51 protein-coding genes, 1 pseudogene and 1 riboswitch (2 of these 53 only partly in view) are annotated in these 57671 nt (G+C 34.1%); of the genes and pseudogenes, 25 read left to right on the top strand and 27 right to left on the bottom strand.

Annotation, left to right across the window (positions count from 1 at the left end; all coding sequences use genetic code 11):
• On the bottom strand, window positions 1-531 hold the 5' portion of the coding sequence (locus tag BN863_RS08400; protein WP_038533362.1) for a YfcC family protein. The gene continues 966 nt to the left of window position 1, outside the view; the window shows 531 of its 1497 coding nt (coding positions 1-531); the start codon lies at window positions 529-531; its stop codon lies beyond the left edge, outside the window.
• Between the two features lie 75 nt (window positions 532-606).
• Here BN863_RS08400 and BN863_RS08395 point away from each other — a divergent pair, with 75 nt between their 5' ends.
• A complete protein-coding gene (locus tag BN863_RS08395) occupies window positions 607-1272 on the top strand; it encodes a uracil-DNA glycosylase (protein ID WP_038529542.1) in 666 nt (221 codons plus the stop codon).
• 315 nt (window positions 1273-1587) lie between these two features.
• On the opposite strand, the gene BN863_RS08390 is transcribed toward BN863_RS08395, so the two are convergent.
• From BN863_RS08390 to BN863_RS08375, 4 genes are read right to left on the bottom strand one after another with little or no spacing between them, the layout of a single operon-like run.
• Entirely contained in the window at window positions 1588-2460 is an 873-nt protein-coding gene (locus BN863_RS08390; protein ID WP_038529540.1) for a nucleoside phosphorylase, read from the bottom strand.
• Complete coding sequence (locus tag BN863_RS08385; protein ID WP_038529538.1) at window positions 2450-3391, bottom strand: hypothetical protein; 942 nt, start codon at window positions 3389-3391, stop codon at window positions 2450-2452. Before BN863_RS08385 ends, BN863_RS08390 begins: the two co-directional genes overlap by 11 nt.
• Window positions 3392-3395: 4 nt before the next feature.
• On the bottom strand, window positions 3396-3722 hold the full coding sequence (locus tag BN863_RS08380) for a translation initiation factor (protein ID WP_038529536.1): 327 nt from the start codon (window positions 3720-3722) through the stop codon (window positions 3396-3398).
• Window positions 3723-3734: 12 nt separating this feature from the next.
• Window positions 3735-4685, bottom strand: a complete 951-nt coding sequence (locus BN863_RS08375; RefSeq protein WP_038529534.1) for an isopenicillin N synthase family dioxygenase — start codon at window positions 4683-4685, stop codon at window positions 3735-3737.
• A gap of 382 nt (window positions 4686-5067) precedes the next feature.
• On the opposite strand from BN863_RS08375, the gene BN863_RS08370 reads away from it, so the two are divergent.
• From BN863_RS08370 to BN863_RS08360, 3 genes are all read left to right on the top strand, one after another.
• The gene (locus BN863_RS08370; protein WP_084817496.1) at window positions 5068-7215 is read left to right on the top strand and encodes a S9 family peptidase; all 2148 of its coding nucleotides are present in this window, start codon (window positions 5068-5070) and stop codon (window positions 7213-7215) included.
• A gap of 293 nt (window positions 7216-7508) precedes the next feature.
• Window positions 7509-8207, top strand: coding sequence for a hypothetical protein (locus BN863_RS08365; RefSeq protein ID WP_038529532.1), 699 nt, complete (start codon window positions 7509-7511; stop codon window positions 8205-8207).
• Between the two features lie 206 nt (window positions 8208-8413).
• Window positions 8414-8866, top strand: coding sequence for a cold-shock protein (locus BN863_RS08360; RefSeq protein ID WP_038529530.1), 453 nt, complete (start codon window positions 8414-8416; stop codon window positions 8864-8866).
• Window positions 8867-8888: 22 nt separating this feature from the next.
• On the opposite strand, the gene BN863_RS08355 is transcribed toward BN863_RS08360, so the two are convergent.
• A complete protein-coding gene (locus tag BN863_RS08355; RefSeq protein WP_038529528.1) occupies window positions 8889-10121 on the bottom strand; it encodes a hypothetical protein in 1233 nt (410 codons plus the stop codon).
• A complete protein-coding gene (locus tag BN863_RS08350) occupies window positions 10111-11415 on the bottom strand; it encodes a DUF4270 family protein (RefSeq protein ID WP_038529526.1) in 1305 nt (434 codons plus the stop codon). The genes BN863_RS08355 and BN863_RS08350 overlap by 11 nt, the downstream gene beginning before the upstream one ends.
• A gap of 275 nt (window positions 11416-11690) precedes the next feature.
• Here BN863_RS08350 and BN863_RS08345 point away from each other — a divergent pair, with 275 nt between their 5' ends.
• The 4 genes from BN863_RS08345 to BN863_RS08330 all read left to right on the top strand — a co-directional run bounded on the left by BN863_RS08345 (window position 11691) and on the right by BN863_RS08330 (window position 14928).
• Window positions 11691-12674 (top strand): Kelch repeat-containing protein, encoded by a 984-nt coding sequence (locus tag BN863_RS08345; RefSeq protein WP_038529524.1) that lies wholly within the window; start codon window positions 11691-11693, stop codon window positions 12672-12674.
• Window positions 12675-12792: 118 nt separating this feature from the next.
• Window positions 12793-13125 (top strand): DUF4907 domain-containing protein, encoded by a 333-nt coding sequence (locus tag BN863_RS08340; RefSeq protein WP_038529522.1) that lies wholly within the window; start codon window positions 12793-12795, stop codon window positions 13123-13125.
• A gap of 13 nt (window positions 13126-13138) precedes the next feature.
• Window positions 13139-14197 carry a sensor histidine kinase gene (locus BN863_RS08335; RefSeq protein ID WP_038529520.1) on the top strand — a complete coding sequence of 353 codons (1059 nt, stop codon included), beginning with the start codon at window positions 13139-13141 and terminating at the stop codon, window positions 14195-14197.
• Window positions 14194-14928, top strand: coding sequence for a LytR/AlgR family response regulator transcription factor (locus BN863_RS08330; protein WP_038529518.1), 735 nt, complete (start codon window positions 14194-14196; stop codon window positions 14926-14928). The genes BN863_RS08335 and BN863_RS08330 overlap by 4 nt, the downstream gene beginning before the upstream one ends.
• On the opposite strand, the gene BN863_RS08325 is transcribed toward BN863_RS08330, so the two are convergent.
• Complete coding sequence (locus BN863_RS08325; protein ID WP_038529516.1) at window positions 14917-15507, bottom strand: pseudouridine synthase; 591 nt, start codon at window positions 15505-15507, stop codon at window positions 14917-14919. The genes BN863_RS08330 and BN863_RS08325 overlap by 12 nt on opposite strands.
• Window positions 15508-15511: 4 nt before the next feature.
• Window positions 15512-17815 (bottom strand): type IA DNA topoisomerase, encoded by a 2304-nt coding sequence (locus tag BN863_RS08320; RefSeq protein ID WP_038529514.1) that lies wholly within the window; start codon window positions 17813-17815, stop codon window positions 15512-15514.
• 243 nt (window positions 17816-18058) lie between these two features.
• Between BN863_RS08320 and BN863_RS08315 the strand changes: the two genes are divergently transcribed.
• Window positions 18059-19867 (top strand): DUF885 domain-containing protein, encoded by a 1809-nt coding sequence (locus BN863_RS08315; protein WP_038529512.1) that lies wholly within the window; start codon window positions 18059-18061, stop codon window positions 19865-19867.
• A 96-nt stretch (window positions 19868-19963) separates the two neighbouring features.
• Here the strand turns inward: BN863_RS08315 and BN863_RS08310 are convergent, their stop codons facing one another.
• Entirely contained in the window at window positions 19964-21196 is a 1233-nt protein-coding gene (locus BN863_RS08310; RefSeq protein WP_038529510.1) for a porin family protein, read from the bottom strand.
• Window positions 21197-21345: 149 nt separating this feature from the next.
• Window positions 21346-23472, bottom strand: coding sequence for a DNA helicase RecQ (recQ, locus tag BN863_RS08305; protein WP_038529508.1), 2127 nt, complete (start codon window positions 23470-23472; stop codon window positions 21346-21348).
• A 125-nt stretch (window positions 23473-23597) separates the two neighbouring features.
• Window positions 23598-23691, top strand: a riboswitch (TPP riboswitch).
• A gap of 76 nt (window positions 23692-23767) precedes the next feature.
• On the opposite strand from recQ, the gene thiS reads away from it, so the two are divergent.
• The 8 genes from thiS to moeB all read left to right on the top strand — a co-directional run bounded on the left by thiS (window position 23768) and on the right by moeB (window position 31155).
• Window positions 23768-23971 carry a sulfur carrier protein ThiS gene (thiS, locus tag BN863_RS08300; protein WP_038529506.1) on the top strand — a complete coding sequence of 68 codons (204 nt, stop codon included), beginning with the start codon at window positions 23768-23770 and terminating at the stop codon, window positions 23969-23971.
• 90 nt (window positions 23972-24061) lie between these two features.
• Entirely contained in the window at window positions 24062-25918 is a 1857-nt protein-coding gene (gene thiC, locus BN863_RS08295) for a phosphomethylpyrimidine synthase ThiC (RefSeq protein WP_038529504.1), read from the top strand.
• Window positions 25919-25998: 80 nt separating this feature from the next.
• On the top strand, window positions 25999-26586 hold the full coding sequence (locus BN863_RS08290) for a thiamine phosphate synthase (RefSeq protein ID WP_038529502.1): 588 nt from the start codon (window positions 25999-26001) through the stop codon (window positions 26584-26586).
• A gap of 194 nt (window positions 26587-26780) precedes the next feature.
• The gene (locus BN863_RS08285) at window positions 26781-27542 is read left to right on the top strand and encodes a hydroxymethylpyrimidine/phosphomethylpyrimidine kinase (RefSeq protein ID WP_038529500.1); all 762 of its coding nucleotides are present in this window, start codon (window positions 26781-26783) and stop codon (window positions 27540-27542) included.
• Complete coding sequence (gene thiE, locus BN863_RS08280; protein WP_038529498.1) at window positions 27539-28204, top strand: thiamine phosphate synthase; 666 nt, start codon at window positions 27539-27541, stop codon at window positions 28202-28204. The genes BN863_RS08285 and thiE overlap by 4 nt, the downstream gene beginning before the upstream one ends.
• The gene (locus BN863_RS08275; protein ID WP_038529496.1) at window positions 28194-28967 is read left to right on the top strand and encodes a thiazole synthase; all 774 of its coding nucleotides are present in this window, start codon (window positions 28194-28196) and stop codon (window positions 28965-28967) included. Before thiE ends, BN863_RS08275 begins: the two co-directional genes overlap by 11 nt.
• A gap of 3 nt (window positions 28968-28970) precedes the next feature.
• Window positions 28971-30083, top strand: a complete 1113-nt coding sequence (gene thiH / locus BN863_RS08270; protein WP_038529494.1) for a 2-iminoacetate synthase ThiH — start codon at window positions 28971-28973, stop codon at window positions 30081-30083.
• Window positions 30084-30099: 16 nt separating this feature from the next.
• Window positions 30100-31155, top strand: a complete 1056-nt coding sequence (gene moeB, locus BN863_RS08265) for a HesA/MoeB/ThiF family protein (protein ID WP_038529492.1) — start codon at window positions 30100-30102, stop codon at window positions 31153-31155.
• Window positions 31156-31189: 34 nt separating this feature from the next.
• On the opposite strand, the gene BN863_RS08260 is transcribed toward moeB, so the two are convergent.
• Window positions 31190-31996 carry a DUF1853 family protein gene (locus tag BN863_RS08260; protein WP_242404087.1) on the bottom strand — a complete coding sequence of 269 codons (807 nt, stop codon included), beginning with the start codon at window positions 31994-31996 and terminating at the stop codon, window positions 31190-31192.
• Between the two features lie 252 nt (window positions 31997-32248).
• On the opposite strand from BN863_RS08260, the gene BN863_RS18260 reads away from it, so the two are divergent.
• Complete coding sequence (locus tag BN863_RS18260; protein WP_197539179.1) at window positions 32249-32608, top strand: cytochrome c biogenesis protein; 360 nt, start codon at window positions 32249-32251, stop codon at window positions 32606-32608.
• Window positions 32609-32806: 198 nt separating this feature from the next.
• A complete protein-coding gene (locus BN863_RS08255; protein ID WP_038529490.1) occupies window positions 32807-34360 on the top strand; it encodes a DEAD/DEAH box helicase in 1554 nt (517 codons plus the stop codon).
• 1326 nt (window positions 34361-35686) lie between these two features.
• On the opposite strand, the gene rlmF is transcribed toward BN863_RS08255, so the two are convergent.
• Entirely contained in the window at window positions 35687-36562 is an 876-nt protein-coding gene (gene rlmF, locus BN863_RS08250; protein WP_038529489.1) for a 23S rRNA (adenine(1618)-N(6))-methyltransferase RlmF, read from the bottom strand.
• Window positions 36563-36673: 111 nt separating this feature from the next.
• Here rlmF and BN863_RS08245 point away from each other — a divergent pair, with 111 nt between their 5' ends.
• Window positions 36674-37792: a DEAD/DEAH box helicase gene (locus BN863_RS08245; RefSeq protein WP_038529487.1), complete on the top strand. Its 1119-nt coding sequence runs from the start codon at window positions 36674-36676 to the stop codon at window positions 37790-37792.
• 1558 nt (window positions 37793-39350) lie between these two features.
• Here the strand turns inward: BN863_RS08245 and BN863_RS08240 are convergent.
• From BN863_RS08240 to BN863_RS08215, 6 genes are all read right to left on the bottom strand, one after another.
• Window positions 39351-40043 carry a type 1 glutamine amidotransferase domain-containing protein gene (locus BN863_RS08240; RefSeq protein ID WP_038529485.1) on the bottom strand — a complete coding sequence of 231 codons (693 nt, stop codon included), beginning with the start codon at window positions 40041-40043 and terminating at the stop codon, window positions 39351-39353.
• 44 nt (window positions 40044-40087) lie between these two features.
• On the bottom strand, window positions 40088-41248 hold the full coding sequence (locus tag BN863_RS08235) for an iron-containing alcohol dehydrogenase (RefSeq protein WP_038529483.1): 1161 nt from the start codon (window positions 41246-41248) through the stop codon (window positions 40088-40090).
• 82 nt (window positions 41249-41330) lie between these two features.
• On the bottom strand, window positions 41331-41981 hold the full coding sequence (locus BN863_RS08230; RefSeq protein ID WP_038529481.1) for a peroxiredoxin-like family protein: 651 nt from the start codon (window positions 41979-41981) through the stop codon (window positions 41331-41333).
• Window positions 41982-42095: 114 nt separating this feature from the next.
• Window positions 42096-43094 (bottom strand): NADP-dependent oxidoreductase, encoded by a 999-nt coding sequence (locus BN863_RS08225; protein WP_038529479.1) that lies wholly within the window; start codon window positions 43092-43094, stop codon window positions 42096-42098.
• 10 nt (window positions 43095-43104) lie between these two features.
• Window positions 43105-43737: an NAD(P)H-dependent oxidoreductase gene (locus tag BN863_RS08220; RefSeq protein ID WP_038533357.1), complete on the bottom strand. Its 633-nt coding sequence runs from the start codon at window positions 43735-43737 to the stop codon at window positions 43105-43107.
• Window positions 43738-43756: 19 nt separating this feature from the next.
• Window positions 43757-44335 (bottom strand): TetR/AcrR family transcriptional regulator, encoded by a 579-nt coding sequence (locus BN863_RS08215; RefSeq protein WP_038529477.1) that lies wholly within the window; start codon window positions 44333-44335, stop codon window positions 43757-43759.
• A 156-nt stretch (window positions 44336-44491) separates the two neighbouring features.
• On the opposite strand from BN863_RS08215, the gene BN863_RS08210 reads away from it, so the two are divergent.
• A complete protein-coding gene (locus BN863_RS08210) occupies window positions 44492-45496 on the top strand; it encodes a sugar kinase (RefSeq protein WP_038529475.1) in 1005 nt (334 codons plus the stop codon).
• Between the two features lie 417 nt (window positions 45497-45913).
• Here the strand turns inward: BN863_RS08210 and BN863_RS08205 are convergent, their stop codons facing one another.
• Together BN863_RS08205 and BN863_RS08200 are read right to left on the bottom strand one after the other, a co-directional pair.
• Entirely contained in the window at window positions 45914-47740 is a 1827-nt protein-coding gene (locus BN863_RS08205; protein ID WP_038529473.1) for an ATP-binding protein, read from the bottom strand.
• Window positions 47733-48977 (bottom strand): SIR2 family protein, encoded by a 1245-nt coding sequence (locus tag BN863_RS08200; RefSeq protein ID WP_038529471.1) that lies wholly within the window; start codon window positions 48975-48977, stop codon window positions 47733-47735. Before BN863_RS08200 ends, BN863_RS08205 begins: the two co-directional genes overlap by 8 nt.
• Window positions 48978-49345: 368 nt before the next feature.
• On the opposite strand from BN863_RS08200, the gene BN863_RS17995 reads away from it, so the two are divergent.
• Complete coding sequence (locus tag BN863_RS17995) at window positions 49346-49984, top strand: DUF6266 family protein (RefSeq protein WP_051774624.1); 639 nt, start codon at window positions 49346-49348, stop codon at window positions 49982-49984.
• Window positions 49985-50627: 643 nt separating this feature from the next.
• Here the strand turns inward: BN863_RS17995 and BN863_RS08190 are convergent.
• From BN863_RS08190 to BN863_RS18765, 3 genes and pseudogenes are all read right to left on the bottom strand, one after another.
• The gene (locus BN863_RS08190; protein ID WP_038529469.1) at window positions 50628-51755 is read right to left on the bottom strand and encodes a glycerate kinase; all 1128 of its coding nucleotides are present in this window, start codon (window positions 51753-51755) and stop codon (window positions 50628-50630) included.
• 36 nt (window positions 51756-51791) lie between these two features.
• The gene (gene lexA, locus BN863_RS18770) at window positions 51792-52241 is read right to left on the bottom strand and encodes a transcriptional repressor LexA (RefSeq protein ID WP_262486729.1); all 450 of its coding nucleotides are present in this window, start codon (window positions 52239-52241) and stop codon (window positions 51792-51794) included.
• Window positions 52215-52391 (bottom strand): annotated as a pseudogene (locus BN863_RS18765) (helix-turn-helix transcriptional regulator); the annotation flags it as partial. The gene lexA and the pseudogene BN863_RS18765, both read right to left, overlap by 27 nt.
• A gap of 160 nt (window positions 52392-52551) precedes the next feature.
• Between BN863_RS18765 and BN863_RS08175 the strand changes: the two are divergent.
• Together BN863_RS08175 and BN863_RS08170 are read left to right on the top strand one after the other, a co-directional pair.
• On the top strand, window positions 52552-53814 hold the full coding sequence (locus BN863_RS08175) for a putative DNA modification/repair radical SAM protein (RefSeq protein ID WP_038529467.1): 1263 nt from the start codon (window positions 52552-52554) through the stop codon (window positions 53812-53814).
• Window positions 53815-53823: 9 nt separating this feature from the next.
• The gene (locus BN863_RS08170) at window positions 53824-54588 is read left to right on the top strand and encodes a TIGR03915 family putative DNA repair protein (RefSeq protein ID WP_038529465.1); all 765 of its coding nucleotides are present in this window, start codon (window positions 53824-53826) and stop codon (window positions 54586-54588) included.
• A 492-nt stretch (window positions 54589-55080) separates the two neighbouring features.
• Here the strand turns inward: BN863_RS08170 and BN863_RS08165 are convergent, their stop codons facing one another.
• The 3 genes from BN863_RS08165 to BN863_RS08155 all read right to left on the bottom strand — a co-directional run bounded on the left by BN863_RS08165 (window position 55081) and on the right by BN863_RS08155 (window position 57304).
• The gene (locus BN863_RS08165) at window positions 55081-55680 is read right to left on the bottom strand and encodes a DUF6642 family protein (RefSeq protein ID WP_038529463.1); all 600 of its coding nucleotides are present in this window, start codon (window positions 55678-55680) and stop codon (window positions 55081-55083) included.
• Window positions 55681-56044: 364 nt separating this feature from the next.
• The gene (locus BN863_RS08160) at window positions 56045-56479 is read right to left on the bottom strand and encodes an Ohr family peroxiredoxin (protein ID WP_038529461.1); all 435 of its coding nucleotides are present in this window, start codon (window positions 56477-56479) and stop codon (window positions 56045-56047) included.
• Between the two features lie 165 nt (window positions 56480-56644).
• Entirely contained in the window at window positions 56645-57304 is a 660-nt protein-coding gene (locus BN863_RS08155; RefSeq protein WP_038529459.1) for an oxygen-insensitive NAD(P)H-dependent nitroreductase NfsB, read from the bottom strand.
• A gap of 211 nt (window positions 57305-57515) precedes the next feature.
• On the opposite strand from BN863_RS08155, the gene BN863_RS08150 reads away from it, so the two are divergent.
• A protein-coding gene (locus BN863_RS08150) for a winged helix-turn-helix transcriptional regulator (RefSeq protein WP_084817494.1) crosses the window boundary here: on the top strand, window positions 57516-57671 show its start. The gene runs 189 nt beyond the window's last position; only the first 156 of its 345 coding nucleotides appear in the window; its start codon is at window positions 57516-57518; its stop codon lies beyond the right edge, outside the window.

Here is a 57671-nt window from a genome sequence, read left to right as displayed (position 1 = left end):
GGCAATAGTCTCTTCAGCTAAACCAAAAGTTGTACCTCCAATTGCTATTAAAAAAGTAATAACTATAATTAAAATGTATTCCCGTCCATGTAATGTCTTGGCAAGCGAAGAAATTCCAGCTTCAAAAGCACCACTAAAATTCATAATGCCTATAAACCCACCAATAATAAGCACAAAGAGAATCACATCGATAGCTTCCATAATTCCTTTTATTGGCGATTGAATAAAAGCGGTTATGCCCTGGGGTTGAGATTTTAAAGTATGATAAGTATTTGGGATGCCTATAGGTTTCCAGATATCACCGTCCTTAAATTTTTCAATCGGAATTTTAATATTGAATTGATCTAAAGTTTCCTGAGTTGCTGCTAATACCACAGTTTTAGTTTCTTTTTCTTGAGAGAACGTATCTAATTCTTTATTATATGTTAACCTATCATATTTACCAGCAGGAATTATATAGGTTAATAAAGCAACAACTGCAGCAATTAGTAGTAAAACGGTAATCGCGCTAGGGAATTTAATGGCTTTCATAAAAGACATTTTTTTTTCAATTTATAAGTGGAAAGATAATACTATTTTTAAATTTGAGCTTTAAGAGCAAGTATTATGATAAAAAATATAAATTCGGATTGGTCCTCGTTTTTAGAATCAGAATTTAATAAACCTTACTTTAAAGGGTTATGGAATTATGTGGAATCTGAATACGAAACAAATACATGTTATCCGCCAGAACAAGACATTTTTAATGCGTTTAATACTTGTGAATTCAAAAATTTAAAAGTTGTTATTTTGGGTCAGGATCCTTATCATGGGCCAGGGCAAGCGAATGGATTGAGCTTTTCTGTAGCTGATGGTGTACCACATCCTCCATCGCTAAAAAATATATTTAAAGAAATTGAAACCGATTTAGGAATTGATTACCCGACTAGCGGAAATTTAGAACGTTGGGCAAAACAAGGTGTGTTATTGTTGAATGCTACTTTAACTGTTAGAGCTCATGAAGCAGGAAGTCATCAAAAAAAGGGTTGGGAGCAATTCACCGATAATGTAATTTCACAAATCAGTTTGAATACAAAGGGGATTGTGTTTTTATTGTGGGGTGGTTATGCTAAAAAAAAATCGAAAATAATAGATACCGATAAGCATTTTATACTTATTTCTGGGCATCCTTCACCATTAAGTGCAAATCGAGGATATTGGTTTAGTAATAAACATTTTAGTGAAACTAACTCCCTGTTGCAGCGTAATAAGACTGTTGAGATTGCTTGGTAGTTGTTTCTATTACCATTTGAATACGTTTGTTTTCATCAATTTTGTAGTCTGAAATTTTATTACAACTAAAAATCAATAGTAAAACATTAATAGCAACAAGCAATGCTATAATAATTGAAACGGTGATTAGCATAATTTAATTTGGTTAGGTCGGTGGTAATAAACTTAATAATAAGTTTTGATCTTAACAAATTATTATACTTTAATTTAACATTAATATTGTGTAATGTATAATTAACTTTAAAATAATTAAAAATTATATAATTTTCTGCCGCTATTTATATAAAAACCATAAATAGTGACAGTAATTAGGTTTTATAATTTTAAAATTTTACCTAAAGCATAGGTGATTAAATCTTCTACCAATTTACCTGGATTATTACTAAATTCTCCAGTAGCGCGGTTAGCAATTATGGCATTAAGCGATAGTGCATTATGACCTAATAATGCAGATAAACCATATATGGCTGCTGTTTCCATTTCAAAATTCACAATTTTTTTGCCTTCAAAATTAAAGGTGTGAATTTTATCGTTTAAATCTGGGTCTTGAGTTGAAAGTCGTAAAACACGTCCTTGAGGACCGTAAAATCCACTTGCTGTAGCCGTAACACCAAGTTTAGTTTGGTCTGAAGAAAACACTTTTTCTAATGTTTTATTATTGGATATTAAGACAGGTAACGCTTTATTAGCATTCCATTGGGTATGCACCACGAAAGCATCTTCAAAAGGGAAACTTCTAAAAGCTTCTATATTATAAAAGTGAAGCATTCCAGAAAAATCTAATCCATCTGTACTTATAGCAAAAGAATCTACAGGGATTTCTTTTTGAAGTGAACCGGATGTACCAATACGAATAATATTTAAAGTGGTAATATCTTTTTTAATGGTTCGCGTTTTAAAATCGATATTTACAAGAGCGTCTAATTCGTTTAAAACAATGTCTATATTATCGCAACCAATTCCTGTAGACACAACACTTATACGCTTGCCATTATAAGTTCCAGTTTCAGTTTTAAACTCTCTTTTTTGAATAGAATGTTCAACCGTATCAAAATGTTTGGTTATTTTACTTACACGGTCTTGATCTCCAACAAGTATAACTGTTGGTGCAAGATGTTCTGGTTTTAAATTTAAATGGTAAACACTTCCATCTGGATTTAAAATTAATTCGGAGTCTTTAATCGGCATAATTAGTTACGTTTATAAGCTTGTTAAGCTTAGTGTCAAAATAGAATTTATTTTTATGGATTCCGCCATAAATCATAGGGTCAGATAATCTACTTTCGAAATTTTCTTCAAAATTTAAAGCTTTTTTTCCATCCTCATTTAAAGTTAAACTGTGTTCTTCTTCTATATAAAATATAGATAATCTTTCTATTATACGTTCAAATTGCATATCGCTATATCCATAAAAACCTTGAAAGTTTAAAGCATATCCTAATAGATGATTTTTGGTATGAATACTTCTCGTGTCAATTATTTTAAGAATATTAAGTTCTAATTCATTTAATCCGTTTATAGAATTTGGGAACCGCTGAAGGTGGGCTTTTAAACAATTACTTAAATACTCGAAAGAGGAGTGTTTTACAATATATGGTTTAATAAGATTATGATCTTTACCATTATAAAGTTGCCATATGGTACGAACTAAATCTTTATCCTCGGCTGTTAAACGTACGCGAGCTTCATAATGATCGCTAAGTTGAGAGGAACTTAATTCGGTAAGACTTTTTAGTTCTTTTACACCATGAATTCTACCACTACAAACAAGAAACAAAGGTAAATCTATTTTCTTTTGAAGTAGTAAATTAATAACCCCAATAAGGTTTATATGGCAAAATAAATCATATTCAAACCATAAAATAATTTCATTATAGTGTTCAGTATTATCTAAAACACTAATGTCTTTTTTTAACTTATCTGTATCGGCTTCGATGTCGTAAAACTCTCTAAGAAATTTTAAGCGTGTATCTATAAATTCTGGTGAATTTATATGTTCTATTGTTGGGCCTTCGCAAAGCATTTCTTCCCATGTTAATATTTCGCCTTGGAATTCTAGTTCTACTAAATAGTTGGTTAATGCGCCTCCATTAGTAATGTGTAATGTTTTATTTTCCATATAATTAGCCCCCAACACGTTTTACATTAAACCCTTTTTCTTTTAAAATTGCCATGATTTTATCTCTGTAATCCCCTTGGATGATAATTTTCTCATCTTTAAAACTTCCACCAACACTAAGTTCTTTTTTTAAATCTTTAGCCAGTTGTTTAAAATCTTCGGTAGCGCCGGTATAGCCATCTAAAATAGTAATTGGTTTTCCTTTACGTTTTTCGTATTTACATAAAATAGGCTCGTCTTGAATCCATAATTTAGAATCGCCAGCTGTAGTTTCTTCTGGTGTTTCTTCATGTTCAGGGAACAGGTTTTTTAATTGATCTTTTAAATCCATAGCAAGGATATGTTATTTTTTAATTAAACCTAATTCTACTAAACGCTCATGTAAAAATTCTCCAGCTGTAATATCTTCAAATTGTTTTGGATGTTCTTCATCTATACAGTTTTCTAAAACATCTAATTTCATTTCGCTAATTGGGTGCATGAAAAACGGAATTGAATATCTAGAAGTACCCCATAATTCTTGAGGCGGATTTATTACACGATGTATGGTAGATTTCAGCTTATTATTGGTGTGTCTTGATAACATATCTCCAACATTAATCATAAGTTCGTCGGGTTGTGCAATAGCATCAATCCATTCACCTTGATTATTCTGGACTTGTAATCCGCGACCTTGAGCTCCCATTAATAATGTAATTAAATTTATATCGCCGTGAGCTGCTGCACGCACAGCTGCTTTAGGTTCAGATAAAATAGGCGGGTAGTGAATAGGTCTTAAAATTGAATTTCCATTCTTTATAAATTTGTCGAAATAAGTTTCTTCTAAATCTAAATATAAAGCCAAAGCACGAAGGACGTATTTTGCTGTTTTTTCAAGCATTTTATACGTTTCTTTTCCTGTAGTGTTAAATTTTGGTAGTTCGGAAACTTCTACATTTTTAGGGTATTCTGCTTCTAGCTTAGCATCATCTTCTACATATTGTCCAAAATGCCAAAACTCTTTTAAATCGCCTTCTTTTTTACCTTTGGCATGTTCTTTACCAAATGATGTATACCCACGTTGTCCGCCAATTCCTTCAATTTCGTATTTATCTTTTACCTCATTAGGCATTTCAAAGAAATCTTTAATTTGAGAATATAAGTCGGAAACTAATTGTTCATCTAGAAAATGTCCTTTTAAAGCAACAAATCCAATCTCTTCATAAGCTTTACCAATTTGGTCTACAAATTGTTGTTTTTTACTAACATCGTCAGATAAAAAATCTTTTAAATTTACACTAGGTATGCTATTCATTTGTCTGTTTATTTTTAAGCTAGGTATACAAATGTACAAAAAACAATCCTAGAATTTTCGATGATATTTTGTGAAATATGTGGTTTTTTATTGAAAATTTTGAATTATAATCACTTGTAGTAATTAAAATTAAAAATATCTAAAACAAAGTAAAACCATAGGCTTTATACGTCTTAAATTATATCAGGGGTTTTAATGTCTTTTTAATAGTAATGGTTTTACTCTTAAAGGTCATATTATAGGTGAAATAAGTTAGTGATTTAGACATAATTTACATCAACTTAATTATTCAAAATGGAAATGTATTGAATATAATAAGGTATTATACTCGTTTTCATAAAATTGTATAGTATATTTATAAATAACTACTAATCAATCAACTATGAAGTTATCTATTTCTTTACTATTCATGCTATTGATAATAGGATGTAAAACTGATCAAAAACGTATTGATAAAGACACATTAGAGCCACCAATAGCCAAAACTGAACCTAAAACATTATCCATTCATGGCGATACACGAATTGATGATTATTTTTGGATGCGTTTATCGGATGAGCAAAAAAATGCAGAACAACCAGATGCACAAACACAAGACGTTATAAACTATTTAAACGATGAAAATGCTTACTTAAAAGCGGTTATGCAACACACAGATTCTCTTCAAACGGTTTTATATGACGAGATTACTGGACGAATTAAAAAAAATGACGAATCAGTTCCTGTTACCAAGAATGGGTATTCCTATTATTCTAAATATAAAGCAGGCAATGATTATTTATTGTATTACCGATCGAAATTAGATAGTGAAGAGGAAGAACTTGTATTAAATGGACCAGAACTTGCAGAAGGTTTGGCTTATTTTAGTATAGGAAATCAAGAAGTAAGTAACGATAATAACATATTAGCCTACACAGTCGATACCATTTCTAGAAGACAATACACTATTTTTTTTAAAGATTTAGAAAGTGGAAATCGTTTAAGTGATGTTTTAGAAAATACTGCCGGTGATGTGGTTTGGGCAAACGACAATAAAACCGTTTTTTATTCAACTAAAGATTCAGAAACATTAAGAAGCAATAAAATCTTTAAACATGTACTAGGCACGCCACAGTCTGAAGATGTATTGGTATTTGAAGAACAAGACGATACTTATAGATGTTTTGTAATGAAGTCAAAATCTGAGGCTTATATATTTATAGGGAGCTTTCAAACCATTTCAACAGAATTTCAGTTTATTGATGCTAATAACCCCGATAGCGAATGGAAAATTATTCAATCCAGAGAAGCTAATTTAGAATACACTGTAGATCATTATGCCAATCACTTTTACATTAGAACAAATAAAGACAATGCAACAAATTTTAAACTTGTAGAAACACCAATTAATGCCACCGAAAAAGAACATTGGGTAGATGTTATACCACACCGTGAAGACGTACTTTTTGAATCGTTCGATTTATTTAAAAACTATTTAGTACTCACGGAGCGTCAAAACGGACTGAGAACAATAAGAGTTAGACAATGGAATGGGAGCGAACATTACTTAAAATTTAACGATCCCACATATTTAGTATACCCCACTTCTAATCTCGATTTCGATACCGATATTTTGAGGTATAATTATTCTTCTTTAACGACTCCTATAAGTACTTTAGAATATAATATGAAAACTAAAGATAAAGTACTCCTTAAACAAGAAGAAATTATAGACTCTAATTTTAGCCCTGAACTTTACACTTCCGAACGCTCGTTTGCAACTGCAAAAGATGGTACAAAAGTGCCTATATCTTTAGTTTATAAAAAAGGTGTTTCAAAATCTGGAGATAATCCGTTATTACTTTACGGATACGGCTCTTACGGATCTATAATAGATGCAAGTTTTAATTCGAGTATGCTTAGCCTTTTAAATCGTGGATTTATTTTTGCTATAGCTCATATTCGTGGAGGTGAAGACATGGGACGACAGTGGTATGAAGATGGAAAATTACTTAATAAGAAGAACACATTTACAGATTTTATAGACTGTGCAGAGCATTTAATAGCTGCCAAATATACTTCGCCAGAACATTTATATGCTATGGGTGGAAGTGCTGGCGGATTGCTTATGGGAGCAGTTGTTAATATGCGGCCAGAATTATGGCAGGGTGTAATTGCTGCAGTACCTTTTGTAGATATTGTATCTACTATGCTAGATGAATCTATTCCTTTAACAACATTCGAGTTTGATGAATGGGGAAACCCTAAAGAAACTATATATTACGATTATATGAAATCCTATTCTCCATACGATAATGTAGAAGCTAAAGCCTATCCAAATATGTTAATCACTACAGGATTTTGGGATAGCCAAGTGCAGTATTGGGAGCCAGCAAAGTGGATTGCAAAATTACGAGCAACTAAAACAGACGATAACTTATTAATTATGGACTGTAATATGGATGTTGGACATGGTGGCGCTTCTGGACGTTTTGAACGCTATAAAATAAAAGCCTTAGAGTATGCGTTTTTACTCGATTTAGAAAATTAATACTTTCACAAAAAAAAAGCCAGAACATGAGTTCTGGCTTTTTAATGACTAATTCAAAATTGTGTGTAATAACTGATTGTTTTTAGATTGATATAATAAAGACGAGTAAGAATTAAAAGTGTTACACTTTTCTATATTTTATTTAAAATGTAATAGAAAATGGTTAAAAATTAAAAAAAGTCTGTAAAAACGAATAATTGTTTCATAAAGCATTCGGATCTTAACAAATTTTAGGAATGATTTTTGCTCTCGTTAGAAATTTACATTTATTTTTGAGCAGTCTAATTTGTACTATGAAACACTTTTCTTTATTTATTATCTTTTTATGTATTTCAACAGCAGCTTGGTCTCAAATAGATTCTAGGCAAGGTTCTGGTTTTAGCATTCCTGCTATTGAGAGCGAGGAAGGTAAAGCTACAGAAACGAATAGTTTAAACATAGAACCACTTGAAACACCGAATTTAGAAACACCTGAAGCTAGTGATAAAATAAATGGATTAACTGTAACTAGACATCCAGATTTAAATGTGAAGGAGGAGTTTTCAATGTTCAATAAAAAGAAATACGCCAATCCAGCAGAACTTTATCAAGGGAATTTAGATCAACAATTAAAAATGCCAGATTCTGAAGCGGTTAATCCAGACGCCGTTGGGAGTTTAGTCGATCAGTATTTTGGTGATCATAAAACCACATCTGGTAGAGTCAACGTAATTTATAGAGATCATCAAGCATTCGATGGCGATCGAATTATGGTTTATGTTAATGATGATATTATTAAATCTAATGTTTTATTAACTAATGGATTTAGCGGATTTAAACTTGACTTACAGCCAGGACTTAATAAAATTGATTTCCAAGCCATAAATACAGGACGCTCAGGTCCGAATACAGCTCAGTTTCAAGTCTTAGACGAGGACGGGAACATAATTTCTGGTAACACATGGAATTTAGCTAAAGGCGTTAAGGGTACCATTATTATTGTAAAAGAGTAACCTTTATACTTCAAATAAAACGTATTTTAACTTCAATATTAGACTCGCTTAACTATTTATTAAAATAGTTTTTAGCGTAGCGTTTATCAAATCCAAATACTTACATTATATTTGTATTGAATTGTATTCAATTTACTCGAAATTTAAATCGGTAAATTCAAGCAAATCAATAAACTAAATCTTCAATTTAAAACAAGTAGTAATTTATGGCTAAGTCTCAACAGACGTACAATAAAATCGAAAAAGAAAAAGCACGACAAAAAAAGCGTGAAGAAAAGTTAAAGAAAAAAGAAGCGCGTAAAGCTGAATCTAAAGACAGTCAAGGTATTCAATTTGCCTATGTAGATCAATACGGAAACTTAACAGATACTCCACCAGATCCAGCAGATAAAATTAAAGTAGAAGCAGAAGATATTGTTATCGGAATTCCTAAGAAAGATGATAGTGATATTGAAGAAGTAGATCCAATCCGTAAAGGTAAAGTATCATTTTTTGATAGCTCTAAAGGATTTGGTTTTATTATCGATGCTGAAAATTCAGAAAAATACTTCTGTCACGTTAGTGGATTAATTGATACTATTATTGAAAACGATAAAGTTCAATTTGAATTAGAACGTGGTATGAAAGGAATGAATGCGGTTCGAGTTAAGAAAATCTAACCTTTCCCGCATTCAATATTAATTATTGTATCATTCGTTTCTGGAACCAACGTCCAGCTAAACTTATATTCAAGGTAAGCATGTGATAGTTTTCCTGAATGATACCATCGTAAATCTGGCCTTTTTTTCCATAAGAATAGGCCAAATTTAGCATGGATACAGTATTGTAACTTATAGGAATTCCTAATCCTAAACTTAACGCATAATTACTAATCTTTTTATCGTTAATCTCTAGGTTACCAGTGTCGTATGTTAAACCTGCTCTATATTGCATTCTGTTTTTATATTTCAGCTGGTTTCCGTTAGGATCAAATTCTACACTTAATCCAAAAAGATTCTGATCAACAAAAGTACCAAGTTGATCAGTTTGATTGGTGTCTGTCCAATATTTCTTTTTATAATCTAACGCTACATTTACCTGGTCTAAAAATCTGGTTTGTATACCAAAACCAACTTCTAAAGGCAATTTAAAATCATCTAAATTTTCTTCTGTTGAAATATCACTATCATATAATTGAGATACATCTCTAATTTGATCTCCGCTTAAGTTAGTTGGTAAAGTAACAACTGCTCCTAAGGTTACGGTTTCAAACGGTTTATATTGTGTTCCAAATCCAACTTGAAGTCCAGAGTAACTGTTAGATTCATATATATCTAGTACATTAGTGCCTATATAATTGGTTTCTTGCTCGATAATTTGTCCAAACAATACAGATCCCGAAACTCCTACACTTAAATTATCTAATAGAGCATAGCCGTAGTTTAATTTAAAATCGTTTAAACCTCCAGAACCTTCAATATCGCTAGTAAATGACGATGCAGCACCTTCAATATCCGATTCTAAATTTGAAATACTGTAACCTACGTTGGTATATGGTATTAATGTAATGCTTACTCCTGATTTTTTTGTTAATGGAAATGCGAGTGCAACATCAGAAAAATTTGCAATAAATTTAGATTCATTAGTTCCTCCATCTATTTGGAAACCATATTCAGATTTCATTCCCATGTCGAAAAAAAATGTATTTAAGGGAATACTCGCCATAGATGCCGGGTTCAGGTTGTTTATAGATTCTGAAGAACTGCTTGCAATTCCCGTATAGCCTAACGATGCCGTTTTTCCAGTATTGGTCGTATTAAAGGATCCCATTCCGTATAATGAATACGGAGAACTCGATAATGAATTACTTTGCGAAAAAGCAGTAGCAGACATTAATAGTGAGAGTGTTGCTAATATGTTTATTTTATTCATCATCGTATATGGCATAGGTTAATTCTAAATTTGCTTTTAAATCGGAGTGTTCTGAATCTTCACCTTCTAAGATGTAGCGATCCACAGACGAATTGTAACCTTGACTAGTAATACCAAGGAAGTAATCGTCTCCATTAGTGGAGTTTAATTTCAAGTCTAAAAAATATTTTAATGAAATGGTGTAGGTAATATAGTCCTCGTTAAATTCATTGGCTAATTGTCTTCCATAAACCACACTACCACTATAATCTACTAATTGTGTAAGCGAAACAGACTTATTATCTATAATGTAAACGTTAAGGGAATCGCGAATTGATAAGTCATCTGTATTTGTTTTTCGTTTAATAGACACATTTAAATAAGCATCCATTAAAGAACCTGTGCCATTTATGGTATTAATACTTTCTATAAATGGCACATCTATTCGTGTTGCCAATCCGCTTCCTGCCTGAATGTAACTGCTATTATCGGTAAGTGTACTAGACACTTCATCTTCTTGTTCTTCAAGGCCATTTATATATTCATTTTTAAATGTTGAAGTGATGTTATGAAAACTGCTAGCTGTATTAATGTTGAAATCAAAATAATATTCTTCAGCTTCATTTTCACCTTTAATAGTGTAATACACGCGTAATATAGAAGACGTTCCAATACCAATTATCGCTGTGTTAGAATCGTCTGGCACTATTTTAAGACCGTAGTATTTCTGATTAAAATCGTCTAAATTATTAACGATATCATTCTGAAAATCGTCAAAAAGTTGTTTCCCATAAGTATTATCTAGAGAGAATTGAATAGAATCTTCTCTTATAGGTGTCGGACTCATTTCTAAAAAGCCTATAGACGTTGTACTTGTAGAAAAATTAGAAGTGTTATAAAAGTAATCTTCTGTTGGTGTAAGCGTTTCTAGAACTTCGTAAACATTAAATTTTTGTTTCGAAATTGTATCATTATAATAGTAGTCGGTGTAATCTAATATTAAAGCTATAGAGTCGTAAACCGCATCGTCGTCTATATAATAACTGTTAGGAGTTAATTCAAAATAAGGACTTGCTTTTATTTGTCCTAACACAGGATCTACATAATTCCCCAATACATAATTACTAGTACTAGACACTGCAATCGAGTCAAATTTATAGGTAGACGTTTCAACAGTAAAGGTGTCTATATAAAATACTTTAGTACCATTATTTATCCAATCCTCGCCAGAAACATCGGTTGTATCGGTTTCACAAGACACTAAAAGTGTAAAAAAACAACACGCTCCTAAAAGCGCTCTAAGAAATATCGAATTCATATTTAATTTTTAAAATCGAACGAACTTAATGGCATATAATTAAGAAGAGAAAAGAGATATACAAACCTTCATTTTTTGTCTGCCAACCATACTTTTTAAACGATTTAAAGTGTATATCGCTTTCATCGTGTAAGTATCCGTGTTGGTATAGACTTTTAGGTAACCTATCTACTTTATTTTCTAAAGGTGTCTTTACAATGTAGTTTTGATCTTGTTATTTAAAACATACTGACAGTATTTAGTTCAGTAATAAATTATAATAAATGATAATTAATATGATTACAAATTCTACAAAAGTATTAGTGTTATGCGCTCTAGCATTAAGTCTGTTTAACTGTTCAAGCGAAGACGATACAGATAGAGGAAACTGGCAAGAACGCTCTGTATTCGATGGTGTGCCAAGAAGTAGTGTAGTTGGTTTTGTTATAGACAATTTAGGCTATATGGGAACTGGTTATGATGGTGATGATTATTTAACCGATTTTTGGGAATATAATATTGAGGGTGACTATTGGGTACAAAAAGCAGATTTTCCTGGAACAGAAAGAAGTGCTGCTTCTGGATTCACTATCGGAGGTTTAGGTTATTTAGGGCTTGGTTATGATGGTACAGATGAATTAAAAGATTTTTGGGAGTATAATCCTGGATCTAATGCATGGACACAAAAAGCAGATTTCTTAGGTGGTGTAAGACAAGCTGCTATAGGTTTTGCAGCGAATAACACCGGTTATGTTGGAACAGGTTATGACGGTGATAACGATAGAAAAGATTTTTATAAATATAACCCAACTACAGATACATGGTCTGAACTTGTAGGTTTTGGTGGAGAAAAACGCCGTTTTGCTACTACATTTAATATTGGTGATAAAGTCTATATAGGTACAGGCGTAAGCAATGGTTTGTATAAGACTGATTTTTGGGAATTTGACCCACTTTCTGAAACCTTCTCTCGTTTAAACGATTTAGATGAAGAAGACGACTATACAATTACTAGATCGAATGCTGTTGGGTTTAGCGTAGATGGATTAGGATATATTGTGTCTGGTTATAATGGCTCTGTTTTAGGAAGTACTTGGGAATATTCTCCTGGAACAGATTCTTGGGAAGAAATTACAGGTATTGAAGCATACTCTAGACAAGATGCATTAGCTTTCTCTAATGATAGTAGAGCGTTTGTATTATTAGGACGTAGTGGAAGTTTATACCTTGACGATAACTATGAGTTGTTTCCCCAAGATGATTATGATGATGAAGATTAATTATAATTCGAAATACTACTAGTTTTAAGTAATTAGTAAATCATTGTTTGTTTAATTCAGTTGTTTTTTTTTAATTCCCAAGATGTACTGAGTAGGTCTTGGGATTAAATTTTAATTTATGAAAAATATTTTAAAACTTCTATTAGGTTTGTCAGTAATAGCTGTTATTTACATAGTTTTTTCCTTGACAAAAGGAACTGATGCTGTACATTACAGCACAAATGTTTATGCTATTAACACAGGCTATGGTTATGAGGTTAAGTTGGGTGAAAAAGTTTTAATTAAACAAGATCATATTCCAGCGGTTTCAGAGCAACATACATTTTGTAATGAAGATGATGCGCAAAACATTGCAGAGTTAGTTGTACTTAAACTAAAAAACAAAGAAAACCCTAGAGTTACTAAAGCCGAATTACAAGCTAAAGCAATAACTTTAGACTGTTTAAATTAATTACAAATTTATAATGACTAAAAAAACACAACTTTTTAGAATTCTAAAACAGGAAGGCTTTATACATCTCGTAATATGGGCCATTTTTTTGTTTATGTTTTTTCTTCAGGTGTATTTTAACACAGGAAGAATACCTAAAGCTTTTCTTAATTTCTTAATTGTTGGTATTTTTAGTTTCTATATTAATTACCTGGTTTTAGTTCCGTATTTTTTACTTAAAAAAAAGAATGGATTTTACTTTGTAGCTGTTATTGGTTTAATCGTTATATGTGTTGTTCTGGTTGAGTTTGTCTTGCCTAAACCAGATATAATTCATCATTTACCACCACCACAAAACGATATGAACGCCCTTGGCGAACGTCCTAATTTTAGAGGTATTCGTATTGGGTTTCCGTTGTTTTTTAATATCATTTTAATTGTTATTGGAACCGCTATTAAAATGTACATAGAATGGGATAAAAACATACAACACCAAAAAGAAGTGGAGTCTCAAAAATCGTCTGCCGAGCTTCATTTTCTTAAAAATCAGTTGAGTCCACATTTTTTATTCAATTCCTTAAATAGTATTTATTCCTTAACCAGTAAAAAATCTAATGATGCTCCAGAAGCTGTAATCATGCTTTCCGAGCTCATGCGATATATGCTATACCAAGCAGATAATGAATTTGTAATGCTTAATGATGAATTAGATTACATTCAGAATTATTTAAAATTACAGCGTCTTAGGATTGCCAATAATCGCGATGTCACTTTACTGATTAGAGGTGGTATTTCACAACAAAAAATAAGACCTTTATTATTAATCGCATTTATTGAAAATGCATTTAAATACGGTACAGACTTTAAGGGAAATACATTGGTACGCATTGAAATTATTGTTAATGCCAACGAACTTAATTTTAAATGTGTTAATTTAATAGGTAACAGAAAACAAGATCCTGAAAATTCTGGTATTGGTTTACAAAACACCAAGGATCGTTTACAGTTATTGTACCCAAACTTGCATACGCTTAAAATAGACACAGTAGACAGTCAATATATCGTTAATTTAAACCTTAATCTTTCCGTATGAAGTGTATCATTATAGATGACGAGCCTTTAGCTATAGATGTAGTCGAATCGTACTTAAAACAAATGGGAGGGATGGATATTGTAGCGAAATGTACCAATCCGTTAGAAGCGATTACGCTCCTCAATAAACACAATGTAGATTTAGTGTTTTTAGATATAGAAATGCCTAATTTAAGTGGTATTGATTTAGTAAAATCTATAGAAAACTTACCTCAATTTATATTTACAACGGCCTATCCGCAATATGCATTAGACGGATTTAATTTAAATGCCACAGATTATTTAGTTAAACCCATCCCGTTTCACAGATTTATAAAAGCTGTAACGCGAGCAAAAGAAAAATACGAATTGGAACACTTACAACCCGCCAATGGAATGCCAACAGTATTAGGCACTATAAATAAGCCTGACAACGATTTTATATTTGTAAAATCGGAGTACGAAAACATCAAAATAAAAACGGATAGTATTACTTATGTTCAAGGCTTGAAAGATTATATTAAAATTCATGTTGAAGGCACCAATAAAGCCATAATTACTTTAATGAGTTTTAAAGATATTATGGAAAAGCTACCCAATAATAATCAGTTTATGCGTGTTCATAAATCGTTTATTGTAAATGTAAACTCCATTAAAGCCTTACAAAAGACTAAAATTGTATTACAAAACGATATGCGTATTCCAATTGGAGAAACGTTTAAAAAGGATGTTTTAGAACGTTTAGGCGTCTAAATTAAGTTCTTTTTTAATATCTAATAATTGCATGGAATCTCCCGGTTGTAAGTCGTCAAGATAAATAGTCCCAACGCGAACTCGGACTAAACGGAGTGTTGGAAATCCTACTGCCGAAGTCATTTTACGGACTTGTCTAAATTTGCCTTCGTTTAATATAATCGAAACCCAAGAGGTCGGCCCGTGTCTTTCGTCTCTTAATTTTTTCCAGCGTTCGGGTAAATTAGGAACCTCATCTAACTTAAAAGCAGGGCAAGGTTTGGTAGTGTATTTGGTGCCGTTTAATCCTATTTCAACACCATTTTGTAAAGCTTTAATAGCCGCTTCGGTTATGTCGCCATCTACTTGGGCATAGTACTCTTTATCTACTTTCGAGCTGTTTACAAAATCACTCATTTTACCATCGGTAGTGAGTAATAAAAGCCCTTCAGATTTTTCATCTAAACGCCCAATAGACATAGTGCCTTCAGGGAATTCTCCCAACTCACCAAGCAACTTTTTACGATGCTGTTTTTGTCCGTTGTTTATAAACTGACTTAAATAGCCATAAGGTTTATATATTTTAAAGTGTTGATGCATAACTTTAAATCGATGCGTTTAATATTTTAAATACCAATGCTTTTGTAAGTTTTTCTCCAGCCGATTTTTCTCTAATCGTATCAAAAGTAACTTTAAAATCGCAACCCGATTTATAAGCACTACAACCATAAGCGGTCTTGCCTTTCATAACTGTGCCTTGCTTGCATTTCGGACACGTTAAAGTATCAGGAACTTCTGTTTTTGTTTCTTTTTTAACGGCGACTTTAGGTTCTAAAACCAGTTTAAAATCGTCGTCAAATCGCAACAAACCTTCAACAGTACCTTGCTCAGTTTTGAATCCTTTTAGGTTGACAGTAGATCCTTTTTGAAGTAAACGGATATATTGTTTTTCAGAAATCTTTTTATCGCTAAAACTGAATGGTAATACGAATTTACAACCCGATTTAAATGCGCTACAACCGTAAGCCGATTTTCCTTTTATCAGGTTGCCTTGTTTACATTTCGGACAGTTCTCAGATAAAATACCTGCCTGTTTCTTCGTTTCAGCTTTGGCTGTCTTTTTTTCGGCATTTGCTTCATAAGAGATATTGGCACGTTTGGTTTCACTACGTACTTCGTACACCAACTCGTCAACCATGCGTTTCATGTTATTTATAAACGTTCCCGCATTGTATTCGCCTTTTTCTATATCTTTTAATTGCTTTTCCCACAATCCTGTCAGTTCTGCAGATTTTAATAAATCGTTCTGAATGATATCTATCAACTGTATTCCAGTTGTAGTAGGCAGTAATTGTTTTTTATTACGGACAATGTATTTTCTTCGGAATAAGGTTTCAATAATATTGGCTCGTGTAGACGGTCTTCCAATACCATTTTCCTTCATGAGCTCGCGCAAATCATCATCGTCTACTTGCTTACCTGCCGTTTCCATAGCACGTAGGAGGGAAGCTTCCGTAAATTGATTTGGTGGTTTGGTTTGCTTTTCTAAAAACGAGGGTTCATGAGGTCCTTTTTCACCTTTAACAAACGTGGGTAAAATACCTGATTCTTTTTTCTCTTTATCAGGAGATTCAAATACAACACGCCACCCTTTTTTAAGAATTTCTTTTCCAGTGGTTTTAAAATTTACTTCGGCCGCTTTACCAATTACCGTGGTATTAGATACCGAACAATCATCGTAAAACACAGCAATAAATCGCTTTACTATAATGTCGTAAACCTGTTGCTGATTGTATTGTAAATTAATCTGAATTCCCGTTGGGATAATAGCGTGGTGATCGGTTACTTTTTTATCGTTGAATACTTTAGCCGATTTCTTAATTTTCTTGCCTAAAAGCGGTTCGGTTAAGGTGTTGTATTTTGTTAATTTCTGAAGAATGCCATGTACTTTTGGATACACGTCGTTCGGTAAGAACGTGGTATCTACTCTAGGATAGGTCACCACCTTTTGCTCGTACAGCTTCTGAACGATTTTTAAAGTTTCATCTGCCGAAAATCCAAATTTCGTATTACAATATACCTGTAATCCTGTTAAATCGAATAATTTAGGCGCATATTCTGTGCCTTTCTTTTTGGTAATCGAAACAATTTCAAAATCGTCTTCTTTAACTTTATTGGCGAGTAACTCACCATCTTCCATCTTTAAAAAACGCCCTTCTTCATAACTAAATAAGGTGTCCCGATACATGGTTTGTAACTCCCAATATGGTTGTGGCTTAAAATTTTCAATCTCTTTAAACCGATTTACAACCATAGCCAAAGTTGGTGTTTGCACGCGACCAATAGACAACACTTGCTTGTAACCACCATGTTTAACGGTGTATAAACGCGTCGCATTCATTCCTAATAACCAGTCGCCAATCGCTCTAGAAAACCCAGCGTAATACAAATTATCGTATTGTTCAGACGGTTTTAAATGCTCGAAACCTTCTTTTATGGCTTCTGTGGTTAAGGACGAAATCCATAAGCGTTCTACCTTACCTTTATACTCTGCTTGGTCTAAAACCCAACGTTGTATTAATTCTCCCTCTTGACCAGCATCCCCGCAGTTTATAACCACATCGGCTCTGTCAAATAATCCTTTTACAATATTAAATTGCTTCTGAATTCCGGAATCCGAAGTCACTTTGGTTTTAAACTTCTCGGGAAGCATGGGTAAATTGTTTAAATCCCAACTTTTCCAGTGTGGTTTATAGTCGTTTGGTTCAAACAATGTACATAAATGCCCAAAAGTGTAAGTTACCGCGTAGCCATTACCTTCGTAATATCCATCGTGTTTGGTATTCGCACCTAAAACAGACGCAATTTCACGGGCTACACTTGGCTTTTCGGCTATACAAACTTTCATTTTCTTTCCTTAAATAAGAGTCCGCAAAATATAACTTTTACGGAGTAAAAAGAAGTAGAGTTATCAGGAGTTATTAACGAATAATTAGGTCTTCAATTTTTAAGTTTTACACAAATTCCAGTTGCTTTTTTTTCATTTTAATCAGATTTAGATATGGAAATTGACTATCGAGCCCATATTTGCTTTCACTTCATTTAATTAGCTATATTTAGCCTAAACCTAATTTAACTTGATATACATTTTATGAAAACATGTAACATTACAAAAATCGCACTGCCGGTTTTATTTTTTCTACTAGTATTTGCTTCCTGCAAAGAAGAACCAAAAGCTGTCGTTAGTCAGAAAGCAGAACTGAATGCATGGTTTGATGTGAAGTACGAAGAGTTACTTCAAATGAGTCCGATGCACTTAACTTCTCTAGGTCGAAAAGATTTAAATGATAAAATCGACGACATGAGTAAAGAAGCGGAAGATAGAAAACTCGCTTGGTATGCCGAAAGTGCCAAAACGTTAAAAGAAACATTTGATTATGATAATTTGGATGAAGCAGACCAAGCTTCTTACGACTTATGGATGTATCAATACGAGATGTTAAAGGAAGGCATGACGTATAGAGATATGGAATATGTATTTGAACAAATGCGTGGAGCACATACGTACTTTCCGAACTTCTTAATTAATTATCATAAAGTGGATAGTCTGCCAGACATGACGGCATATATTTCTAGAATTAAAGGTGTAGGTGTTGCTATGAATCAATTATTGATTAAAGCTCAAGACCAAGCCGATTTAGGTATATTACCTCCAAAATTTGCTTTCGAAACAGTTATTTCTCAAACAAAAGGATTACTTGATGGTAAAACAGTATTAGAAGATATGCATAGAAAAACCGATGCGCTTTTAGCTTCAGAACAAATAACTTCTGAAGAGGCTGAATCTTTAAAACAAGAATCGGCATCTGTAATTCAAGAAGCATTTATACCTGCGTATCAGAATCTTTTAACGTGGTTAGAATCTGAAATTGAAAATGCAGAAGCAACACCTACAGGAGTTAGCAGGCATGAGAACGGTAAAGATTTTTACAATTATCAGTTAAAAGTTTTTACTACTTCCAATCTAACAGCAGACCAAGTGCATGAAAAAGGATTAGAAGAAGTGGCTAGAATTAGAGAAGAAATGCTAGCGATTAAGGATAAAGTTGGTTTCGATGGCGACTTAAATGCGTTTTTTAAGTTTGTAGATAGCGACCCTCAATTTTACTTTCCAAATACAGACGAAGGTAGACAAGGATATTTAGATGAATCCACAAAATATCTAGATGCTATAGAGAAAAAATTACCCGATTATTTCGGAATTCTTCCTAAAGCTAAATTAGAAGTTAAACGTGTTGAAGCCTTTAGAGAACAAGATGGTGCACCACAACATTATAATGCAGGAACTCCGGATGGCTCTAGACCTGGAACGTATTATGTTCATCTTTCTGATATGAGTATGATGGACAAAACCACAATGGAAGGTGTCGCGTATCATGAAGGTCTACCAGGGCATCACATGCAGATTTCTATTGCTCAAGAATTAGAAGGTGTACCACAGTTTAGAACACAAGCCGGTTTTAGTGTGTATAGCGAAGGTTGGGCTTTATATTCGGAAATATTGGCTAAGGAAATGGGCGGATACCAAAATCCGTATTACGATTTCGGACGCTTGGTTAATGAAATATGGAGAGCCATCCGTTTGGTGGTGGATACTGGATTACATGCCAAAGGCTGGACAGAAGCTGATGCTTTTAAATATTTTAAAGAAAACTCATCGGTGTCAGATGGTGCTATTACCGCAGAAGTACAACGCTACATGGTAATGCCTGGACAAGCGACATCCTACAAAATAGGAATGCTTAAAATTCAGGAATTACGTAAAACAGCAGAAGACAAATTAGGTGATAAATTTGATATAAAAGGATTTCACGACACCTTGCTTGGTGGAGGCGCTTTACCAATGGAATTATTAGAACGTCGCGTTAATATGTGGATTGATTCGCAAATGAAAAACTAACATTTTCATATATGCATTAAAGCATATGTTGAAGACATAAAAACGCCTTGTATATTTTTAAGATACAAGGCGTTTTCTATACATAAAGATGATATTTTAAAAAGAAATATCCCATTGTACTCTAAAACGTAAGCCGTTATCGTAAATTCCGGTCTGGTCTTGAAAGTTGAAGTATGTAACTTCAGACGTTAACTTATTTCTATGACCATTAAAAAACCAGTTAAATGCCAAAACAAATTCTTCTTCTAAATTATTAGACAAATGTGTATTCGGAATGTAATAAGCATAGCGCGCCGCAACCTCTAAGGGTTTTGGAAACTTAGGCCAAATACTATGGAAAAAATATCCAGACTGAAAATATGCACCTTTTAAATTAGTGGTTTGGTCATTTACATAATCGTAAATTTCTTTAGTATGAAATTCGTTTTGCCAAGATAATCCACGATACATAAAGGCAGTTTCTAGTAAAAATTGATTGACTTTATATTGTCCGTCTACACCATCTTCAAAACCAACTAATTGTCCGCCACCAGCTTGAGAAAAACGCGTGTATGGACTTCGGTTAGTAGTTCCCGCTACAGCAATTAATCCGGTAAAGTCATCATGATAGGCCAAATCTGAACCCGTGAAACTCAATTCACGCCCCATAAAATTATATTGTAAACGCCCCACATACATTAAATGTTCGTCGTCATTTTCTGTGGAACCACGTCCCGTACCTGTTAAAATGGAAGCGTGATATGTAATATCGGCAAATTTGCTCGGGTTAATTCTACCATAAAACTCAATACCTTGCTGTCTATCTAGGGTAAAAGGACGCGTTAAAATAGAACGGTCTGCCATTTGTTGTTTTCCAGAAGAAATTACACGTTCTCGATTGTAATAGGTTTTCCATTGCCCAACTTTAATTTTAAAGAACGAATACTTTTCAATCATAACCCTGAAATCCATAAGATTTCCAGCAGATACTTCGTATTCCCAGTAGTATTTTAACCAAGGTTTATAAGCGTGACCCCCTACTTTTAAACGTGCTCTGTTTATCTTAAAAACCGTTTCCTTTTCGGAATATATTTCATCGTAGGTTACCGGATTTAAATCACTTGGAGTGGAAAATCTAAATTGTAAACGCGATTCTATATGAAGGGCATATTTCTCATCAGAAGTTTTAAACTCAAAGCCTTCATCGGTATATTCAATTTCAATTTTTTGCTTCTTAACCGCCGTTGAATCTTTTAACGCAACAGATTTGTCTTGTCCGTAACTTAAAGCAGTCGACAAAAAAAGGCAAGACAGAAGTAAATAAAATAATGATTTGGTCGATTTTTTCATAAGGTCTAAATAGTCGATACGAATTTAATAAACTCTAAATTATAAAATAATTTTTATTAGTTTAAATCTACTCAAATGCCATTTATATAGCATTCTGTATGCTAATATATAATGGTTTATGGTTAGAAGATTTAGAAAACTATACGAATTTAGTTGTCAATAACACTTAGCGCTAAACGAATTTTGAAGTAATCTAATTGTTCATCAAAGTAATCGTAATATGCTTTTAATGAGGTAGAACCTTCTATGTTTTCTTTAGCTTTTTTCACATCTTCAACTTCCCGTTTAGAAACAAAATCATAAATATTAATATCTTTTCCGTCACTATGAAGCTTTGCAATGTGCGAGTAAACCGTAGTATCTCTCAATTTACGTTGCATAGAAATTTCTTCAATGGAGAGTCCTTTTTTATACAAATCGTAAGTCACTAAATGGGTCGAACGTTTTTTCTCTTTCTTAGGTTTAGACCCCAGAAACTTCATGATTTCTTCAATAAATTCATCACCATACGTTTCTGCTTTATGCTGACCAACACCGCTTACATCCATTAAATCCATGATACTCATCGGGCGGTCGCGTTCCATTTCCATCAAGGTTTTGTCACTAAAAATAAGGTAAGCCGGAATGTTTTCTTCTTTCGAAATTTTATAACGCAACTGACGTAAACGTTCAAATAACGAATCGGCAGTCGTTTTTGATGCACCACGTTTAACCTTCGTACGTTTTACTTTTTCTTTAACTTTTGGCTCGGCAATATGCACCGGTCGTGTTAACGATACTTTAGCGCCTTTAAACAATACATTATTAGAAAATTCGGTGAGTTGTAAGGCATTATTTTTATGAAATGCAATCTCGCAATACCCTTGATTCATAAGTTGAATAATAAAATGTTGCCAATCTTTCCAAGCCACATCTCTACCTATGCCAAAGGTTTTTAATTTATCGTAACCCTTCTCTAAAATATTAGCATTATGAGACCCTCGTAACACATCTAAAATAGTCCCTATCGCTTCTTTCTCTTTAAGACGATACACAGCAGATAATATTTTTTGTGCGATAATAGTACCGTCGAAAATTTGTGGCGGATTCTTGCACACGTCACAATTTCCACAATTTTCTTCTAATAACTCACCAAAGTAACTTAGCAAGATTTTTCGCCGGCATGTTGTAGCTTCACTAAATTGTTTCATACGTTCCAACTTCGCAATCTGAACCTCTTCATTAGAAGCTCCCGAAGCAAAACGACGTAATTGAATTACATCGGCATAACTATGAAACAGTAGAGCATGAGCTTTTAAGCCATCACGACCCCCACGACCAATTTCCTGATAATACCCTTCAATATTTTTAGGCATATTGTGGTGGATTACCCAGCGGACATTCGATTTGTCAATTCCCATTCCGAAAGCAACCGTAGCACAAACCACCTGAGTAGTGTCGTAAACAAAATCTTCTTGAACTTTATTGCGTTCGTTAAAATTAAGTCCGGCATGATAGGCTGTGGCAGGAATACCGTTGCTGTTTAATTTCTTCGCAAGTTCTTCAGTGTTCTTTCTACTTAAACAGTAAATAATTCCAGACTGATTAGGATGTTTTTTTACAAAACTGATAATCTGTTTTACTTTTTCAGTACCAGAACGCACTTCTAAAGAAATATTTTGTCTGTCGAAAGAGGATATAAATTGTTGCGCATTCGGAATTTGTAACTGATCTAAAATATCCTGACGTGTAGCTTTATCTGCCGTGGCAGTTAACGCTATAATCGGAATATTGGGTAGCGATTTTTTTAAGAAACCGAGTTGTTGGTACGACGGACGAAAATCATGGCCCCAAGACGAAATACAATGCGCTTCGTCAATGGCAATACAACTTACATACCGCTCGTTTAAAATATTAGATAAACCCGCAAGACTTTCTGGCGCAACGTATAGAAGTTTTAACTCTGCTTTTATAACCTGTTCTAAAATGGCTTGTTGCTCTTCAGACGACTGACTACTATTATAAAAATTGGCATCAATACCGTTGGCTTTTAATCCATCAACCTGATCTTTCATTAACGCAATAAGGGGAGAAACCACTATTGTTATGCCTTCAAAAAGCAAAGCAGGCACCTGAAAACATATCGATTTTCCACCTCCAGTAGGCATAATTACTAGGGCATCGTTTCCTTCAAGCACATATTCTATAATATCTTGCTGTTGGGTACGAAACTGGTCGTATCCAAAATGTTTTTTTAAAGTTGGAAGTAGTAATTTTTTATAATCGGGTAGTGGCATGCGTCTTTTTTTCGAATGGCAAAATTAAGAGAAACAACTCAGTAAACCACAAAACATTTTTTTTAATTTCTTTCACAAAAATTTGCTTTCATGAATTAAAATCCTTTAAGTTTGTAAGAACAAAAAATAAACTTTAGGAGTAACTACTATGTAGTTTGAGAAATATCCTTTGAACCTGACGCTGTTTATACAGCCGGAGGAAAAAGTTAGCACTTTTCAAAATCATTTCACTAAAACCGAGTTCAAATTCGGTTTATCCTTTAAAAGTTTATGGAAATTTATCTAAATCAAGATTATGATATCTATAAACGTAAACAATACAAAACATCAGGTTGCCGAAAACACTTCGCTTGCAACTATCGTTTCTAAACTAAGTCCCATTCAAAATGGTATTGCAGTGGCTGTTAATAATACTGTTGTGCCTTATTTTAATTGGGAAAAAACTACAGTTTTAAACAACGATAATATCCTGATTATTCAAGCCACACAAGGCGGCTAGAACTGTTTCTTTTTTTATATCACAATCTCATTTAACCTAATTAATTCGGTGTATACACAAGTTGTTTGCGCTTTAATTTAATGAATAACCATGAAGAAAAAAGACACAGCACCGCAAAATGGTGTGACTAGAAATCCGTTTCCAAATTCAAAGAAAATTTACGTACAAGGCGAATTATTCCCTGAATTACAAGTGGCTATGCGAGAAATAGCATTGAGTGATACCGTAGATTCCTTAACAAAATCTCGAACTCCAAATCAGCCGATTACGGTTTATGATACTTCTGGACCATACACCGATCCTGATAAGGATATTAATGTGCATCAAGGAATTGAGCGCATTCGTGAACCTTGGGTTTTAAAACGTGGAGATGTTGAACAATTAGATGCGTTCTCATCAAACTACTGTAATGAGCGTATGAATAATGCAGAACTCGATCATTTACGATTTGCAGATGTTAAAAAGCCATTTCGAGCTAAAGCAGGCAAAAATGTATCGCAAATGCATTATGCCAGACAGGGGATTATTACGCCAGAAATGGAATATGTTGCGATTCGTGAAAATCAAAAAATTGATGAAGCCATTCGCTTGTCTGAACAACATAAAGGTCAAGATTTCGGAGCGTCAATTCCGCAGAAAATTACAGCTGAATTTGTACGAGAAGAAATTGCTCGTGGACGTGCCGTATTGCCTTCAAACATTAATCACCCAGAAAGTGAACCGATGATTATTGGTCGGAATTTTTTAGTAAAGATTAACGCTAATATCGGGAATTCGGCTACAACATCTAGTATAGAAGAAGAAGTTGAAAAAGCAGTTTGGGCATGCCGCTGGGGCGCCGATAACATCATGGATTTATCAACTGGAGAAAATATTCATGAAACTCGTGAGTGGATTATTCGTAATTCGCCAGTACCAATCGGAACTGTACCTATTTACCAAGCTTTAGAAAAAGTAAATGGTAAGGCCGAAGATTTAACTTGGGAGATTTTTCGTGATACTTTAATCGAACAAGCCGAGCAAGGTGTCGATTATTTCACCATTCATGCTGGTGTGCGTTTACGTTATGTGCCTATGACGGCAAAACGTATTACAGGTATTGTGTCTCGTGGTGGATCAATCATGGCGAAATGGTGTTTAGCGCATCATAAAGAAAGTTTTTTATACACGCATTTTGAAGAGATTTGTGAGATTATGAAAGCTTACGATGTCGCGTTCTCATTAGGTGACGGATTACGTCCAGGATGTATTGCCGATGCCAATGACGAAGCACAATTTGCAGAATTAGAAACTTTGGGTGAACTGACTAAAATTGCATGGAAACACGATGTACAAACCTTTATAGAAGGACCGGGACACGTTCCAATGCACATGATTAAGGCCAATATGGACAAGCAGTTAGAAGCGTGTGAAGAAGCGCCATTTTATACTTTAGGTCCCTTAACCACAGATATCGCTCCGGGATACGATCATATCACATCGGGTATTGGAGCCGCTATGATTGGTTGGTTTGGTTGCGCCATGTTGTGCTATGTAACACCTAAAGAGCACTTGGGGTTACCAAATAAAGACGATGTACGCACGGGAGTGGTAACCTATAAATTAGCAGCACATGCGGCAGATTTAGCAAAAGGACATCCAGGAGCCCAACACCGTGATGATGCTTTAAGTAAAGCGCGTTTTGAATTCCGTTGGGAAGATCAATTTAATTTGGCTTTAGACCCAGAATTGGCTCGAGAATATCATGATGAAACATTGCCTGCAGAAGGTGCTAAAATAGCGCATTTCTGTTCGATGTGCGGACCGAAATTCTGTTCGATGAAGATTTCCCAAGAAGTAAGGGATTTTGCTGCAGTTAACGAAATAATTGGAGACGAAGTGTTTACAAAAGGCATGGAAGAAAAGTCGGAAGAATTCAAAAATAAAGGGAGTGAAGTGTATCTTTAAACCATATTACAGTTAGTAATGTATAGTTGGCTTGTGCTTGTCTTGCATTACTAATTGTTCACTTTTAATGATTTATAGAGATGATTGTACTCATAGCACCTGAAACAGATTTACCTAACGAAATTGAAATCTTACATCAGCTTTTTGAAGCCGGTCTGCAATATTATCATTTGCGGAAACCGAATAAGAATTACGAAGAACACGTGACTTATTTAAAAGAGATTGATACGCAATTTCACAACAGAATTGTGGTGCATTATGTTCATGAACTGGTTAATGTATTCAATTTAAAAGGCATTCATTTTCAAGAGCAAAAACGTATTGATCATATCGATAATCCAGGACAGTATTTTAAAGGTTTAAACATGTTTGGTAAAACCATAAGTTCCTCGTTCCATGAACCCGAAGATTTGGCTCATTGTTATTTCGAATTCGATTACCATTTGTTGAGTCCGGTGTTTTCATCCATTTCAAAAGCAGGATATGTAGGTCGAGGATTTGATGTCAATCATATCGATAAAATTGTTATTGGTATGGGCGGTGTGACAGAATTTAATATTGAAACCTTTAAAAAATTAGGTTATAAGGGTGTTGGTGTTTTAGGCGGGATTTGGAATAGCGAAAATCCTCTAGATGTTTTTAATAAGATACAAAGTCAATTTAAATAATAAGGCGCTGAAACAGGTTCAGGGTATTGGTATATTCAACTTTTAGAAATAGAATGTTGTTTGTGTCGTTATGCGGAACTTGTTTCAGCACATAAAGAACATAATTATCTTTAAACATACATATAAAATAGTTCTAATAATTTTGAGTCCACGAACTAAATTCAGGATAATATGAAAGAATTAAACAAACATTAATGAATAACAAAACATTCATATTAACAATTGCAGGACTCGACCCTTCAAGTGGTGCGGGAATCACATCCGATATTAAAACATTTGAAGCACATGGATTATATGGTTTATCGGTTTGTACAGCAGTAACGGTGCAAAACGATATCGATTTTAAAAATTGTGTTTGGATTGAAGCATCCATAATTATTCAACAAATCGAAACGTTGTTCGAGCGTTTTACTATCGATGTGGTTAAAATTGGAATTATAGAATCTTGGCAAGTGCTTTCTGAAGTTGTAGACACGTTATTACGATTTAACCCAACCATAAAAATCATTTTAGATCCTATTATGCAAGCGAGTTCAGGATTCGATTTCCACACCGATTCAGATTTTGAAACATTCAATAATGTTTTAGATACATGCTATTTTATAACTCCTAATTACGATGAAATTCAGAATCTATTACCAAATAAATCCATTTCAGAAACCATTGAGTTTATATCTCAAAAAACAAATATTTATTTAAAAGGGGGCCATCGTGCCGACAAAAAAGGTTGGGACGAAATTTACCACAGCGGTATTGTACAAATTAATTTTAGACCAGGTGTTCAGAAAATCCATGAAAAACATGGCAGTGGTTGTGTTATTTCGGCCGCATTAGCCTCTAATTTTATGAAAAACATGGATTTAGAAGATGCGTGTAAATTAGCAAAACAATACACAGAACAGTTTCTAAATTCAAATGACTCGCTGTTAGGAACACATAATTACAAAAACTTATGATAAGTAAATTACAGTATATCACACAAGGAGACACGGCCGAACAACATTTAGAATATGTTCAAGCCGCATGTAGTGCAGGAGCAGATTGGATTCAATTACGAATGAAGAATTTCGATGAAGCCATTGTATTAGATACAGCTAAGAAAGCACGAGAAATCACGATGCATTTTCAGACGCGATTAATAATTAACGATTTCTATAAAGTAGCTAAGGCTGTAAATGCCGATGGTGTGCATTTAGGGAAAGACGATGGTTGTCCATTAGAGGTTCGGGAGTATTTAGGTAAATGGTATCGCATTGGAGGTACAGCGAATACGCTTGAAGACTGTAAAAACCTTATCGAAAAAAAGATAGATTATATTGGTTTAGGACCGTTTCGCTTCACCACTACTAAATCTAAATTAGGACCTATTTTAGGAATTGGCGGCTATAAATCTATTCTAAATTCAGTGCAGTCGGACATCCCGATTGTGGCTATTGGTGGCATCACTCTTAATGATGTGCCCGAACTTATAGACACAGGAATTTATGGTGTGGCAGTATCTGGAGAACTCACACAGAATTTTAATGCTATTCCCGAATTTAATAAAATTTTAAACGGTCCGAGTACACAAGAACAAGTATATAAAATGAATAAAACAGATGAGGACAATGCAGGATAATTTAACGATTGCAGACAAAACATTTGGCTCACGTTTATTTACTGGAACAGGAAAATTCAGCAATTCTGAATTGATGCGTGAAGCTATTTTAGCTTCAGAAAGTGAATTGGTAACTGTAGCTTTAAAACGTGTGGATGTTTCTGATAATAAAGACGATATATTAACGCACTTAAATCATTCATCTATACATTTATTGCCTAATACTTCTGGAGTTAGAACAGCAGAAGAAGCTGTGTTTGCAGCACATTTGTCGCGTGAAGCCTTACAAACCAATTGGGTGAAATTAGAAATTCATCCCGATCCAAAATATTTATTACCAGATCCTATTGAAACTTTAAAAGCTGCCGAAATTTTGGTAAAAGAAGGTTTTGTGGTTATGCCATACATACATGCAGATCCTGTGTTATGCAAACGCTTAGAAGATGTAGGCGTGCAATGTGTCATGCCTTTAGGTGCACCAATTGGAAGTAATAAAGGCTTAAAAACCTTAGAGTTTTTAGAAATTATTATTGCCCAGAGTAATGTTCCTGTTATTGTAGATGCCGGTATTGGGAGTCCGTCGCATGCAACTCATGCTATGGAATTAGGTGCAGATGCAGTGTTAGTAAATACAGCTATTGCGGTATCTCAAAATCCTATAGAAATGGGAATAGCTTTTAAGCTGGCTATACAAGCTGGTCGCATGGCATATCACGCAAAATTGGCTCCATTACGACAAACTGCAGAAGCCAGTAGTCCGTTAACTAGTTTTTTAAATACTTAGCTTATGAGCTCTTTTAAAACAATTTTAAATACGTATAATTGGGATGACACCTTACAAAGTATTTACTCAAAAACCGAAAACGATGTGTTGCAGGCTTTAGGTAAATCTGTACGCGATTTAGAAGATTTTAAAGCTTTAATTTCTCCTGCAGCCGCACCGTATTTAGAGGACATGGCACAACTGAGTCAGCAGATTACTAAAAAACGTTTCGGGAATACCATACAAATGTATGCCCCTATGTATTTAAGTAATGAATGTCAAAACATTTGCACCTATTGCGGTTTTAGTATGACGAATAAGATTCCGCGTAGAACCTTAACGGATGCTGAAATCTTAAAAGAAACTGCGTTTTTAAAGTCGAAAGGTTACGACCATATTTTATTGGTTACTGGTGAAGCCAACCGCACAGTAGGTGTGGAGTATCTAAAAAATGCCATTCAACTTATACGTTCTCAATTTTCGAATATTACCATAGAAGTCCAACCGTTAGATCAAGAGGAGTACGAATTACTTATAGAAAATGGTTTGTATGCGGTTTTAGTATATCAAGAAACGTATCATCGTGACGAATATAAAAAGCATCATCCGAAAGGAAAAAAATCTAATTTTGATTATCGTTTAGATACGCCTGATCGTTTAGGAAAAGCTGGAATTCATAAAATAGGTTTAGGCAGTTTGTATGGTTTAGAAGATTGGCGTGCCGACAGTTTTTTTACGGCGCTTCATTTTAAATACCTTCAGAAAACCTATTGGAAAACAAAATATTCCATGTCTTTTCCGCGGTTACGTCCGTTTTCAGGCGGATTAGAACCTAAAGTTGAAATGACAGACAGTAATCTTGTACAGCTTATTTGTGCTTTCAGATTGTTAGATGAAGATTTAGAGTTATCTATGTCTACACGAGAAAGTGAGCTGTTTAGAAATCATATTGTTAATTTAGGAATCACTTCTATTAGCGCAGAATCTAAGACTAACCCAGGGGGTTATGTTGTTGAAAAACAATCGTTAGAGCAATTTGAAATTTCAGATGAACGTTCTACAGAATCGTTTACTGAAATGTTAAAATCTAAAGGATTAGAAGTTGTTTGGAAAGATTGGGAAAACAATTGGCAATAATTATTAAATTTACGTCATGCTAAATAAAGAAGAACATTTACAGTACAAACGCCATTTAACTTTAGAAGATATTGGCGAAGCCGGTCAAAATAAATTAAAAGCAGCTAAAGTTTTAGTTGTTGGAGCTGGTGGTTTAGGATGTCCAATTTTACAATATTTAACAGCAGCAGGTGTAGGTGTAATTGGAATTATTGATCATGATAGTGTGGATCAAACCAATTTACAGCGCCAAGTGCTATACGGTTATAACGATATTGGAAAGTTTAAAGTGTCTTGTGCGATTTCAAAATTAGAACAGCTTAATAAGTTTGTGAAATTTAAATCGTATATCGAGCGTTTAACAAAATCTAACGCAATAAAAATATTTAAGTCTTATGATATTATTGTAGACGGTACAGATAATTTTAACACCCGTTACTTAATAAATGATGCAGCGGTGTTGGCTGAAAAACCTGTTGTTTTTGGATCTATATTTAAATTTGAAGGTCAGGTTACAACTTACAATTATAAAAACGGACCAACATACCGATGTTTATATCCAAAAGCATCTCAAGACACTCTAAACTGCGAAGAAGCTGGTGTTTTAGGTGTACTACCTGGAATTGTAGGTTTATTACAAGCTAACGAAGTTGTTAAAATGATTTGTGAGATAGGCGAAGTGTTATCAGGAAAACTATTGGTATTTAATGCACTCTCTATGAGTCAGAACATTATTACTTACGATAAAACGGTTAATTCGCATGTAACCTATATAGCCGATGTCGATGAAGATATAAATATAAATTCGTCGATGAAATCCTTAACCTTCGATGAATACTTAAAACATAAAGACAATTTATTTGTGTTAGATGTAAGAACAGAAAAGGAACACAATATGTTTCATTTGTCTCACGACTATCACATACCTCTTAAAGAATTAGAAGAACGTTTTTTTGAAATAGATACTAAAAAACCAATCTTAGTGTATTGTCAGACAGGGAGACGTAGTTTGCAAGCTGTAAATATTTTAAAAACTTTAAACGTGAAAAATAAATTATACAATTTAAAAGACGGCTTACAGCAACCTATTTAAAATTGGGCATATAAAAATACTGGTGTTGATGCATTTAGTTCCACCAGACTACAAAACATTTTTCGGTGACACCATTTGGGCGTTTTATCCAGCATAATGGTGACGTTTTAGTATCTATTAATGGTTGAAGTTGGGTTTTAAAAGTGTTGAAATTCATCCAAGGTAATTGAATTTGAATCTCACATAACCAATCTGTTTTTTTAGGCATATAAAACTTGCAGTCTTGAAACAGCTCGAGTTCTGTATGCCTAATATAAAATCCTGTAACACAATCTGGATTTAATTCTGTAAATACATTTGTTTTTAATCCGTAAGGCAAAAATAATTGTGCTTTAAAATAGACCTGCTGTTCTATATGATCTGATGAAATTTCAAATGCATCTAAGTATTTTTTAGTTTCCGGGTTAAATAATAAGGGAAGTTGTTTCTCGTGTAACTTCGTCAGTTTATCCACCAGTGAATCTTTTCTGTTTGGACCAATCCAGTGATCAAATTCTGTGATTCCCACTTCGGGATCATATAAATAAAACTTGTAAATAATTTCTAAATGAATCAATTGCTCATCTCGTTTTAAGATGCAATCTATTTCTCCTAGTGTGCGTTTTTCTTTCTGAATTTGTAAATTTTCAGCAATAATTTCAATGTTATCATGGGCAGTCAATTCCACGTCAACAAAACGTTCTACAAGTTTACCCAACCTTAATTTAGTATCAAAAGCCCTATTAAGCTGACTGCTTTTTAGGTCTTTCATTTCAAATTGTTGCATGCCCCAACTGTTTCGCCCGTTCCAAAGTGGTCGCGTGTTTTTATATCCTTCGAAAAGGTGAAAATTAGATTTCAACAGAATTATTTTAGTTTTGTTATGGCTAAATATACTAAATTAGAATGCCTTTTTTAGAGGCACTTTAAAGTCATTTTCGGTGCTGAAATTTCCTAAAAACTCTTAAATTCAATTAAAATTTTAAAAATTAGGACTTGGTAACCATTTTTTTTTCATGAAAAAAAATCAAAATGGCTTACTATATTCAGTTGATGAAACAAAAACGTGGTACGATTATGCTCACGATTTCTTTAACTACTAGCAACTCTATTTATCGCAAGTTTTTCAACGGCTATTTGGGTTAACGAATCTTGGGGACGCTATTGGGCTTGGGACCCTAAAGAAACTTGGGCTTTAATAAGTATTATAATTTATGCTATCGTGTTACACTTACATTTCGTACCTAAATTAAATAACAGATATGTACTTAACATGGTAAGTGTCTTTGCTTTTTTCTCAATCATCATGACGTCTTTTGGAGTTAATTATTACCTGTCAGGTTTACACTCTTATGCAACAGGAGATCCTGTACCAATTCCAAAATTTGTGTATGTGTTAGTAGCCATTGTTTGTATTATAAGTGCTTTAGCGTATTACAAATATGACATAAATCGTAGGAAAGTAAAAAAATAGAAAAGAGTGGTTTCTTTATAATTTAATACATCTTATCATATTGATAATTAATCGCTTAATAAGATTAACGATTCTTATTTTTTTTTAATTATTTAACAATTGAATTGTAAAAACATGAGATTTAAATAATTTCTAGAGAATCATGCATAAAAACCCTAGAAAAGGCCTTATTTTTGCATTCCTTTAAAACCTATTTAAATGTCAGTTACAGCTACAGATTTAGCAGAAAGAAACGCCGGAAAAGATTTATATAGTTATCAGCAAGGAGCCATAAACAAGATATTTCAATGTTTTGAAGAAGCTCCAGAAGACTACCATTTATTATATCAATTACCAACTGGAGGTGGAAAAACAGTAATATTTTCTGAAATTGTAAGGCAATATTTAAAGCATCATAATAAGAAAGTGCTTGTAATGACGCACCGTATTGAATTGTGTAAACAAACTTCAGGGATGTTAACAGAATTTGGTGTTACCAATAAGGTTATTCATAGTAAAGCAAATTTAGAAGATCAAGCAGATTACAGTTGTTTTGTAGCCATGGTTGAAACGTTGAACAACCGATTAAACGATGGTAAGTTAGATATCTCAGATGTGGGTTTAATTATTATTGATGAAGCGCACTACAATTCCTTTACTAAGCTTTTTAAATTCTTCGATAAATCTTTCATCTTAGGTGTTACAGCAACACCTTTAAGTTCGAATATAAAATTACCAATGAATGATAACTACAACGAGTTAATTGTTGGAGAAACCATTCAGTCTTTAATAGAAAACGAATTCTTAGCACGTGCCGAAGTATATTCTTATAATGTAGGATTAACGTCATTAGTAGTTGGTGCAAATGGAGATTATACTGTAAAGTCTTCAGAAGATTTATATACCAATAGCGATATGCTTGGTAAGTTAATTCAAGCTTACGAGGAACGTTCAAAACATAAAAAGACACTGATCTTTAATAACGGTATTAATACATCTTTACACGTATACGATACGTTTAAAGCAGCAGGTTATAACGTTGCACATTTAGATAATACCAATACTAAAAGTGAACGTAAAAAAATATTAAAATGGTTTAAAGAAACTCCAGATGCTATTCTAACATCGGTTAGTATTTTAACCACTGGTTTCGATGAGCCTACTGTAGATTCTATTATTCTGAATCGTGCGACCAAGTCGTTAACCTTATACTACCAAATGATTGGTCGTGGATCTCGTATTTTGAAAAATAAATCGAAATTTAATGTAATCGATTTAGGAAACAACTTTCACCGTTTCGGACCATGGGGTGCAGATTTAGATTGGCAAAAAATATTTAGATCACCTAACTTCTATTTAGATGGTATTTTAAGTGACGACGAATTAGAAGAGAATTTTAGATACGAAATGCCAGACGAATTACGTGCTGAATTTAAGAAATCTAACTCGGTATATTTCGATGTTAAAAAGACATATATCGATTCTATTAGAAAAGGGGAGTCTTCTAAAGTGGTATTAGAGCGTTCTATTCGTCATCATGCTTATATCTGTACAGAAAACAGTGAAGACATGTATGATGCCCTAGACTTAGCTAAAAAACTAGGCGATGACATCGATTATAGAATTCAGCGTTACACCAAATGTATTAGTAAAAGTACATACAATTTTGTAGAGTGGTTACGCGACGATTATAGAAAAAAATTAAGAGCATATATTCGCGAAAATTTCGATGAATTATATGAAGAAATAAATGGTTATCCACCAGAAGAATAGACTTCTCTTGCAACGTTAGGGTGCTCGAGCGGAGTCCAGAGCTTTTAGAACTCATCTCGACTCCACGCGATGACCTTCATGAATAAATATAAAACACTAAAGCGTACTCAGTTTTATCTGATTACGCTTTCCTTTTTTGCAATGATATGGCGCTCGAGCGGAGTCGAGAGCTTTTTAATCTACATCTCGACTCCGCTCGATGACCTATAAAATTAAATATAAACCTAAAGGTCGTCACACTGAATTTTTTTAAATATCTCACAAGTAACAACATAATTTCACCTTAGATATTCAATTTGTAATTCCCTAAACCACATTCAAGGTGACGATAAGTAATTTACAAGAATACAATTACAGGGTGCTCGAGCGGAGTCGAGAGTTTTTTAATTACATCTCGACTCTGCTCGATAATCTATAAAATTAAAATATAAACCAAAATGGCGTCATACTGAACTTGTTTCAATATCTCACAAGTAACAACATTATTCTACCTAAGTTACTCAATTTGTAATTAGCTAAACCACATTCAAGGCGACGATAAGTAATTTACAAGAATATAATTACAGGGCGCTCGAGCGGAGTCGAGAGCTTTTTAATTACATCTCGACTCTGCTCGATAACCTATAAAATTAAAATATAAACCAAAATGGCGTCATACTGAACTTGTTTCAATATCTCACAAGTAACAACATTATTCTACCTAAGTTACTCAATTTGTAATTACCTAAACCACATTCAAGGCGACGATAAGTAATTTACAAGAATATAATTACAGAGCGCTCGAGCGGAGTCGAGAGCTTTTTAATTACATCTCGACTCCGCTCGATGACCTATAAAATTAAAATATAAACCAAAATGTCGTCATACTGAACTTGTTTCAATATCTCACCAGTAACAACATAATTTCACCTAAGATATTCAATTTATAATTCCCTAAACCACATTCAAGGCGACGATAAGTAATTTACAAGAATACAATTACAGGGCGCTCGAGCGGAGTCGAGAGCTTTTTAATTACATCTCGACTCTGCTCGATAACCTATAAAATTAAATATAAACCTAAATGTCGTCACACTGAACTTTTTTCAATATCTCACCAGTAACAACATAATTTCACCTAAGATATTCAATTTATAATTCCTTAAAGCACATTCAAGGCGACGATAAGTAATTTACAAGAATACAATTACAGGGCGCTCGAGCGGAGTCGAGAGCTTTTTAATTACATCTCCACTCCGCTCGATGACCAATATGTTTAAGTATAAACCAAAAAAGCGTATTCAATTTTATCTGAACACGCTTTTCTTTTTATATTTTCTTATAAATCTAAGACCCTGATTCCGCTTTAAACGTCCAAGCCAAAATTCTACTTTTCTTATTTCCTTGTTCCATAGAAATCGTCTTATGCGTCGCTTTTAATTTATCTAATTGCTTTTTTAACTTGCTTAAATTTTCTTGTTTAGAGACCAGTGTTGTAAACCAATTTACTTGATCTTTAAACGCGACACTTTGCTTAATCATACGTTTTATAAATAAAGCCTCACCACCATTACACCATAATTCATGCGCTTGTCCGCCAAAATTCAATTCTGCTGGTCCCGCTTTTTTAAGGTTCTTCAATTTTTGTTTCGTTGTACGAGTTGCTTCTTCTTCAGATCCGAAAAATGGAGGATTACACATGGTAAATGTAAATTTTTCATCAGGCTTAATAATACCTTCAAAAATATTAGCAGGTGTAGGTTGCTGACGGATGTCTATCTTTTTAAGCAACGTAGGTGTTAATCCTACATTATGCTTAGCACTTTCTATTGCACTTGCGCTGGTATCGCAACCCACCATTTTCCAATCGTAGATTTGCGCGCCTAGAATAGGGTAGATGGTATTAGCACCAACACCAATATCTAAACCTAAAACATTCTCAGTTAGTTTTTCAACAACTAATAAATCGTGGATATGATGAATATAATCGGCACGTCCAGGAATTGGCGGACATAGATACCCTTTCGGAATCCTCCAATCGGTTAAACCGTAATCGGCAATAAGAATGGCTTTATTTAAATGAAAAACAGCATCACTTTTTTCAAAATGAATAGTTTTTTGTTTTGTAAGTGGACTTGTAAATACAAACGAATTTAGTTTTGGATACGCTTGAATTAATGCATCAAAATCGTAGGATTTTTTATGCTTGTTATTAGAGTGCATAGATATAATTTGTGGTAAAGATAAACTAAATATAAGCAACAATTTAGAAATTGAAATTTGTATTAAACGGCACTCTAAATTACCATACCTTTGCAATCAGAAATAAACATTATGGCATCATTTAAACACTTAGGTGTAGCACCTGAATTTATACAAGCTTTAAAAGAATTAGGAATAAAACATCCGTCTGAAATTCAAGAAAAAGCAATTCCCGTTTTATTAAAAACGAAAACAGATTTTATTGGTTTAGCACAAACAGGAACAGGAAAAACGGCAGCTTTCGGATTGCCAATGCTTCAAAACATTGACCCGAAATTAAGCCACGTACAAACTTTAATTTTAGCGCCAACACGTGAACTGGTTCAACAAATAAAAAAGCAATTGTTTAAATTCACGAAATACGGTGAATCTAAAATCTTTGTTGAAGGCGTTTACGGTGGTGAAAAAATAGATATTCAAATACAGAATTTAAAACGTACAACACATGTTATTGTGGCTACTCCTGGACGTTTAAACGATTTATTAGATCGTAAAATTATCGATATTAGAAAAGTGAATACCGTGATTTTAGATGAAGCTGATGAAATGCTTAGTATGGGGTTTAAAGATGCACTGACTAAAATCTTAGACCATACTCCAAAATCTAAAAACACTTGGCTGTTTTCGGCAACGATTCCTTCAGGGATTCAGCAAATTATAGAACATTATATGTCGCCACAAGCAGTTCGCGTGGTAATAAATAAGAATGAACTTGTAAATGCAAATATTTCGCATACCTATATTACAACCACTATAGATCAAAAGCAGAATGTAATTCTGAGTCTTTTAGAAGCACGACCAGATGACCGTGGTATTATATTTTGTAGAACCAAAGCTGGAACAAAAACATTAACCGAATTCTTAAAAGAAGAAGGATTTTCTGTTGAAGCTTTAGAAGGCGATATGCAACAACGTGATCGTGAAAAAGTGATGCGTGCCTTTAAAAAAGGAAATTTACAAGTCTTAATTTCTACAGATGTATCTGCAAGAGGAATAGATGTTAGCGATTTAGCTTTTGTATTACATCATCAACTACCAGAACACATTGAATATTACACACACCGCAGCGGACGTACAGCACGTGCTGGAAAAACAGGGCAATCTATTGCTTTAATTTTAGGTAGTGAATTAAAACGTATTCACGAAATGAATAAAGAATTGGGAATTAAGTTTAAAGAGATTTCTATATAATCGTTACAAGGGTGCTCGAGCGGAGTCGAGAGCCTTTTTTAATCTTCATCCAGACGTCGCGCGATGACCGTAATATTGAAGTATCATGTTTTTCTAACCCAAAGAATATAATAATGAGACTCTAAACTATATTAAGGGTTACGGTATTAATCTATATACCTATAATACATTTACACGGTGCTCGAGCGGAGTCGAGAGCCTTATTAAATTCTCATCTCGACGCCGCTCGATGACCGTAATATTGAAGTGTAAGGGTAACAATAGTAATTTACATGTAAATAATGTACTTATAGGATGCTCGAGCGGAGTCGAGAGCCTTTTTAAGTCTTCATCTCGACTTCGCTCGATGACCGAAATATTAAAGTACCATGTCTTTCTGAATCAAAGAATCTAATAATGAAACTCTAATCTATATTAAGGGTGACGATAGTAATTTACATGTAAATAATGTACTTATAGGATGCTCGAGCGGAGTCGAGAGCCTTTTTAAGTCTTCATCTCGACTTCGCTCGATGACCGCAATATTGAAGTATCATGTTTTTCTAACCCAAAGAATATAATAATGTGACTCTAAACTTATATTAAGAGTGACGTTAGTAATTTACATGTAAATAATACACTTACAGGATGCTCGAGCGGAGTCGAGAGCCTTTTTTAATCTTCATCCAGACGTCACGCGATGACCGTAATATTGAAGTATCATGTTTTTCTGAATCAAAGAATCTAATAATGAAACTCTAATCTATATTAAGAGTGACGTTAGTAATTTACATGTAAATAATACACTTACAAGATGCTCGAGCGGAGTCGAGAGCCTTTTCTAGTCTTCATCTCGACTTCGCTCGATGACCGTAATATTGAAGTATCATGTTTTTCTAAACCAAAGAATCTAATAATGTGACTCTAAACTTATATTAAGGGCTACGATAGTAATTTACATGTAAATAATATACTTACAGGGTGCTCGAGCGGAGTCGAGAGCATTGTTAAATTCTCATCTCGACTTCGCTCGATGACCGTAATATTGAAGTGTAAGGGTAACAACAGCAATTTACATGTAAATAATATACTTACAGGATGCTCGAGCGGAGTCGAGAGCCTTTTTTAATCTTCATCTCGACTTCGCTCGATGACCGTAATATTAAAGTATCATGTCTTTCTAAACCAAAAAATCTAATAATGAGACTCTAAACTAAATTAAGGGTGACGTTAGTAAGTTACATGTAAATAATATACTTACAGGATACTCGAGCGGAGTCGAGAGCCTTTTTTAATCTTCATCCAGACGTCGCGCGATGACCGTAATATTGAAGTATCATGTTTTTCTGAATCAAAGAATCTAATAATGAAACTCTAATCTATATTAAGGGTTACGATAGTAATTTACATGTAAATAATACACTTACAGGATGCTCGAGCGGAGTCGAGAGCCTTTTTTAATCTTCAACTTGACTTCGCTCGATGACCTTTGTAATTACATACTATTGGCACAAAAAAATAAAAGCCTTCAATCTATAAAAGAATGAAGGCTTTTTTAATTAAATACGGGGATATTAAATTAGTCGTTTATTAAAGGTTTAATCACTTTTAAAAGTGTTTCAGCAACCAATTCAGACGATGCTGGATTCTGACCTGTAATTAAATTTCCGTCTTGTAAAACGTGAACGGCCCAATCGTCTCCTTTAGAGTAAATTCCACCATTAGCTTTCAACATATCTTCCACTAAAAATGGAACAACATCTGTTAGTTGTACGGCCGCTTCTTCAGAATTCGAAAAACCTGTTACTTTTTTTCCTTGTACTAAAGGTGTCCCATCTACATTCTTTACACTTTTTAAAGCCGCAGGTGCATGACATACAAATCCGATAGGTTTATTAGCCGCATTAAAACGTTCTATTAATTTAATAGACGTTTCATCGTTAGCTAAATCCCAAAGTGGTCCGTGACCTCCTGGATAAAATACAGCTTCATAATCGCTAGGGTTTATGCTAGATAATGGCACTGTGTTTTTAATTCTATCTTGAGTTTCTGGATCTGTTTCAAAACGTTTTGTTGCTGCTGTTGCAGTTTCTTCAGTATCACTATTTGGATCAATAGGGGCTTGTCCACCTTTAGGTGTTGCAATGGTAATGTCGGCACCGTTGTCTAGTAAAGCATAATACGGACTTGCGAATTCTTCAATCCAAAATCCAGTTTTTGCTCCTGTATCTCCTAATGTATCGTGTGATGTTAAGACAAATAATATTTTCATAATCTTTGATGTTAAGGTTAATAAAAACGACTTAAAACATTTAATTAATAAGCCATATGTACAATGGTTTCTACATCTTCTGGTTTAAGCGATTGGTGTTCTCCTAAACCTAACCAACCACGTTCTGTAAAACGGTTGGCAATAATTTCTGCAGTACCTTCAAATTCATTTGTGTATTTAGATAGTTTTGTATCTATACCCATATCATTAAAAAAGGATTCCGTTTTTTCGATAGCAGCATAAGCTTTATCTTCTAAAGAACCTTCGGTAACATTCCATATACGTTCTGCATATTGTGCTAATTTCTCTTTTTTAGATTCAAAATTATATTGGTAATGACTTGGTGCAATAATTGCTAATGTACGTGCGTGGTCGATACCAAAAAGCGCAGTTAATTCGTGTCCCATTGCATGTACAGCCCAATCTGTAGGTACTCCTTTTTGAATCAAGCCGTTTAATGCCATTGTGCAACTCCACATAAAGTTAGATGCCGCATCATAATCTGAAGGGTCTTCTAAAACTTTAGGAGCAACTTCTAAAAGTGTTTGCATGATACTTTCTGCAAAACGATCTTGTAGTAAAGCACCGGCAGGGTAGGTCATGTACTGTTCTAAAACATGAGTAAAAGCATCTGTAATTCCATTCACTAACTGACGTCTAGGAATAGATGTGATAACTTGTGGATCTAGAATAGAGAATGCAGGAAATAATCCAGCACCACCCATTGCTAATTTCTCTTTAGTTTCTGCACGTGTAATTACAGCTCCAGAATTCATTTCAGAACCCGTTGCAGGTAAAGTTAACACAGTACCAAAAGGCATCGCTTGTAATGTTGGTTTTTTATTAGTTAAAATATCCCAAGGTGTATCACCTTCAAAGACACCTGCGGCAGCTAAAAATTTAGTTCCGTCTATTACAGAACCACCACCTACAGCTAATAAATATGTAATCTCTTTGTCTTTTATAACTTTTAATGCTTCAAGTAATACTGCATATTCTGGATTGGCAGGAATACCTCCAAACTCAAAATGTTCAATATCCTTTAAAGCTGTTTTTACTTGATCGTAAATACCATTCTTTTTAATACTACCACCACCGTAAAGCATTAATACTTTTGCATCAGCAGGAATTTCTTCTGCTAATTTTGCGATTGTATCTTTTCCGAAAATGATGTTTGTTGGATTTTTATATTGAAAATTGTTCATGAGTTCTAATTATATATGTTTTTAATCCTACTTGTTTTTTAATGATAATGGTTTAGGCCTGTTGTATCACACAACTCAGTCTTTAAAATAAACTCTTTAACGCTTTAATAATATCACTTGGTTCAGAACGTTTTCTATAGTCTACATCGACAAAGCTCCATTTTACAACACCTTCACGGTTTAAAACAAACGTCGCTGGAATAGGTAACATTGTTGCATTACCGTTATTGATTTGTTCTAAATCTAATCCGCGATCTTCACGCATATGTTCTGCTAAAAATTCAGGGACTTCCCAAGCTACACCGTATTGAAAAGCAACTTTAGCATCTTGATCAGACAATACGCCAAAATCCATTTTACTAATCTCATCTATGGACAAACTCTCGTCTGGTACTTGCGGACTAATAGCAACTAGGTTGGCTCCCAAGTCATGAATGTCGCTTAAAATATCTTGTAATGCTTTAATTTGTAAGTTGCAATACGGACACCAATCCCCACGATAAAACGAAATTACTACAGGACCGTTTTCTAATAAATTGTCTAACGAAACAGATTTACCTCTAGCATTTGGTAACTTAAATTTTGGTGCTTTCTCTCCAACTTTAATGGCGTTACCACCTTGTTCAAAAGTTTTAGCCTCTTCAATTACAGCATCTACGCCTTTCATGAAGTCAGGATTTTTTAATCGGCCTTCTGCTATTTTAGCATCAGTTTGTTCTCTTAAATTTTTCATTATATTCTTTTAGTTGCTATTACTTACTAAAGCAATTCAGCGTTTTATTATTATAAGACTTGTAAAATAGTCGAAATACTTTAGTATCTTACTCTAATAGCACACTAATCTGTATTACATTTTTACAATCATTTTTCCTTTATTCTTTCCGCTGAATAAATCAATGAATGCTTGTGGAGTATTTTCAAAACCTTCCACTATAGTTTCTTTATATTTCAATTCGCCTTTACTAACCCATTCCGAAAGTTGCTTAATCGCTTCAGGGAATTTTTCAGCATAATTAGAAACAATAAAACCTTGCATTAATGCACTGTTTTTCACTAAAAAAGGTTGAACACTAACTCCGGTTGGAAGTTCTGTACTGTTGTAAACCGATATTGCACCACAAATAATTAATCGCGCAAATCTGTTAATACTAAACAATGCACTGTCTGAAATTGATCCACCAACATTGTCAAAATACACATCTACACCATCTGGACATGCTGTTTTAATAGCCTGCGTCATATCTTCGGTAGTTTTGTAATTAATCACTTCATCAAAACCGAAATCGTTCTTTAACATGTCACCTTTTTCATCTGTTCCGGCAATACCAACCACACGAAGTCCTAGAATTTTTCCAATTTGTCCTACCACACTTCCTACAGCACCGGCAGCACCAGACACTAATAAGGTTTCTCCTGCTTTAGGTTTTCCAATTTCTTGTAATCCTAAAAATGCGGTTAAACCTGTCATGCCTAACACCCCTAAATACGCACTAAGAGGAGCAAGGTCTGCATTTACTTTTGTTAACCCTTCACCGCTAGATACTTGTTGTGTTTTCCATGCTAAAGATCCAGAAACATAATCACCTTCTTTAAAGTTGTCGTTTTTAGTTGCAATAACTTTCGCAACAACACCTGAAGAAATAGGTTCGTTTAGTTGAAATGGTGGCACATATGATTTTGCATCACTCATACGACCTCTTAAATAAGGATCGACAGAGATATACTTAGTTTCTAAAAGCAATTCACCTTCAGAAATTTGTAATGTTTCATCTTGTTTTTGGAACTCAAAATTTGATAATTGAGGTGTTCCTTCTGGTCTGCTTTTTAATAATATAGTCTGATTCATAATCTTATGTTTAGTCTAATACGGTTATTAATTTTTCTGTACTTTTTCTTACTTTAACTTGGTTTGCTAACCAATCGTTACTTTCGTCTCTGTAACCAAGCGGAAGTATAATGGCACTTCCTAATCCTTTTTCTTTTAAGCCTAAAATGGTATCTACAGCTTCTGGATCAAATCCTTCCATAGGTGTAGCATCTACACCCTCGTAAGCAGCAGCTGCAATAGCTAATCCAAAAGCAATGTAGGCTTGTTTGGCAGCATGAGTAAAATTCTCTTCAGCAGATTTCTGCGGATAGGTATTTAATAACATTTGTCTGTAATTTTCAAACCCTTCGTTTTCGTACCCACGTACACTGTTTGTTAAGTCGAATACTTCGTTAATACGTTCTGCTGTATAAGTGTCCCATGCTGCAAAAACTAATAAATGCGAACAGTCGGTAACTACAGATTGGTTCCAAGCCACAGGCTTAATTTGTTCTTTAATTTCTTGATTGGTAATTACAATAATTTCAAAAGGTTGCAACCCGCTAGACGTTGGCGCTAAACGCGCAGCCTCTAAAATACGGTCGATTTTATCTTGCGATACCGGTGTACCGTTCATCGCTTTTGTTGCATATCTCCAGTTTAATTTATCTAATAATTCCATAGGTGTAGTGTTTTGTTTTTTATAATTTAATACTCGACCAAGCGGCTTGATACGCATCGTCTAAATGTTGTTTTGTAATTTTAAAATCCCCGCGTTTGTGGGCATTTAATAAAAAGGCTAAAGGGTAAATACTGTAAGCATACAATATGTGATGCGATACTGGTTTTATAATTTGCTCTGAAATACCGCGATCCCATAAGTCGAGTAGGGGCTTTAAATTCTGAATCCCTTCTAGTCTGCTTTCCGCATCAATCATCGGTGTGTTTTCGCATTGCGATAAGAAAAACCCTTTTTCAATATCCTTTAATTTATAGTCGGCCATCCGTCTCCAAACCAATTCAAAACCTGCTTCGATAGATAAATCCGATTTGTAAGTCTCGAAAGCAAACGTCATATATTCTGCTTTCACTTCTTTGTAAACCTGATTAATAAGGTCTTGCTTATTTTCGAAATACAGGTAAATAGTGGCTGGCGAGACATTTGCCATTTTAGCAATTTTAGCCATAGGAGCAGCGTGGAACCCTTGATTGTTCACCAAATTAATGGTGGCCTTTACAAGCGCAGCACGTTTAATTTCACTCTTTTTTAAAACTGGCATATATTCTATATTTATAGTACAAATGTATAAAAAAAGAATAAACATTCATTTTTTTGGAATATATTTAAGATGAGTTTAACGTTATTTTTAAAATCAACTCTAAAATTTTAAAACAATACTATATATTTAGGAATTAAACTAAAACAAACAACACACATGAATAAAATAGTAACCTTTGGCGAAGTCTTAATGCGCCTGTCACCATTAGGCAATAAGAAGATGAAGCAAACCAATTTATTAGAGTATTACTTTGGAGGCACAGAGATTAACGTCGGAATTTCCTTGGCCAATTTCGGAAATAAAGTAAAACACATTTCCTGTATTTCAGACGATTTTATAGGCGAAACCGCCATAGGCTATTTAAGACAATACAATGTAGATACCCGCGATATTTATCGAACACACCGCCCAATGGGCATGTATTTTCTAGAAGTGGGTGCGGTTATGCGCCCGAGTACCATAGCCTATAACCGTTCTAATTCTGCGTTTTCTGGGGTGACTCCAGATATGGTTGATTGGGATAAAGCCTTGAATAAATGCAACTGGTTTCATTGGACGGGAATTACACCCGGATTATCGCAAGGCGCGTACGATACCTTAAAAGCAGGTTTAATTGCCGCCAAAGCCAAAGGGATAACTGTGTCTTCAGATCCGACATACCGAAGCGGATTATGGAAATATGGTGTAGATGCCAAAGATGCCATTCAAGATTTAATGCAGTACGTAAATATCTTTAATGGTGGTATAGACGAAATTAACGGCATACTAGGAACAGATTATGGTTACGATAACGAAGATTTTATTTCAGCCAGTAAAGAACTGATAGAAAAGTATCCGAATATTGAAAAGGTATTCGATAAGATTAGAATCTCTATAAATGCCTCATGGCAGAAAATTAAAGGCCGTATGTGGAATGGTATAGAATTTAAAGAAACCAACGCCATAGAAATTACACATATTGTAGACCGTATTGGAACTGGCGATGCATTTGCTGCAGGATTAATTTACGGACTTTTAAACTTCGACGATTATAAAGCTATGGAATTTGCAAGTGCAGCCTGTGCATTAAAACATACATTTCCTGGCGATATCAATTATGCCACAGTAAAAGATGTAGAACATTTATTATCTGGAAATACTGGCGGACGAGTAAATCGTTAAAAGAAAAAGGGTACGAGCGTACTCTTAATTTTCTATTTTACATAATATAAATTATAGAACATATTATAATAATTAACGGAATGGCGCTATTTCGCGCTATTTGACATAATTACAGATATAACAACACCTAAGTGTTTTATAGCGTTAGTGATTATGTACAAATTAATTGTGGGTTCTTTCTTGAAGTTGGTTATACGATTACAACGGTGTTCGAGCGGAGTCGAGAACAAAAAATTATCCTAATCCATTCGTGCTATCATACTTAATTGCGCATTATTTCCAGAAATGATTTAAACGATTACAACGCGATAGATTGTACTTGCGTATAAATCGCGTATTTGGTAAAATGTATAGGGAATTTTGTTTTATGGGATTCTCGTAAATTGAATTATATATTAGATTTCGTGAAGTAAATGTTTAGGTAATCTTTACTTTTTCTTCTTCTTCTGGTTTTATTACATTCAATTTAACTTTTGAAGATTTAAATAAAGGAGTACTTGAATTTGGTGTTATTAGTGGCATTTTAACTTTTAGAATTACTGGCATTGGAAAATCTACTCCCATTAAAATTGCTTCACCAGCTCCTAAAACAGGTAGAAAAGCTAAAGTATCTCTACTTGCTGTTGAACAAGCATTTGCAACAGCTTCCTTATCTTGATAATTGATTAATCTATGAGAAATAAATGTTCCCATTTGGCTTAATGTTCCATTCGGAATGTCTCTTGGCATTTGAGTTGCTATACATAAAAACAAACCATATTTTCTACATTCTTTGGCAATACTATCTATTGAATTTAAGTCTGTTGATTCAAAATATTCATCTTTAACCTTTTTATTTAAAAACTGATGAGCTTCATCTATAAAAAAGATTAAAGGATTATCTTTAAACCTAATAGATCTAGCTTCTTCTAATAAATACTTGCCTATTGCATTTGATAAAATTTCTCTAGCTTGAAAATCAAAACCAACAAATTCAAAATTAATTCTTAATAAATTTTTGTCTGTATTTATAAAATTATTTATTGTTTCTATTAATTCTCCTTTATCATTTTTTTGCTTATTAAAACCAAATAATGACTCGAATTTAGAATTATGGACAAGATTATTTATTCTTAAAATAAGGCTAACACAATTGTTTAGATGGTTGTCATTGCGTCTTCCCCATTTCTTTTTGTCGTCAAAATCAACATCATAAATACATTCATTAACAATTTGATTTGACAAAGATTTTATATCAAAATCTGATTTAATACTTTCTATTTCATCTATAAACTGATTATAAACTCTATTAAAAGGTCTCATTAATTGCATAGACTTAAAAATAGTATCATCCTTTATTATTATATGTTCTCTTAATTGACCATCTATTTTTATTGAATAAGTATTTCTATCTACTTCAATAATAAAATCATTATCAACGTGTGTTTTTAAAATCCGAAGAATTTTTAATGATTTAATAGCTTCCAATAATTTAGGTGATTGAACCTGTCCAGAAGGCCTTAACAAAACAAACAAATCACTTATAGCCAAATTAGTATAATGGAAAAATGAATCTATAGATAATTTGGATGACTTCTCAGAAAAACTCTCTTTATCAAACTTGCTATACTCACCCGTAGAATCTATTATTATTGTTTTTGTTTGATTATTTACAACTCCTTCTATTAATTTACTTATAGTATAACTTTTTCCACCTCCAGTAGTTCCAACTATCGCACAATGCCTTCCAAATAGTGCTTGTTGTGAAAGCTCTACCGTAGTAGATTTATCATAGGTTAAATAACCAAAATCAATTGTTGGAGCATCTTTTTTATGCTCTTCTTTAACTCCAAAACCTTTAAAATAATTTTTAATAAATTCAGATGAACAAATAAATACTTTAGCTCCTATTACAGGTAATGAATTCAAACCTTTATCGATTTTTGAGGGATTGAATATCTCAAATGATAATAATATTTCAATCTTTCCTGTAGGATGAAACTCTTTAGTATTAAAAGATTTTTCACTTAATTCTAAACGTTCTTTTTCTGGTAAATTTAATTCTAGAATTTTCCCTAAAAAACCAAATTGCTCTCCCTCAATTACTACGTAGTTACCGACTAATCCTCCTTTTAATTGCTCTCCATAAAAAGAGAATGATTTCATAAGTACTGAAGAAGGGAAATGAATCTTTACAAACTGAGGTGTAACTTGATTTATATATCCTATAAAATGAGTGTGATTAAACGGACTTATATTAGACATTAGGAGATATATTATTATTTATTATAATTTTTTTAGTATCCTCATGATTATAAGATTTTAAATCTGGGTAGTGTTCTGCAAAATCAGCAAACTTTTCATCTACTAACGCTATATTATTATAATTTTTAGCAGCCTCAAAAAAGGGTTTGAAACTTTCAGACCAATCATCAATTCCCTTGTTTACAACCATAAGTTGAAAACTCGGATTTTGCTCTAAAGCCTCTATTATCGCAGAAACTATATGCTTATCATTGAAACTAAATCCAATACAAATTAGCAAAACATTGTCATTTCTTAAACTTTGCTGGAAACGTGACATCATTTCAAAGAAAGGCTGATCATATGAGCTTTCATACTTGCTGTCTTTTGGATAAATCATTAAAGGGGCTTCAACATTATCTTTTTGATAAATATCATCACCATTCTTTTCCCAATCAATTGAACCGTGTGGTTTGTATAGATGAAAAACCTTATTTATAAAATTATCTTCCTCTTTAACTCTACTTGAGTTTCTTGATACTATATCATAATCAAAGTTTCGTCCACTAAATTTTCTTGGAATAGAAAATGAAAAACCATCTATAATTGTGTAATTACTATTTCTAGCAGCTTGTTCAAATAAAGTATCATAATTTAAAGTAAAAATTTTAATTCTAGGGGCTGTTACTTTCCTTTTTGTAATTTTATCTAAAAAAAACTTATGAGGACTATTTTCAGGTAAAGTTAGTGTGCAATTTATTTTTATAACTGTCTCTACTGTTTTGATAATTTCATCTATTTTAATTGGATCGGTGCCTTCCTCTGGTGCATCAACCTTATAATTTTTTGCAATATTAGCTATCGACAATAGTTTCTCGAGATTTTTTATTCGAGTATCTTTCTTTTCGTTACGATCGGTATAACCAACTAAATCGCAAAACCTTTCTAGTATTGGTAATGTGATTTTAATTTCTACATCATCCCATAATTGAGATAGTAATCTTCCCTGATTTGTTTCTCCAATTCCTACAGAAGAACCTGCTCCTGTTAATACTGATAAATTTTCAAATTGATTGTTTAAAAATTGCTCATACATATTACGCTTAGACTTAATTGCGTAATCCATTTTGTTGGGATTATCTTCCTCTTTGAACTCATGTATAGAACCATTTATTAATACATTTTCAATCTCATTTTCTGTTCCATCTTTAATTTGAATAGCAACAGATTTTTTACCGTTTAGGTATAAATATTTCATTAATAAAATATATTAAATTATTAAGTGTAACTACTTTAAAAAAAACACCATAAGAGTATATTAATTTATGTTTGGGAGAATTTAAATATACTAAAATTTAACAAGTAATTCATTGTCAAATAATAAACGCAATAATATATGGTCAACAAATACCAAACGGAACCTCCTCCTACTCCTCTCCTACATTCCTTCGAGGATTCTCCATAAAACCCCTTATTTTACGAGGAATTCCCGAACAATCCCCGAAGCACATTCGAGTAAACACCTTGATAATCAACCCTTTTACCGCTTTAAAATCTGTTTCCCTTGATGATTTAGTTGTTTTTTTTCTTATCTTAGAATGGTGTAACACATTAAATATCAGAGATATGGCGACATTAAATCAAGGGATTCTGGGTGGCTTTTCAGGAAAAGTTGGTCCTGTAGTAGGTAGCAATTGGCGGGGTAAAAATGTACTGCGGTCGGCACCCACTAAATCTACTAAACCCATTAGTCCAGCCCAGCAACGACAACGCGATAAGTTTAAATGTGTACTTCAGTTTTTAACGCCCATAAAAGGGATACTTACCGAAACCTTTGGTGTTGCTGTGGGCAGTAAATCGCCTTTTAATCAGGCCATGTCTTACCATATGAGAGAGGCGGTACAACAAACACCTACAAGATTTTCCATGGACTATAATAAGGTGCTGGTGGGTATGGGCGGGTTATGCGGCTTAGAACAGCCAGTAGTGCAAACTGCTCCGGCACATGCACTGACTATCACGTGGCAAGATAACAGCGCCCAAGGACTAGCTTACCCAACCGATGCTTTTTTAGCAGTGGCCTACGCGCCTGCTTTACATCGTTTCGCATATTTTGAGGCGCAAAGCCTACGCGAAAACGGACAGGATGTGCTTGATTTTGAAACGGATTTTCATGGCGAAAGCGTACATCTATGGGCAACCTTTAGGAATACGAACTCTGGTAATACAGCCACTAGTAAGTATTTGGGGGATTATGTGGTGTGATGGGTGATTGAGGTGTGTGGTGTTCTCGAGGCCGCTCGAACTCCCTGTAAAACTCAGGACTTGATAAAACTGGTCTTCGAGCGGAGTCGAGAAGTATAGTGAGATGCTTACGAAGTTTTACTAGAAATTTTGTTATTTTAAAGGAAAATCATTAAAGAAAACGAAGCGTTATAACATAATTATTGTTCTCGACTCCGCTCGAACGCCCTGAAGCTTAAATTATGATTTTAATGGTCTTCGAGTAGCTTGTATTGAGTGCTGTTGAAGTAGTGTCGAGAAGCCTTCACTATATTAAAACGTAAAAGCATTGACATAAATACCAATAAAGAAAATGAATTGATATAACAACACTCTTGTTCTCGACAAACTTCGTTTGCTAGTTTCAAAAGAATCTTACTATTCTTTCTCACTAATGCTCGAACACCCTGAAACATGTGTTATGATTTTAACGGTCTTCTAGTAGCTTGTATTTTAAATAAACCTAAGAATTTAAAACAGTAACGAAATCATAGTTCTCGACAAATTTTGTTTGCTAGTTTCGAAAGAATCTTACTATTCTATCTCACTAATGCTCGAACACCCTGAAGTGGTCTTTTGAATAGTCTGAAGTACCATCAATCGGCTCCGGCATATACTATGTAGTTTATTTACGTAATACCTGATTCACAAAGGCTCTCGTCATAAGGTCTACATAGTGTGTTACACGCCGTATGGCATCATTTAAATCTTCAGCATGATTCGTAATCGCATCTGCATACGTAATGCCTAAGTCTTGCAAGTTATGTTGTTCCAAATCGATATGTCCAAAAAACGCCGCGACGTTTATATGCTGTTTTTTAGCCGATGTTAAAACACCTTGTAATGTTTTTCCAGAGAGGGTTTGGGTATCTAAATGTCCTTCACCCGTAATAATCCAATCGGCATCTTGTATTAGCGTATCAAACTGAGCGATGTCTTTAATCAGTTGAATCCCGGGTACTAATGTTCCCTTTAAAAAAGCGACTGCTCCTGCGCCTAGTCCGCCAGCCGCGCCCGCACCTTTTATATTTTGTACATTCAAAATAAAGTGCCGATTTAATACCGTGGAAAACCGTTGCAGTCCTTGGTCGAGATGCCGTATATCAGCAGTGCTTGCCCCTTTTTGCTTAGCATATACATAGGCAGCGCCATCGGGTCCGTATAACGGATTGGTAACATCGCAAGCGATTTTAAAGGAGATGTGTTTTAATCTGGAATCGACTAAAGTATCGTCTATAGTTGTTATATCCGTTAGGGATTTACCAATGGGTTTAAGCTCGTGCTTATGTTGGTCTAAGAACCGATACCCTAAAGCTGTAGCCATTCCGATACCGCTGTCGTTTGTCGCACTGCCTCCAATCCCTAAAATAATATGTTGTGCACCTTGGTCTATAGCATGAAGTATAAGCTGACCGGTTCCAAAAGTGGTGGTCTCCATGCAACGCTGTTCTTCTGTGGCTAAACACTTTAAACCAGAGGCTTCGGCCATTTCAATATAAGCGGTTTTAGAGGATTCGGCATACAGGTAATGGGCTGAAATGGGGTTTCCTATAGGGTTACTGACTTCAACACATATGATTTCACCATTTAAATAATAATTCACCACATCTATAGTCCCGTCACCACCATCGGCTAAAGGCGCCTTAATGACTTCGACCTGTTCTATGGATTCTAAAATGGATGCTACACCATGGCAAAATTCGAATCCGGTAAGCGAGCCCTTAAATTTATCTGGTGCTAAAACAATTTTCATAACGTGTATTAAAAAAAGAGACACTATAAAGATAACTTACATCTTTATCACATGCGCCACAACACCCTGAACTTTAAAATCGGTGGTTAAAATAATGGGCTGATGCTTCAAATTCGTGGAATGTGGTTTTAACACCACCGTGCTTCCGTTATGTCTGAATTCCTTTACCGTGGCTTCGTCGTCTATTAGGGCGAGAACCAAATCTCCAGTTTCGGCAGTCTGTTGGCGTTTAATGAGTAGTAAGTCGCCACTATCAATGCCTTTCGTATTCATAGAATCTCCTGTTGCTCTTAATAGAAAGTAATCAGATGGAGTTTTAACCAATTGTGTTGCTATAGGGATTTGCGCTTCAATATGTTCTTCGGCAAATACAGGCAATCCGCAGGCTACCGCTCCGATTAAGGGAATGTTTACGGTATCACTTTCAACCGTGTTGGGAAATACTGCTTTGTTTACATCTAATAAATCTCTGGCCTCAACGTGCAGAATATTAGCAATCTCGTACAATAATTCTAAGCTGGGTTGCCTCCTATTTTGCACGTAAGCATTCACCATATTATAACTCTTATTTAGCTTTTCGGCCAACCAGGTTTGCTTGATGCCTTTATCTTCTAATACCTCCTTAATACGATTCATAATCAATGGGTTGATTTCCAGATACAAATATACATAATTACACAATAGTATATCATATTATGAGATACTTATTGTTACTATAATGCGATTATTTTAATATACAACGCCTTTTTTATAAGATTAAGTTGTAGCTTTGCGCCTTAAACTTAAACACTTAAGTATGTCTTTTGAACGTGTACAAGAAAAGCTAAATATCCTTGCAGATGCTGCCAAATACGATGTGTCTTGCTCCTCTAGTGGTAGCAACAGAACCAATACCAATAAGGGCTTAGGAAATGCTTCTAATTCGGGGATTTGCCATACGTATACCGAAGATGGTCGTTGTGTGTCCTTGTTAAAAATACTACTTACCAACCATTGTATTTTCGATTGTGCCTATTGTGTCACCCGAAAAAGCAACGATATTAAACGGGCGGCTTTTCAGGTGCAAGAGGTCGTGGATTTAACTATAAACTTTTATAGACGAAATTATATTGAAGGCCTTTTTCTGAGTTCAGGGATTTTTAAAAGCGCCGATTATACCATGGAACGCTTAGTGTCTGTGGCCAAAAAATTGCGATTAGAAGAAAACTTTAATGGCTATATTCATTTAAAATCTATTCCCGGAGCCAGTGACGAGCTTATGCGGGAAGCGGGTTTGTATGCCGATCGCCTGAGTGTGAATATTGAAATTCCGACAGAACAGGGCTTAAAACTTCTGGCTCCAGATAAAAACAGAGCGGATTTTATTAAACCTATGGAAAAGGTTAAAAATGAAATCATTCAATATAAAAGCGAAAAGAAACTGATTAAAAATACGCCTAAATATGCGCCTGCTGGGCAAAGTACGCAAATGATTGTGGGTGCAAGTGGCGAAAACGACATGCAAATCATGTACACCTCCAATTACTTTTATAAAAACTTTAATTTAAAACGGGTGTACTATTCCGGTTATGTGCCTATTAGTTACGATACACGTCTACCGCAAATTGGAACACCTGTGCCTATGTTACGCGAAAACAGACTGTATCAGACCGATTGGTTGTTGCGCTTTTATGGATTTAATATTGAGGAAATTCTTAATGAACAGCATCAGCATTTAGATTTAGATATCGATCCGAAACTGGGTTGGGCATTACGCAATTTACACGAATTTCCGGTAGATGTGAATAAAGCCGATAAACGCATGTTGGCAAGAATTCCGGGATTGGGAATGAAATCGGTATTTAAAATATTACATGCAAGACGTTACAGACAGCTCAATTGGGACCATTTAAAAGCCATTGGCGTGTCTTTAAATCGGGCGCAATATTTCTTGATTTGTGCCTCAAACCAATTTGAAACGCGTGATTTAACTGCTGAAAAAATTAAAGGTTTAATCTTACAAAACACCAAGAGTAAATATACCAGCATGCTTAGTAACCAATTAAATCTTTTTGGATAGTCGCTTAGTATGGAAACCTCTCTAATATACGATAGCTCGTTCGATGGCTTCTTAACAGCGGTATTTACCGCGTTCGAGATGAAATTAAAAACAGTGACTATAGTTACTGCAACACGATTTCAGCACCCTTTATTTGGTAGTTCTGAAACAGTGATTACCGACCAAGAAAAAGCAAATCGGGTGTGGCATGGTTTAAAAAAGAAAATGAGTGCGAACGAGTTGCGTCGTTTTTATTATGCCTTTTTAAGTGAAAAATCCACGGTGGAAGACACTTTATTTCAAGCCATGATATACGTATTTGCATCTACTACCAACGTGGCATCAGATTTTACGAACGCGCATATTTTAGAAGTCTCAAAACTTACCAAAAACGTCGGACGAGAAAAACATAGAATGGAAGCGTTTGTGAGATTTAAACTGACCAAAGATGGGATTTATTTTGCGAATATTGAACCCGATTTTAATGTGTTACCACTCATCAAAAATCATTTTAAAAAACGTTATGCCGACCAAAAATGGCTGATTTACGATTTAAAACGGAAGTACGGTATTTATTACAACTTAGAACAAGTAGATATAATTACGTTGGAGTTTGATGCGGATTTCGATCCGTCTAAAACCTCCTCGGATCTATTCGCTGACATCGAATTGGAGTTTCAGCAATTGTGGAACGACTATTTTAAAAGCACCAACATTGCATCTCGGAAAAACATGAAACTCCATATTCAACATGTGCCGAAGCGCTATTGGAAATATTTAAGTGAAAAACAGTAAGTATTTACATTTTTCGATTGACATCCATTATATTAATAGAAGTAAAGTATTATATCATAATTCTTGTTCTCGACTCCGCTCGAACACCTTGGATAACGAAATATGTTTTAAACGGTTTTCGAGCATTAGTGAGAAAGCATAGTAGGATGCTTACGAAGCTAGCAAACGAAGTATGACGAGAAGTATGTATTATTTTAAAACTCTAGGACACATTAAATTATAGGCATCCATTATATTAAAAGATATAAGACAATATAATTAAATCACTGTTCTCGACTCTACTTCGACTGCGCTCAGTACAAGCTGCTCGAACACTATAGAAAACAAAACAAGATTTAAAACGGTCTTCGAGCGAAGTCGAGAAGCTTGTGTTGTCTTAACAAACTAAAATTCACTAAAGTGGAAAGATCTATAATTTTAAAAGATATAAGACAATATAATTAAATCACTGTTCTCGACTCCGCTCGAACATCCTTGGAACAAGACATGGGATTAATAATACAATCTGAAATCAAGTAACTTACAAGCGGCATAATGTTTTTGATGTAATTCTTCTACAACATCAAACATATTATCGTCTTCATTAAATAAATTAAAAAACGCTTGATCCAGGTTTAAGCTATCTATGCCATTATAAGCATTACCATAGCCAGAAAGCCCTTTGGCACCTGTTATATCTATAAAGTATTGCGCTTCTTCTTCGTCTAAATCTAGAATTTTCGCATTTGAAAAGTGTAAAATCTTGCCTTGTAAACGGCCTTCAAAAAGTTCGGCTATCTCTTGTAAACTATAATGGTAGTCATTTAAACAAATTGTGTTGGCTGCTCCAGACATCACCAGGTAAATGATTTCATAATCATTAAAATGATGATCATCCAGAACCAAAGTATTTAGGCTCTCCTCTAACCCTTCTATAGTATCGCATGTTTTATAGATACTGGCAATACCAAATTTCTGAACCAAATGTTCCAAGCTTTCTCGCGCCTTAGTACCTGTGTCGGTATCTATATCATCTACGCCTTCTAAGCAGTAAATAAAATACTCTGAATCTATTAATTGATGATGTGGATTTGGGGATTGTTTTTCTAACAAGATTTTTGAATTTATGCGAGGTATATGTGCTGCAAAATTAAAACAACGCTTTTAATCTTTGAAGAGTTTTTTAGATAAATTTAGGTATTGAACTAGAGACGACGCTGTTGTATACTTCTCGACAAACTTCGTGTACTAGTTACGTCACGTTCTAACATTTCCTTCTCAACTCCGCTCGAAGATTGTATAAATAACGTATTGGTTCTTCATGGTGTTCGAGCAGCTTGTATTGAGCGCAGTCGAAGTAATACCGAGAACAAAACATCATTATTAACACGTCTTAAATCATTAAATCAGCAGATGTATAACACAAAAAAAAGCCTACCAAATGGTAAGCTTTTTAAATCTTTAACTGTACTTAAGTTTATTCGTCTTCGTCTATCAATAAATTTAGAGTCACTGTAATATTATCGCGAGTGGCTTTACTAAACGGACACATTTCATGAGCTTTTTCAATTAAGTCTTCTCCGGTTTCTAAATCAACTCCAGGGATATAAGAATCTAAAGTAGCTTCAAGGAAAAATCCTTCTTTGTCTTTACAGAACCCGATAATAGCCGTAACACTTAGAGCCTCTTCGTCAATTTCAATACCTTCACTTTTGGCTACAGCTTGAAGAGCACCTCCAAAACATGCGGCATAAGCAGCACCGAATAATTGTTCAGGATTAGCTCCTGCTCCACCACTACCGCCCATAGATTCTGGAACTGACAAGTTAAAATCTACTGGACTGTGATCAGATTTTACATGTCCTGCTCTTCCTCCTGTTGCAACCGTAGTTGCTTCATATAATGTTTTCATTGTTTCCGTTTTTTAAATTTAAAGATTAAATATAACACCATATTCATTTTTAATTAAGAGAAATATCATAAAATTCTATTAAATTACTTGAAATCGGATGGATCTTCTAAGGGTTTTAATTTTTAAGCTATAAAACGTGATAGATTATATAATAGGTTTCAATACTTATATTTCTGTAAAGATTTCAGCTTCTGATAATCTAGACTTCGGTGTTTTATCGGTTACATTGAAATCGGATGCATCTCTATATCCTATAGACACAGCAACTAAGGCAGTATATCCTTTTTCTCTTAATCCGAATTCTTCATCCAATGCTTTTACATCTATCCCTTCCATAGGTGTAGCATCGATTCCTAAACTTGCAACTCCCAATAAAAAGTTACCAATATTTAAATACACTTGCTTTTCCATCCAATGCTGAAGGTCTTTTAAATCGTATTTATGAATGCCAGCAAATGCTTTCACCGCACCTAAGAATCCGTTTTTTATATCATCATTCGGGAAGCGTCCATCTTGGTCTTCTGTATCTGCTATATGCTGAAAGTATGCATCATCGGCATCTGTTTTTACGCAAAACAAAACCACAGCAGAGGCATTTGTAACTTTAGGTTCATTAAATTGAAAGAATCCTTGTGTTCCTTTTGCCATACGTGCTTTCCCTTCTGCAGTTTCAGCAATTATAAAATGCCAAGGTTGAAGGTTTACACTAGAAGGGCTCATTCTAAGTACATGTTTTACTTGTGCCATATCCGCTTCAGAAATGGTCTTAGTAGTGTCAAATGCTTTAGTGGTGTATCTCCAGTTTAGTGTGTCTTGTAAATTCATTTTTATAGGTGTTAAATAATACTATCATTTTTATAGTGACAAAAGTATGTATAGCATTTAAATCTCACAATAACGGTCGAAAATGATAGTATAAATATAAAAACTCAATTTACTGATTAACAGTGTTTTGTTGTGAAATATTTTTACTATAAAAAATATAGTTGTTTGCTTTTATATAGTGTTATACCTTTGCAGAATAAAAAAGAAAACGATGTATACATTTAAAGGTAAAGACTACCCGTGTTGCGCCAGTTTAACTATGGGCGTTATTGGTGGAAAATGGAAAACAGTTATACTATTCCATTTAATTAAAGGTCCGCTTAGATATAACGAATTACGCAAAGAGATGCCAACAGTCACCGAGCGT

Source organism: Formosa agariphila KMM 3901 (assembly GCF_000723205.1).
Taxonomy (GTDB): Bacteria; Bacteroidota; Bacteroidia; order Flavobacteriales; family Flavobacteriaceae; genus Formosa; species Formosa agariphila.
This window is presented reverse-complemented; position numbering and strand designations above follow the sequence as displayed.

What these genes read in the sequence shown, in the direction of transcription:
- BN863_RS08340 (WP_038529522.1), top strand. Translation starts at nt 12,793, where the DNA reads ATGAAAAATATTTTAAAACTTCTATTAGGTTTGTCAGTAATAGCTGTT.
- thiS (WP_038529506.1), top strand. Translation starts at nt 23,768, where the DNA reads ATGATATCTATAAACGTAAACAATACAAAACATCAGGTTGCCGAAAAC.
- BN863_RS08375 (WP_038529534.1), bottom strand. Translation starts at nt 4,685, where the DNA reads ATGAATAGCATACCTAGTGTAAATTTAAAAGATTTTTTATCTGACGAT.
- BN863_RS08170 (WP_038529465.1), top strand. Translation starts at nt 53,824, where the DNA reads ATGGAAACCTCTCTAATATACGATAGCTCGTTCGATGGCTTCTTAACA.
- thiC (WP_038529504.1), top strand. Translation starts at nt 24,062, where the DNA reads ATGAAGAAAAAAGACACAGCACCGCAAAATGGTGTGACTAGAAATCCG.
- thiE (WP_038529498.1), top strand. Translation starts at nt 27,539, where the DNA reads ATGATAAGTAAATTACAGTATATCACACAAGGAGACACGGCCGAACAA.
- BN863_RS08155 (WP_038529459.1), bottom strand. Translation starts at nt 57,304, where the DNA reads ATGAATTTACAAGACACACTAAACTGGAGATACACCACTAAAGCATTT.
- BN863_RS08380 (WP_038529536.1), bottom strand. Translation starts at nt 3,722, where the DNA reads ATGGATTTAAAAGATCAATTAAAAAACCTGTTCCCTGAACATGAAGAA.
- BN863_RS08355 (WP_038529528.1), bottom strand. Translation starts at nt 10,121, where the DNA reads ATGATGAATAAAATAAACATATTAGCAACACTCTCACTATTAATGTCT.
- BN863_RS08190 (WP_038529469.1), bottom strand. Translation starts at nt 51,755, where the DNA reads ATGAAAATTGTTTTAGCACCAGATAAATTTAAGGGCTCGCTTACCGGA.
- BN863_RS08245 (WP_038529487.1), top strand. Translation starts at nt 36,674, where the DNA reads ATGGCATCATTTAAACACTTAGGTGTAGCACCTGAATTTATACAAGCT.
- BN863_RS08275 (WP_038529496.1), top strand. Translation starts at nt 28,194, where the DNA reads ATGCAGGATAATTTAACGATTGCAGACAAAACATTTGGCTCACGTTTA.
- BN863_RS08240 (WP_038529485.1), bottom strand. Translation starts at nt 40,043, where the DNA reads ATGAAAATATTATTTGTCTTAACATCACACGATACATTAGGAGATACA.
- BN863_RS08210 (WP_038529475.1), top strand. Translation starts at nt 44,492, where the DNA reads ATGAATAAAATAGTAACCTTTGGCGAAGTCTTAATGCGCCTGTCACCA.
- BN863_RS08370 (WP_084817496.1), top strand. Translation starts at nt 5,068, where the DNA reads ATGAAGTTATCTATTTCTTTACTATTCATGCTATTGATAATAGGATGT.
- BN863_RS08310 (WP_038529510.1), bottom strand. Translation starts at nt 21,196, where the DNA reads ATGAAAAAATCGACCAAATCATTATTTTATTTACTTCTGTCTTGCCTT.
- BN863_RS08205 (WP_038529473.1), bottom strand. Translation starts at nt 47,740, where the DNA reads ATGTCTAATATAAGTCCGTTTAATCACACTCATTTTATAGGATATATA.
- BN863_RS08390 (WP_038529540.1), bottom strand. Translation starts at nt 2,460, where the DNA reads ATGCCGATTAAAGACTCCGAATTAATTTTAAATCCAGATGGAAGTGTT.
- BN863_RS08360 (WP_038529530.1), top strand. Translation starts at nt 8,414, where the DNA reads ATGGCTAAGTCTCAACAGACGTACAATAAAATCGAAAAAGAAAAAGCA.
- BN863_RS08330 (WP_038529518.1), top strand. Translation starts at nt 14,194, where the DNA reads ATGAAGTGTATCATTATAGATGACGAGCCTTTAGCTATAGATGTAGTC.
- BN863_RS08160 (WP_038529461.1), bottom strand. Translation starts at nt 56,479, where the DNA reads ATGAAAACATTATATGAAGCAACTACGGTTGCAACAGGAGGAAGAGCA.
- recQ (WP_038529508.1), bottom strand. Translation starts at nt 23,472, where the DNA reads ATGCCACTACCCGATTATAAAAAATTACTACTTCCAACTTTAAAAAAA.
- BN863_RS08175 (WP_038529467.1), top strand. Translation starts at nt 52,552, where the DNA reads ATGTCTTTTGAACGTGTACAAGAAAAGCTAAATATCCTTGCAGATGCT.
- BN863_RS08325 (WP_038529516.1), bottom strand. Translation starts at nt 15,507, where the DNA reads ATGCATCAACACTTTAAAATATATAAACCTTATGGCTATTTAAGTCAG.
- BN863_RS08200 (WP_038529471.1), bottom strand. Translation starts at nt 48,977, where the DNA reads ATGAAATATTTATACCTAAACGGTAAAAAATCTGTTGCTATTCAAATT.
- BN863_RS08335 (WP_038529520.1), top strand. Translation starts at nt 13,139, where the DNA reads ATGACTAAAAAAACACAACTTTTTAGAATTCTAAAACAGGAAGGCTTT.
- moeB (WP_038529492.1), top strand. Translation starts at nt 30,100, where the DNA reads ATGCTAAATAAAGAAGAACATTTACAGTACAAACGCCATTTAACTTTA.
- BN863_RS08290 (WP_038529502.1), top strand. Translation starts at nt 25,999, where the DNA reads ATGATTGTACTCATAGCACCTGAAACAGATTTACCTAACGAAATTGAA.
- BN863_RS08230 (WP_038529481.1), bottom strand. Translation starts at nt 41,981, where the DNA reads ATGAAAAATTTAAGAGAACAAACTGATGCTAAAATAGCAGAAGGCCGA.
- thiH (WP_038529494.1), top strand. Translation starts at nt 28,971, where the DNA reads ATGAGCTCTTTTAAAACAATTTTAAATACGTATAATTGGGATGACACC.
- BN863_RS08235 (WP_038529483.1), bottom strand. Translation starts at nt 41,248, where the DNA reads ATGAACAATTTTCAATATAAAAATCCAACAAACATCATTTTCGGAAAA.
- BN863_RS08315 (WP_038529512.1), top strand. Translation starts at nt 18,059, where the DNA reads ATGAAAACATGTAACATTACAAAAATCGCACTGCCGGTTTTATTTTTT.
- BN863_RS08255 (WP_038529490.1), top strand. Translation starts at nt 32,807, where the DNA reads ATGTCAGTTACAGCTACAGATTTAGCAGAAAGAAACGCCGGAAAAGAT.
- BN863_RS17995 (WP_051774624.1), top strand. Translation starts at nt 49,346, where the DNA reads ATGGCGACATTAAATCAAGGGATTCTGGGTGGCTTTTCAGGAAAAGTT.
- BN863_RS08320 (WP_038529514.1), bottom strand. Translation starts at nt 17,815, where the DNA reads ATGAAAGTTTGTATAGCCGAAAAGCCAAGTGTAGCCCGTGAAATTGCG.
- BN863_RS08395 (WP_038529542.1), top strand. Translation starts at nt 607, where the DNA reads ATGATAAAAAATATAAATTCGGATTGGTCCTCGTTTTTAGAATCAGAA.
- BN863_RS08385 (WP_038529538.1), bottom strand. Translation starts at nt 3,391, where the DNA reads ATGGAAAATAAAACATTACACATTACTAATGGAGGCGCATTAACCAAC.
- rlmF (WP_038529489.1), bottom strand. Translation starts at nt 36,562, where the DNA reads ATGCACTCTAATAACAAGCATAAAAAATCCTACGATTTTGATGCATTA.
- BN863_RS08285 (WP_038529500.1), top strand. Translation starts at nt 26,781, where the DNA reads ATGAATAACAAAACATTCATATTAACAATTGCAGGACTCGACCCTTCA.
- BN863_RS08225 (WP_038529479.1), bottom strand. Translation starts at nt 43,094, where the DNA reads ATGAATCAGACTATATTATTAAAAAGCAGACCAGAAGGAACACCTCAA.
- BN863_RS08365 (WP_038529532.1), top strand. Translation starts at nt 7,509, where the DNA reads ATGAAACACTTTTCTTTATTTATTATCTTTTTATGTATTTCAACAGCA.
- BN863_RS08215 (WP_038529477.1), bottom strand. Translation starts at nt 44,335, where the DNA reads ATGCCAGTTTTAAAAAAGAGTGAAATTAAACGTGCTGCGCTTGTAAAG.
- BN863_RS08220 (WP_038533357.1), bottom strand. Translation starts at nt 43,737, where the DNA reads ATGGAATTATTAGATAAATTAAACTGGAGATATGCAACAAAAGCGATG.
- BN863_RS08350 (WP_038529526.1), bottom strand. Translation starts at nt 11,415, where the DNA reads ATGAATTCGATATTTCTTAGAGCGCTTTTAGGAGCGTGTTGTTTTTTT.
- BN863_RS08345 (WP_038529524.1), top strand. Translation starts at nt 11,691, where the DNA reads ATGATTACAAATTCTACAAAAGTATTAGTGTTATGCGCTCTAGCATTA.